Genomic DNA, 55,070 nt, shown 5'->3' on the forward strand with positions numbered 1-55,070 from the left:
GATCTGGCTGGCGGCCGCCGTGGTGCTGCTGACGTGGTTCATCCTGCGCAAAACGACTCTGGGCCTGCATATCTACGCCGTCGGCGGCAATATCCAGGCGGCACGTTTGACCGGCATCAAGGTCGGCCTCGTCCTGATGTTTGTCTACACGATCAGCGGCCTGTTCGCCGGCCTGGGCGGCGCCATGTCGGCCAGCCGTCTGTATGCGGCCAACGGCAACTGGGGCACGGGCTATGAGCTCGACGCCATCGCGGCCGTCGTGCTCGGCGGCACGAGCCTGATGGGCGGCGTGGGTTCCGTCTGGGGCACCGTCATCGGCGCCCTGATCATCGGCGTGATGAACAACGGCTTGACGATCCTGGGCTTGTCGTCGTTCTGGCAGTATGTGGCCAAGGGTGTCGTGATCGTGCTGGCCGTGATCCTGGACAAATGGCGTCAGAGCCACGCGCAGAACTGATGGTGCTGGTGGTGTCGGGTTACGCGCTTTGCGCTAACCCGGCCTACGTGCAACGACAGGCGTAGGTCGGATTGGGCCGCAGGCCGTAATCCGACAACACCCTAGAACACCAGCCGCATCTCCACATGCGCAATCCCCGCCTCTTCAAATTGTTCCCCCTGCTGCACGAAACCGTGGCGCGCATAGAATGGCGCGGCCACGGTTTGCGCGTTCAGCACCACCGCCTTGTCGCCCCGCTCGCGGGCCTTGTCCATCAGCAAGGTCAAAATGGCGCCGCCCACGCCCGTGCCGCGGCCCGGCTGGCGCACGGCCATGCGGCCGATGTGGCCATCTGGTAATAGGCGGCCCGTGCCGATGGCGTTGCCAACGTCGTCATAGGCGACGGCGTGCAGGCAGACTGCATCCATATCGTCGAGTTCGATCTCGGCCGGCACTTTCTGTTCATCGACGAAAACTTCAAAACGGATGGCGGTGGCGTCAGGGCCGAGGGTGGCCCAGTCGCCGAGGCGGATGGTGTGCTTGATCATGGGCATACGGTAATAAAAGACGGGCCGTCATTGTCGCACGGCCTGCCACGCCTTGGCAGGTGGTGCGGCTCAAGCGTTCGATTTCAAGTAACGTCCAGGTGTTTCACCGAGTACCTTGCGAAACATGACGACAAAATTGCTCGCGTTCTCGTAGCCCAGGCCCTCTGCGACATGCTGGACCGTGGCGCCCCTGGCCATCCATTGCAAGGCGAGCAGGATATGCAGTTGCCTGCGCCAGCGTCCGAAACTCATGCCGGTTTCCCGGGACACGAGGCGTGACAGCGTGCGCGCACTGATGCCCATCCGCTGCGCCCACGACTCGATGTTGCCGGGATCGGACGGACGCGCCATGATCCACTCGACCAGTTTGCGTAGCCGCTTGTCTGTCGTCAGGGGAAGATGAACCTGGCCGGGCTGCGCCAGCGCCATTTCGTCGAGAAGCAGTGTCATCAGTCGTGACGCCATGCCGCCCTCTTCATAGCGCATCGGCAATGCCGCTGAACGGATCACCAATTCACGCAGCAGCGGCGTGGTCGACAAGGTGCAGCATTCCCGCGGCAACGCGTCGTCCAGCGCAGGATCGACATACACCACGTAACAGTCGACCGTGCCGGCCCCATCCATTCGATGTTGTGTGCCGCCGGGTATCCAAATGGCGCTTCCTGGCGGCACCAGCCAGAAGCCGCCGTCCACCTCGCAGGTGAGCACGCCGCGCATCCAGAGCAGGAACTGGCCTTTTCGATGCTGATGGAAATCCTTCTCCTGGCGGCTATCCATCTCGCGGCCAACGGCGCCAAGCGTAACCACCGGCCTTGGCACGCAGTCGGGGTCTTCCCACTCGAAGGACGAGTCGTCGCTGAAAACAGGCATCGGGCACCTTTCAAGGAACCAAATCAGTGTGGCAAGAATTCAATATAACATGGCCTGTTGGGTCATTGTGACCAACACGTGGCGCGCCTAACATGGACGCTGACTTCACAACCACGAAAGCTGTCACATGGAACAAACGAAGAAAATCCTGATCTGCGGCGGCGGCATCGCCGGCCCTGCGTGTGCCTGGTGGCTGACCAGGTACGGCTACTCCGTGGTGCTCGTCGAAAAGGCCGGCGCGCTCAGGGACGGCGGGCAGAACATCGATGTGAAGGGCGCCGCGCAGCAGGTCATCAAGCGCATGGGTTTGACGGAACAGGTCGAGGCGCGCGACACGCTGGAGTGCGGACAGAAGTGGCTCGACGCCACCGGCAAGGTGGTGGCTGTTTTTCCCAAAGGTAGTATCGGCGGACTGACCAGCGATTTCGAAATCCTGCGCGGCGATTTCGCCCGTATTTTGTTCGATGCGACCAGCGGCACTTGCGAATACCGTTTTGGCACGTCCGTCAGTGGCCTTGAAGAGATTGAAAATGGCGTGCGGGCAACCTTTGCCAATGGCACGGCAGAGGACTTCGCGCTGGTGATCTGCGCCGACGGCGTGAGCTCGCCGACCAGAGACCTGGCGCTGGCCGCTGAAACGCGCATGCGTTACCTCGGCGCCTACATGGCGTTTTTCAACATTCCCCGGCGACGGGAAGACGACTTCTGGGCCTGCTCCGTCAACGGCATAGGCGGGACGATGATCAACCTCAGGCCAGGTGGCTTGACGCACACAACCGTGCTGATGACCTTTCCTGCCCCTGAGCCTGGCCTGCGCAGTCCGACGGCGCCGTCGCGGCGCGAGCTGCTGCGCGCGGCGCTGGCAGGCCGGGGCAAGGTCGCCGATCGTATCATCGCCGAGCTTGATACCGTCCAGGACTTCTACTTCGGGCCGATGAGCCAGGTACAAGCATCGACCTGGTCAAAAGGCCGGCTGGTCTTGCTGGGCGATGCGGCGCACTGCCCGACGCCATTCACGGGCAAGGGCACGGCTTTGGCGCTGGTGGGAGCCTACGTGCTGGCCGGGGAGATCAAGAGGTGCGCTACCCACACCCAGGCTTTCGAGGCATATGAACGCATCCTGCGCCCGTATGTCGAGCGGTCGCAGCACGAGCTCAGCCCTCGCCTCATCCGCCTCATGCACGTGCGGACCCGGTTCGGCATAGCCATCGCGCATGTACTGCAACGGTGCGTCGGCAGCGCCCTGATCCAGGGGCTGTTGCGAGCGAACGCGACGGCCAAAGCGCGCAGGATCGACGACGATTTCACGCTGCCGATCTATTGAACGCATTGCCGTGCTACCGGGCACGGCCGGGCCAGGAAATGGCGGCGCGCCCGGTCACTTCAGCACAGACCGCTTACAACTTCACCAGCTGCTTGCCGAAGTTGCGCCCTTTTAAGAGGCCGATGAAGGCCTCGGGCGCGCTGGCCAGGCCGTCGGCCACGGATTCGCGGAATTTCAGCTTGCCCGTCGCCACCAGGCTGCCCAGTTCCGCCAGTCCCTGCGGCCAGAATTCCGGCTGCTCGGAGACGATGAAGCCGCGCACGGTGAGGCGGTTGGTGAGGATCAGGCGCGCATTGTCGAGCGGCGTCGGTTCGCCGTTGTAGCCGGCGATCCAGCCGCACACGGCCACGCGGCCAAACGCGTTGGTGCGCGCCAGCGCCGCATCGAAAATGGCGCCGCCCACATTTTCAAAGATGGCGTCGATGCCGTCGGGCGTCGCCGCCGCCAAATCGGCCTCCAGATTGCCCGCCTTGTAGTCGACGCAGGTATCGAAACCCAGTTCCTCGACAACATAGCGGCATTTCTCCGCCCCGCCCGCGATGCCGACGACACGGCAGCCTTTGAGTTTCGCCAGCTGCCCCACGACGCTGCCCACGGCGCCGCTGGCGGCCGACACGACCACGGTTTCGCCCGCTTTCGGCGCCATGATCTGGTTCAAGCCATACCAGGCTGTCATGCCCGGCATGCCGACGGAACCGAGGTAGGCCGAAGCGGGGATGTGCGTCGTGTCGACCTTGCGCAGCATCGTGCCGTCCGACACGGCCACTTCCGTCCAGCCCAGGGTACCCACGACCATGTCGCCCACGGCGAACTTCGGATGCTTCGACTCGAGCACGACGCCCACCGTGCCGCCGATCATCGTTTCATCGAGCGCCTGCGGCGCCGCATAGCTTTTATTGGCACTCATGCGCCCGCGCATGTACGGGTCGAGCGACAGGTACTGGTTACGCACCAGCAACTGACCATCCGTGATGGCGGGAATTTCCTTGGTTTCCAGGCGGAAGTTATCCGGCTGCACTTCGCCCGTGGGGCGCGAGGCAAGGACGATGCGTTGGTAAGTGGTCATGAAGGCTCCTGTCAATAAAGTTGATGGCTAACATTGATATTCACGACACCGAACAAAACCGTAGCGAGCGGAAGGGAGAGATGGCCGAGAAGCGCAACCGTACTGAAGTACGGTGAGCATCGCAGGCCACCTATGCCGACGCGCAGTAGGTTTGGTTCGGTGTCACTACACTTCGTAGTCCATGCATTGTCTGGCTTCCCGCACGGCCCCAAAAAACGGCTTGATTTTCACGTGCTCGGGATGGTTCTGGTAAGCATCGAGCGCTTCGCGGCTGGCGAATTCGCTGTACAGGACGATGTCGTAGGTCGCTTCCAGGCCCGGCTGGGCCACGGCTGCCTCGAATTTCAGGATGCCTGGGACCAAATCCGAACAGGAATCGAGCAGGGCCTTGAGCTTCAATGCATTCGTGGCGCGGTCGGCGCCTTCGGCGTGGTCTTTGAGTTTCCAGAAAACGATGTGCTTGATCATGGTGGCAGGGCTGCTTGTTTATTAATGAAGCATTACTGTAACCGCTATCGGCGCGCTTTGCAGGAACGGAGCGCCCAATGCAAACGGGCGGCCATGGAAGCCGCCCGCAGACTGGGTTCACGCAAACATCACAGCACTTCGAACAGTCCTGCCGCGCCCTGCCCGCCGCCGATGCACATGGTCACGACCACGTATTTGGCGCCGCGGCGCTTGCCTTCGATCAAGGCGTGGCCCGTCAGGCGGGCACCCGACACGCCGTACGGGTGGCCAACGGCAATCGCGCCGCCGTTGACGTTCAGGCGGTCCATGGGGATGCCCAGGGTGTCGGCGCAGTACAGCACTTGCACGGCAAACGCTTCATTGAGTTCCCACAGGCCGATGTCGGCCACCGTCAAGCCCGCCTTTTTCAGCAATTTCGGAATCGCGTAGACGGGGCCGATGCCCATTTCATCGGGTTCGCAGCCGGCCACGGCGAAACCGCGGAAGACGCCCAGCGGCTGCAAGCCTTTCGCTTCGGCCACTTTCGCATTCATGACGATGGCCATGGACGCGCCATCGGAAAACTGGCTGGCATTGCCGGCGCTGATGACACCGCCAGGAATGGCCGGGCGGATCTTCGCCACGCCGTCGTAGGTCGTATCGGCACGGATTCCTTCGTCGGCGGCAATCGTCACTTCGCGCGACACTAGCATGCCGCTGGCCTTGTCGGCCACGCCCATGATGGTGGTCATCGGCACGATTTCCGCGTCGAACAGGCCGGCGGCCTGGGCCGCGGCGGCACGCTGCTGGCTTTGCGCGCCGTAGGCATCCTGGCGTTCGCGCGAAATCTGGTAGCGCTTGGCGACGGTTTCGGCCGTCTGCAGCATGGGCCAGTACAGTTCCGGCTTGTGCTGCTGCAGCCAGACTTCGCGGTACATATGCGTATTCATCTCGTTTTGCACACAGGAAATCGATTCCACGCCGCCCGCCGCATAGATATCGCCTTCGCCGGCGATGATGCGCTGCGCCGCCAGGGCGATGGCCTGCAAGCCCGACGAGCAGAAACGGTTGACGGTCATGCCCGCCGTCGTGACGGGGCAGCCGCCGCGCAAGGCCACCTGGCGCGCGATATTGCCGCCTGTCGCGCCTTCGGGAAAGGCGCAGCCGACCAGTACGTCTTCCACTTCCTCCGCCTCGATGCGCGCGCGCTCGACGGCGGCCGCCAGCACGTGGCCGCCCAGGGTGGCGCCATGCGTCATGTTGAACGCGCCCTTCCAGGACTTGGCCAGGCCCGTGCGGGCGGTCGATACGATGACGGCTTCATTCATGCTGTGTCTCCTTGTGGGGATATTATTGGGTGGGGTATCTGCGGAATGAGAATAGCACATTTAAGTACGGTCGTTCGCAAAGTTCCGCCGGACATTGATTTGTAAGCTTGGTGTAAGTTTCAAGCAAGCATGACGTAAGGTTCGGAGAACACACTCGCCTCCAGCTGTTGCAAGAATGGTCAAAAAGACCGCGGCACCAGTTCACTATAAAACATAGGGAGACAAACCATGGCATCATCATCCGGCCCGGCCGACGTACGAAAAACTTCTACCAAGGGAACGCCGATTACGCCCGAGGAACGCAAGGTCATCTTTGCGTCCTCGCTCGGCACCGTTTTTGAATGGTACGATTTTTATCTGTACGGTTCGCTCGCTTCCATCATCGCCAAGCAATTCTTCATCGGCGACCCCACCACCACCTTCATTTTCGCGCTGCTGGCCTTTGCCGCCGGCTTCATCGTGCGTCCGTTCGGCGCGCTGGTCTTCGGCCGCCTGGGCGACATGATCGGCCGCAAGTACACCTTCCTGATCACCATCCTGATCATGGGTGGCTCCACCTTCATCGTCGGCTTGCTGCCGGGCTACGCCTCCATCGGCATCGCCGCACCGATCATCCTCGTCTTCCTGCGCATCCTGCAAGGCCTGGCGCTGGGCGGCGAGTACGGCGGCGCAGCCACCTATGTGGCCGAGCACGCGCCTGAAGGCAAGCGCGGCGCGTTCACGGCGTGGATACAAACGACGGCAACCCTGGGCTTCTTCCTGTCGCTGATGGTCATCCTGGGCACCCGCCTGGCGACCGGCGAGAAGGATTTCGAGGCGTGGGGCTGGCGCATTCCCTTCCTGGTCTCCGTTATCCTGCTGGGTATTTCAGTGTGGATCCGTCTGGCCATGAATGAATCGCCCGCGTTTGCCAAGATGAAGGCCGAGGGCAAGACCTCGAAAGCCCCGCTGACGGAAGCGTTCGGCAAGTGGAAGAACCTGAAGATCGTCATCCTGGCCCTGATCGGCCTGACCGCCGGCCAGGCAGTCGTGTGGTACACGGGCCAGTTCTACGCCCTGTTCTTCATGATCCAGACCTTGAAAGTGGACCTGGCAACGGCCAACGTGATGATCGCCATCGCCCTGCTGCTGGCCACGCCGTTCTTCCTGTTCTTCGGCAGCCTGTCCGACCGCATCGGCCGCAAGTACATCATCCTCGGCGGTTGCCTGATCGCCGCGGCCACCTACTTCCCGATCTTCAACGGCCTGACCCACTTCGCCAACCCGCAGCTGGAAGCGGCTCTGAAGAACTCGCCAGTGGTGGTCGTGGCCGATCCGGCTTCCTGCCACTTCCAGTTCAACATGACGGGCACGAAGAAATTCCCATCGTCGTGCGACATCGCCACCGGCTTCCTGTCGAACAGCTCGGTGAACTACACGAAGGAAGACGCACCGGCCGGCTCAATCGCCAAGGTACGCATCGGCACGAAGGAATTCACGTCGTTTAACGCCGTCATGACACCGGACGGCCTGAACTTCGATGCGGACAGCAAGGCCAAAGAAGCGGCGCTGAAGAAAGAACTGGGCGCCGGCATCAAGGAAGCGGGCTACCCTGCGAAAGCCGATCCGGACCAGATCAACAAGCCGATGGTCGTCTTGCTGCTGTTCATCCTGGTGCTGTACGTGACCATGGTGTACGGCCCGATCGCCGCCATGCTGGTGGAAATGTTCCCGACGCGCATCCGTTACACCTCGATGTCCCTGCCCTACCATATCGGTAACGGCTGGTTCGGCGGCTTGCTGCCGACCACGGCCTTCGCGCTGGTGGCGTTCAAGGGCGATATTTATTATGGCCTGTGGTATCCGATCGTCGTCGCCCTGGCGACTGTCGTGATCGGCACCCTGTTCGTCAAGGAAACGAAGGACAACAATATCTACGCCGACGACTGATACGGCGCAAGCCCCGGCCGCAAGGCCGGGGCCCGCAAAGCAAAACGCCGCTGACTGGTCAGCGGCGTTTGTTTTTTAAGCAGCGTATGCGGCGTATGCGGTGGCAAGCTTATTTGTCGCTCTTGCTCTTTTTCAGCTGGTCGCGCTGCTGCACGTATTCCTGGTAGCTGGTCTGGTTGCGCTTGCGGCAGGCATTGCGGTCGTCGAAATTATTGAGGCTGTTGCAGTACTCGCCGATCTTGTCCCGGTTCGCGTCATACAGTACCTCGCAGCCGGTCATCGCCAGCAAGAAGGGAACGATCAGATATTTCATTGCTACTCTCATGGATAGGAACGGGATTGCGCGAAAAAACACCAGATTGCCCGCTGGATAAGCAAGCAGCTTTATCTTAACGCGATCCCGGCGGAAAGTACAAGCGCTCGGTATTACTAAATGGAAAGGATTCCCGGCGCAACGAGCTGATCGGCGCTGGCACCCTCGTTCAACAGCGGATTGCCCGCCGCGAACGCCGCCAGGTGCTCGAGCAGCACGCGCACGCGGGCCGGCAGGTAGCGCCGCTGCGTCCACACGGCGTACACGTGGCGCGGCTGCGGCATCCAGTCGGGCAGGACGCGCACGAGGCTGCCACTGGCCACTTCGTCGCGGCATTGCAGAAGCGGACACAGCAGGATACCGATGCCCGCGTCGGCCATCTCCACGGCCAGGCGCATTTCATTGACGCGCAGGCGCGCCTGCGGTTCGATCACCATTTCGGCGCCGTCGCCGGGCCGGCGCAAGCGCCAGCTGCGCAGCGGCTCTGCCACGATCAGCTCATGCTGTTCCAGTTCCTGCAAGTCGCGCGGCACGCCGGCGCGCGCCAGGTAGGCTGGCGCGGCCACCATCACCAGCGAAGCGCTGCCCAGCCGGCGCTGCATCAGCGAGGAATCGTCGAGCGCGCCCACGCGGATGGCCAGGTCGGCGCCGCTGCCCACGAGGTCTTGCAGCAGGTTCGACAGCTCCAGCTCCAGGCGGATGTCCGGGTACTTTTGCATGAAGCTGACCCAGGCCGGCGTCAGCAAGCCGCTGGCGAAGTTGACGGGCGCCAAGACGCGGATGCTGCCCGAGACGGCCGACAGGCTGGCGTCGAGCTGCTGCGTCGCCTGCCGCAAGGCGTGTACCAAAGGACGGCATTGCTCATAGTATTGCCAGCCTTCCGCCGTCGGCTGCAGGCGGCGCGCGCTGCGGTTGAGCAAGCGGTAGCCGAGCTGGCTTTCCAGCTTTTGCAGCCGGCGCGTGACGGTAGCGGCAGGCAAGTCTTCCTTGACGGCGGCCGCATGCAGGCTGCCCGCCTCGACAATGGCGACAAACAGGGCTAAATCATCGAGCATGATTGCATTTTCGGAATTTGAAATTAAAAATATGGCTCTAGTATAGATTGCTGCAAGTCGTTACGCTGCCATATCTTCACACTTTGAAAGTGCTCCATGTCCGAAGCCCTGCGTTTGCGCTGCGTATTTGCCTTCCTGATGTCGCTGCTCATGACCCTGCTGATGAGTGCCTGGGTCACCTGGCTCAATATCGGCCTGCAGGCGGACTTCCTGCCCCGCTGGCGCCATGCCTTCCTTGCCGCCTGGCCCGTGGCCTTCTGCGCCGTGATGCTGTTCGCCCCCCGCGTGCAGCTGATGAGCCGCAACATCGTGGCCCGGCTCGCCAGCAGCGCTTGACCGGCAGTCGTCCGCCGGCAGTACCACTCGGTTACTCCCGCCCACGGCCGCCCTGATCCGGGCTATGCTATGGGCGTCCTTGTTTTTACAGCGGAGTGCCCATGCTCGATCACGTTTCCCTCACCGTCAGCGACCTGGAACGCGCCGAGCGCTTCTATGACGCCGTCTTTGCCGCGCTGGACGTGCCCAAGGTGGGCAGCGACCACGCCAACGCCTGGATAGGCTACGGCGAGCGCAGCGACGCGGATCATCCTGAACGCAGCTACTTTTCCGTACGCCTGGACCCCAAGCCCGACGACGCGCCGCGCCGCCATTGCTGCTTCAAGGCTTCCTCGCGCGCGGCCGTGGAAGCGTTCTGGCGGGCGGGCCTGGCGCATGGCGGCATCGACCTGGGCGCGCCCGGACTGCGCCACTATCACGCCAGTTATTACGCGGCCTTTTTGTTTGATCCGGACGGCAACCGCATCGAAGCCGTCTGCCATCGCGCCGACGCCAGCTGACAGGACGGGAAATCCGGCTCTGTTCGGCATTTCCACTTCTATATGTTTTGCCTATAATGGCTGCCAAGCCATACCGGCTCCCGGTCCGTGCACCAAGAAGGAGATTCATGCATCATCTATTCGTCGGCCGCCCCGCGCGCACCATGCTCCTCTCCAGCGCCGGCTTGCTGCTGGCAGGCTGTTTTTCCGGCTGCTCTCTGTTGCCATCCACGCCAGTCACGCCAGGCATTCCCGCCACCGCGGCCCTGCCCGACGCCAGCATCGCCTATACCCTGAGCGGCCAGAACGGCTTGCCCGTCGTGTTCCAGTCGGCCATGGGCGACGGCAAGGATGTGTGGGCCAAGGTGGTGCCCGAAGTGGCCAGGCAGCACCGCGTGCTCGTCTACGACCGTCCCGGCTACGGCGACAGCAAAAAGACCACCACGCCGCGCGACCCCTGCACCATCGCCGCCCAGCAGCGCGCCCTGCTGGCGCAAGCGGGCCTGAAGCCGCCGTATGTGCTGGTCGGCCAGGGCCTGGGCGGCCTGTATCAGTATGTATATGCCAGGCTGTACCCGCAGGACGTGGCCGGCCTCGTCCTGCTCGACCCCACGCACCCGCAGCAATGGAACCGCCTGCAGACGGACGCGTCCGCCTACGCCATGCTCGTGAAGACGCGGCGCAAGTTGATGTTCAACAGCACGGAATCGGCCGAATTCGATGCCCAGACGCAATGCCTGCAGCATGTCGACATGAGCAGCCCGCTGCGCGTGCCCGCCATGCTGCTGGTGCGCGACAAGTTCGGCATCGAGGAAATGGGCTCGTTTGAAAACGTGGTGCGGGCGCAGGAAAAGGATTGGCAGCGCCTGTCCGGCGCGCCCGCCATCGAGCGCATCACGGGCGCCGGCTATTACATCCAGAAAGACAACCCCGTCATCGTCAACGAGGCGGTCAAGATGGTGGCAAAGAAGCAGTAAACATGCTTGCTGGCGTCCGTGGTGGCGTCGGATTAGCGAGGCTTCGCCTCGCGTAATCCGACAATATTGTTGGCGTCGGCTTAGCTATTGAACCCCTTGCCCTCGCCCGCCAGTTTCACCAGCAGCGGCGCCGGCGTCCACGCTTCGCCGTGGCGGCCTTTCGCGTAGCCGGCGATCGTATCGAGCACGTTCGGCAAGCCGACCGTGTCCGCGTAGAACATCGGGCCGCCGCGGAACAGCGGGAAGCCGTAACCGGTCAGATACACCATGTCGATGTCCGAGGCGCGCAAGGCGATGCCCTCTTCCAGGATGCGCGCGCCTTCATTGACGAGCGCATACACGAGGCGTTCGACGATTTCCTGGTCGCCGATCTTGCGCCGCGCCACGCCGATGTCGGCGGAGTGCTGGAGAATCATGGCGTTGACCTGCTCCGACGGATACGCCTTGCGGTCGCCCGGCTTGTAGTCGTACCAGCCGGCGCCCGTCTTCTGGCCATAGCGTCCCAGTTCGCACAGCAAATCGGCCGTCTTCGAATACGTGACGTCCGGCTTTTCCACGTAGCGGCGCTTGCGGATGGCCCAGCCGATGTCGTTGCCGGCCAGGTCGCCCATGCGGAACGGGCCCATGGCAAAGCCGAATTTCTCGACCGCCTTGTCGACCTGTTCCGGCAGACAGCCTTCTTCCAGCAAGAAACCGGCTTGGCGGCTGTATTGCTCGATCATGCGGTTGCCGATAAAGCCGTCGCACACGCCCGAGACGACGCCCGTTTTTTTCAGCTTTTTCGACAGCGCCAACGCCGTGGCCAGCACGTCCTTGCCCGTTTCCTTGCCGCGGACGATTTCCAGCAGTTTCATGACGTTCGCGGGGCTGAAGAAATGCGTGCCGATCACGTCCTGCGGGCGTTTGGTGAACGCGGCGATCTTGTCCAGGTCCAAAGTGGATGTGTTCGACGCAAGGATGGCGCCCGGCTTCATGACGGCGTCAAGCTGCTTGAAGACGGTTTCCTTGACGCCCAGCTCTTCGAACACGGCTTCGATGACGATGTCCGCCTGCGCGATGTCGGCATACGCCAACGTGCCGCTGACCAGCGCGATGCGCTGCTCGGCCTTCTCTTGCGTCAGCTTGCCCTTCTTCACCGTGTTCTCGTAATTCTTGCGGATCGTGGCCAGGCCCTTGTCCAGCGCTTCCTGCCGCGTTTCCAGCAGCATCACGGAAATGCCCGCGTTGGCGAAGTTCATGGCGATGCCGCCGCCCATGGTGCCGGCGCCGACGATGGCCGCGCTGGCGATCGCGCGCACGGGCGTGTCGGACGGCACGTCAGGCACCTTGCTGGCGACACGCTCGGCAAAGAAGGCGTGGCGCAGGGCTTTCGACTCGGGCGACTGCACCAGCTGCATGAACAGTTCGCGCTCGTACTTCAAGCCGTCGTCGAATTTCATCGTCACGGCGGCCGCCACGGCATCGACGCATTTGAGCGGTGCGGGGAACGGGCCGGACATGGCTTTGACGGTATTGCGCGAAAACTGCAAAAAAGCTTCGTGGTTCGGGTAGTCGACCTTGCGCTCGCGCACTTTCGGCAGCGGGCGCACGTCGGCCACTTTCGTGGCGAAGGCCACGGCGGCGGTCAGCAAATCCGCGCCAGGCGCGATGACTTCGTCGAACAGGGCCGTGCCGGCCAGTTTTTCGGACGCGACGGGCGTGCCCGAAACGATCATGTTCAAGGCCATTTCCAGGCCCAGCACACGCGGCAGGCGCTGCGTGCCGCCCGCGCCCGGCAAGATGCCGAGTTTAACTTCCGGCAAGGCCATCTGCGCGCCAGGCGCGGCCACGCGGTAGTTGCAACCGAGCGCCAGTTCCAGGCCGCCGCCCATGCAGACGCTGTGAATGGCCGCCACGACCGGCTTGGTCGACTGTTCGACGACGTTGATCAAGGTGTGCAGGGTCGGTTCCGTGAGCGCCTTGGGCGAATTGAATTCCTTGATATCGGCGCCGCCGGAGAATGCCTTGCCGGCGCCCGTGATGACGATGGCTTTGACGGCCTCGTCCGCCAGCGCCTGGCGGATGCCGGCCACGGCGGCCGTGCGCGTCGCCAGACCCAGGCCATTGACGGGCGGGTTGGCCAGGGTAATGACGGCAACGGCGCCGTTCACTTGATATTCAGCACTCATGTCTCTTCCTTATTGATTTTTGCTCAGCGATGAGGTGGTTGCAAGGGATGAAGCTTCACTATACCGCATAAAAGAACGCTCGTATTATTTTTGTCGTGGCGCGCCCGGCGCCAGCATGCTACGCCATGGTACAACATCGTTTGCGGAAAGATTCTGCTGCAAGCGGCAAGCCCTTGTAGAAGCTATCACTTGGATATTCATTTAATTAATAAAGAAGCAATAACAATAACAACGTTTTATTATGCAAAATAATGGTTTTGTTATATGCGGGCATGGGGCAATTGCGACAGTTTCTGCATTATTTATTCCCGCCCCTTGTTTTTCGACAGGCGCTGGGGAATAATAAAATTATTGATTTAAATCAATACTCTACACTTTATCTACTATAAGGCAAACCGCAGGGCAAACACTGGCGGCCGTTGATCGCACAGATTCTCACCAATTATCACCAGATGCTGGCGATGCAATAACATCGCCGCCTTGATTCCTGCCTTAAGCCGATAGCAGAAAAAATAAAAGCAGCCTTATTGCCCCCATTCCTCTTCTCACCCCGAAGGAAATACTATGGACGCAGCCAGCCATGTCAGCCACTCGCAGGATCTGGACTTACAAGCGATAAATACTGCATTGAACCGTGTCCAGGCCGTCATCGAATTTGAACTCGACGGCACCATCCTGCATGCGAATGACAATTTCCTGCGCGTCGTCGGGTATAGCCTGGCCGAGGTGCAAGGCAAGCACCATGCGATCTTCTGCGATCCCGAGTATGTGAAAACGGCCGAATATGCCAACTTCTGGGCCAAGCTGGCACGCGGCGAATTCGACCACGGCGAATACAAGCGCCGCGCCAAGGATGGCCGCGAAGTGTGGATCAACGCTTCCTACAACCCCATCCTCGACGCGGACGGCAAGCCGTATAAAGTCATCAAATTCGCCACCGACATCACGGCCAGCAAGCGCCGCAATGCCGATTACGAAGGCAAGATCGACGCCATCAGCAAGGCCCAGGCCGTGATCGAGTTCCAGCTCGACGGCACCATCATCCGCGCCAACGACAACTTCCTCAAGTCCGTCGGCTACACCCTGGACGAGATCGAAGGCAAGCACCACCGCATGTTTTGCGAACCCGAGTATGCCAAGAGCGAGCAGTACGCGCAATTCTGGCAAAAGCTGGGCAAGGGCGAGTTCGATGCGGGCGAATACAAGCGCCTCGCCAAGGATGGCCGCGAAATCTGGCTCAATGCCTCGTACAACCCCATCTTTGACGCGGAAGGCCGGCCCTTCAAGGTGGTCAAGTTCGCCAGCGACATCACGGCCCTGAAAAAGCGCAACGCCGAATACGAAGGCAAGGTCAGCGCCATCGGCAAGGCGCAGGCCATGATCGAATTCGACATGCAGGGCAAGGTACTGGACGCAAACGCCAATTTCCTCGCCGTCATGGACTACGACTTGAGCGATATCGAGGGCGAGCACCACCGCATGTTCTGCGAGCCCGAGTATGGGGGCAGCGCCGAGTACAAGAAATTCTGGCAAAAGCTCAACCGGGGCGAATTCGACGCGGGCCGCTACAAGCGCCTGGGCAACCATGGCAAGGTGGTATGGATACAGGCGACCTACAATCCCATCCTGGACCTGAACGGCAAACCGTATAAAGTGGTCAAGTTCGCCATCGACATCACGGACCAGGTGAACCTGGAAAACAGCATCCAGGCCAAGGCCGCCAACGACAGCCGCAAGGTCAATGCCCTGCTCGACTCGGTGGCGCGCGCGGCGCAAGGCGACCTGACCTGCAATATCGTGCCCGAAGGCGGCGAGCCGATCGATTTGCTGGCCGGCGGCATCAGCAAGATGATCATCGACTTGCGCGGCGTGATCGGCAACGTGGTGTCGGCGGCCAACGGCTTTGCCGACGCGTCGAACGCCATCGCCGAACGGGCCACGGGCGTGGCCGTGGGCACGCAGGCGCTGGGCGCCACGGTGGAAGAAATGAACGCCTCCATCGACGGCTTGACGTTTTCCATCAATTCCATCGCGGAAAACACCTCGAATGCCGATTCCCTGGCGAAAGCCACGCAGCAGGAAGCGGAAGCGGGCGCGCGCGCCGTCGCCAAGTCGATCGAGGCGATGGACTTGATCAACCGCTCGTCGGAAGACATCGGCGAAATCGTCAAGGTCATCAGCGAAATCGCCAACCAGACCAACATGCTGGCCTTCAACGCGGCCATCGAAGCGGCGCGCGCGGGCGAGCACGGCCTGGGCTTTTCCGTCGTCGCCGACGAGGTGCGCAAGCTGGCCGAGCGCTCGTCGCAGGCGACCAAGGAAATTTCCAAGCTGATCAACGAATCCGTCAAGCGCGTGTCGACGGGCAGCGAGATTTCGCGCCAGGCCAGCGACGCCTTCGACAAGATCGTCTCGGGCGTGGCGAAGACCACCTTGGCCATTTCCGACATCTCGAAGGCGGCCAACGAACAGCTGCTGACGGCGCGCGAAGTGTCGACGGCGATCCAGTACATCGCCGAGGAAACGGAAAAGTCGGCCGCCAACTGCGACAGCATCGCCCGCTCGACCGATGGCTTGAACGAGCGCGCGGGCAGCCTGAACCAGACTGTCTCCGGCTTCGTGGTGTAGGCGATGAGCCACGCGGCCACCTTGACGCCCGAGGTGCTGACGACCCTGATCGCGCTGGTGCGCCAGCATACGGGCATCGCCATGACGGCGCGCAAGAGCGTCTTGCTGGAACGGCGCTTGCAGCCACGGCTGCAGGCGCTGTCCCTGCACAGCTACCAGGCTTACCTGGAGCGCGTGGCCAGCGACCGCGACGAGGTACCCCATTTCATCGACCTGGTCACCACCAACGACACCCTGTTCTTCCGCACGCCGCAGATCTGGGATTACTTCCGCGACCGCTACCTGCCCGCCTGGGTCCGCGCCCATCCGGATGGCTGCCTGGCCATCTGGTCGGCCGCGGCCGCCAGCGGCGAGGAGCTGTATTCGATCGCCATGCTGTGCGAGCAATTCAAGCTGCAAGCGCCCGCTTTCCGCTACCAGATCCTGGCCAGCGACATTTCGCAGCAGATCCTGGGCGCGGCGCGGGCCGGCCAGTACAGCGGGCGCTCCGTCGAGCGCATCCGCTTGTCGCACCCGGACTTGCTGCGCAAATATTTCACGCCAGCGCCGTATGGCGTCAAGGTCAACGAAGAACTGCGGCAACACGTCAGCTTTGCCCGGCACAACCTGCTCGAAGCGCTGCGCCCGGCCCGGCGGTTCGACCTGGTATTCCTGCGCAATGTGCTCATCTATTTCGACGCCGAGCACCAGGAAACCGTGCTGCGCCAAGCGCGCCTGAGCCTCAAGGATGAAGGCCGGCTGATCCTGGGCGAATCGGAAAGCATCGCCCGCCTCGCTACCGGCTATCAATTCGAGTTTCCCATGATTTACAAGGCGGGTACCGCATGAGCATCATCATCAAGCATGGCCTTCCGCTGCACCATGTCGGCATGGGGCAACTCAGCGTGGGCACGCATGGCGAGCAGCTGCAAGCCTTGCTCGGCTCCTGCATCGGCATCGGCTTCATCTGGAAGAACGGTCCATGCTGCGGCCTGGCCCATTGTTTGCTGCCGGAAGCGCCCGGTGTCGACAGCGCCCTTGGCGCGCGCTATGTGAGCCAGGCCGTGCCTTCGCTGCTGCGCCTGATGGGCGTGCGCCAGGCCGATTACGCCGACATCGACGTGGTGCTGGCGGGCGGCGCCAGCATGTTCGGACCGCGCAACGGGCGGCTGCAGATAGGCCGCCAAAACGCGGAAGCGGCGCAAAAATACCTGGACCAGTGCGGCTTGCACGTCAGCTTTTGCGCGCTGGGCGGCCGCCACGGGCGCCAGTTGCTGATCGATTGCGCCAGTCGCAGCTACGCCGTCACCGATGTGGTGGCGCAACCCGAATTGATTCCACGCAAGGAAGGCGCATATGGATATGCATGAAGCGACGGGCTTGCAAGCGCAGGGCACAAGCGACACGGCCACCGAACTGTTCGGCTCCTTCCACCTGGGCGACGATGAATTCGCCCTGCCCGCCAGCTGCATCCGCGAAGTGGTGAACTATCCCGTGAAAGTCACCGCCCTGCCCCTGTCGCCCGCGTATCTGGAAGGCATGTTCACCTTGCGCGGCAGCGTCATTCCGGTGGTCAACCTGGGCCGCCTGTTCCGCGCCGATGCGCCGCGCGCCGTGGCCACGGACAAGATCGCCATTCTCGACTTCCAGCAAGTGCTGATCGGCATCGTCTTCCAGGATACGGGCGAAATCCTGCGCGTGCCCGCCAGCGCCCGCAGCGCCCTGCAATATGCGGCCGGCGACAGCCACGCCGTCATCGCCGGCACGATCCTCCTCGATGGCGGCGCGCGCCTGCTGCAGGTGCTCGACCCGCATGCCCTGCTGCGCATTGAAAACGTGCCCCATGTGCTGGCCCTGCAAGCGACGGGCGCCAAGCTGAGCACGGCCCGCTACCACGCGCAAAGCGAACGCCGCCAGTGCGTCAGCTTCCACGCGGCCGGCGCCACGTTTGCCTTTGAAATGCTGGCCATCCAGGAAATCATCCGCGTGCCGGAGCTGCACAGCTCCCTGCTGAACAGCGAACTGTGCCTGGGGCGCATGCATTTTCGCGGCAGCCAGGTGGCCGTCGTCGATTTCGGCGCCCTGCTGCAGGCGCCCGCATCCGGCACGGCGGCGACCAGCGACCAGCGCGTCATCGTCGTGCGCCTCGAGGACACGACCGTGGGCTTTCTCGTCGACTCCGTCGACAGCATCGTGCATTTCTTTGGCGACGAAGTGCTGCCGATTCCCCTGCTGAGCAAGGCGCGCGCCGCCATGTTCGCCGGCTGCATCACGAAAGAGGGGCTGGGCGACATCATTTTCCTCGACCACAAGGGCATCCTGTCGCAGGCCGAGATCGTCGAGATGCGCGACGGCCATGCGCGCCTGTACCCGGCCGAGACGGAAACGGCGGCCGCCACGCACAAGGCGCAGCGCCGTGTCTACATCACGTTTACGGTGGAAACCCGCTTCGCCGTGGAAATCGGGCAAGTGCGCGAAATCATCGATTTCAGCGGCGCCATCACGACGCCGCCGGGCATGCCGGCTTGCATGCGCGGCATGCTCAACCTGCGCCAGCAAATGATCAGCATCATCGACCTGCGCCAGCTGTACGCGATGCCGGCCTTGCCGGACGATAGCACCGGCAAGATTCTGATCGTGGAACGGGGCGCCGAGCGCTACGGCTTTCTCGTCGATCACGTCGACAACATCATGACCATCTCCGACAGCCAGCGCTTTGCCGCGCCGAAAATCATACGCACGGGCGCGCACGAGGACTTGCGCAGCGAAATGGATGAGATGATCGATATCGGCACGGACGCGCAGCGCCAGACCCTGTCCGTCTTCCAGTGCGACCATCTGCTGGAAAAGCTGGGGGCGGCGCTGCCGCAGGCGGCCTAGGTTTCTTGCATCCCCGGCAACTGGTGCCCCTTGAACTGCTCGCGCAGCTTGTTCTTCTGGATCTTGCCCGTGGCGCCCATCGGCAAGGCGTCGATGAACAGCACGTCATCGGGCGTCCACCACTTGGCGATCTTGCCTTCAAAAAATTGCAACAGCGCTTCGCGCGTGACCGTCATGCCGGGACGCAGCACCACGACGAGCACGGGGCGCTCGTCCCATTTCGGGTGGAATACGCCGATGCAGGCCGCCTGCAGCACGGCCGGGTGGGCCATGGCCAGGTTTTCCAGGTCGATGGTGCCGATCCACTCGCCGCCCGACTTGATCACGTCCTTGCTGCGGTCCGTGATCTGCATGTAGCCGTCCGCGTCGATGGTGGCCACGTCGCCCGTGGGGAACCAGCCATCCTGCAGCACGTCGCCGCCCTCGTTCTTGTAGTACGCGGAAATGATCCACGGCCCCTTCACCAGCAGATGGCCATACGCCACGCCATCCCATGGCAATTCCTTGCCATCGTCGTCGACGATCTTCATGTCCACGCCGTAGATCGCGTGGCCCTGCTTTTGCAGGATCTTGCGCTGCTCGTCCTTCGGCAAGTCCAGGTGCTTGGTCTGCAAGCCGCCGGCCGTGCCCAGCGGCGACATTTCCGTCATGCCCCAGGCGTGGATGACCTCGATGTCGAACTTGTCGATCAGGGTATCCATCATGGCCGGCGGGCACGCCGCGCCGCCGATCACGGTGCGGCGGAAGGTGGAAAATTGCAGATTATTCTGCAAGGCATGGTTGAGCAGGCCCAGCCAGACGGTCGGCACACCGGCCGAGAACGTCACTTTTTCCGCCTCGAACAATTCATACAGCGACTTGCCGTCCAGCGCCGCGCCGGGAAACACCATGCGCGCGCCGGACAGGGACACGGAATACGGCAAGCCCCAGGCATTCACGTGAAACATGGGCACGACGGGCAGCACGGTGTCCGAAGCGCGCACGTTCAGCGCGCTGGGCATGGCCGACGCGTACGCGTGCAGCACGGTCGAGCGGTGCGAATACAGGGCGCCCTTGGGATTGCCCGTCGTGCCCGACGTGTAACACAGGGTGGCGGCCGAATTCTCGTCGAACAGGGGCCATGCGTAATCGTCGGAATGCGTGGCGATCAAGTCTTCATAGCACAGCAAGTCGGGGATGGTGCTGCTGGCGGGCATGCGCTCGCGGTCGCACATCAGCACGAAATGGCGCACGAAGGTGCAGTCGGCGGCGATCTTCTCCACCACGGGCAAAAAGGTCAAATCAAACAGCAAGACCTGGTCTTCCGCGTGATTGGAAATATAGGCGATCTGGTCGGGAAACAGACGCGGATTGATCGTGTGCAGCACGGCGCCCGAGCCGGACACGGCATAGTACGCTTCCAGGTGGCGGTAGCCATTCCACGCCAGGGTGGCCACGCGGTCCCCCATGCCGACACCGAGGCCATGCAAGGCGTTCGCCAGCCGGCGCGCGCGCTGGTGGCAATCGCGGTAGCTATAGCGGTGCATATCGCCCTCGACCCGCCGCGAAATGATTTCGCTGCCCCCATAATGACGCGCTGCAAACTCGATAATGCTGGAAATCAGCAGGGGCTGATTCATCATCTGGCCCATCACTGGACTCAAGGGGAATGCCGACATCGTGTCTCCTGGAAGTGGATACTCGGTTATTGTTGGAAATTAAAGATTTTCCCTAGTTTCGTACGGTCGTGCGGAAATCGTCAACGCATTTCGATATTGCGATGCAGCATGGAATTTTCGGTTCCGTTTTTTGCCGTGCGGATACCCACTACAGCACCCGCCACGCGCCTTGGCGCTGTGCGGTAAAATCGCCTTCCAGGCTGGCGCATCGTGCCGCCACCTCTTATTTGACTGGAATTGCCATCACCGCTCATACCTTACCACTGGATAATGCCTTTGCGGCCTTGCCGCCCGCGTTCTATACGCGCTTGATGCCCACGCCCCTGCCCGCCCCGTATTTCGTGGCCGCCAGCGCACCGGCCGCGGCCCTGATCGGCCTCGATGCGGCGCGTCTGGCCGAGCCCGACTATGTGGCGCTGCTGAGCGGCAATGCCGTGGCCGAGCGCTCGATGCCCCTGTCGGCCGTGTATTCGGGCCACCAGTTCGGCGTCTGGGCCGGCCAGCTCGGCGATGGCCGCGCCATCCTGCTGGGTGATATCGCCACCGAACACGGCCCCATGGAGCTGCAACTGAAAGGCGCCGGCGCCACGCCGTATTCGCGCATGGGCGACGGCCGCGCCGTGCTGCGCTCGTCCATCCGTGAATTCCTGTGCTCGGAAGCCATGGCGGCACTGGGCATCCCCACGTCGCGCGCGCTGTCCATCATGGGTTCGCAGCAAGGCATCATGCGCGAAACCGTCGAGACTGCCGCCGTCGTCACGCGCATGGCGCCCACTTTCGTGCGCTTCGGCTCGTTCGAACACTGGTTTTACCGCAAGCGGCCGGACGAGCTGAAAATCCTCGCCGATTACGTCATCGACAGTTTTTATCCCGATTTGCGCGCCGCAGCAAATCCATATCAGGCCTTGCTGGCCGAAGTGTGCGTGCGCACGGCGCACATGATTGCGCAGTGGCAAGCCGTCGGTTTCATGCATGGCGTGATGAATACGGACAATATGTCGATCCTGGGCTTGACCCTCGATTACGGCCCCTTCGGCTTCATGGAAGCGTTTGACGCCGAGCACATCTGCAACCATACGGACCAGCAAGGCCGCTATTCCTACGCCAACCAGCCGCAGGTGGGCCACTGGAACTGCTACGCGCTGGGCCAGGCGCTGCTGCCATTGATCGGCGAAGTGGCATTGGCGCAGGCTGCGCTGGACAGCTACCAGAGCGCCTTTGCGGAGAAGATAAATGCCCTGCTGCGCGCCAAGCTTGGCTTGCAAACGGGCCAGGACGACGATACGCAGCTGTTCGACAGCATGTTTGCGCTGATGCAAGCCAATCACGTGGATTTCACCAACTTCTTCCGCGCCCTGGCGACACTGCAGGTGGCGGCGCCCGAGCACGACACCGTGCTGCGCGACATGTTCATCGACCGCCCCGCCTTCGATACGTGGGCGGCACAATACCGCGCGCGCCTGCGGCAGGAGCACAGCATCGACGCCGAGCGGCAAGCGGCCATGAACCAGGTCAACCCGAAATACGTGCTGCGCAACTACCTGGCACAAGTGGCCATCGAGAAAGCCCAGCAGCAAGACTACACGGAAGTGACGACATTGCTGGAAGTTTTGCAAAAGCCATTTGACGAACAGCCCGAACACCAGCACTATGCGGCCCTGCCGCCCGACTGGGCCAGCCACCTTGAAGTCAGCTGCTCATCCTAAGGAGTCATTATGACCACGAATAAAGTCAAGAAAACCGATGCCGAATGGCGCGCCATGCTCGATTCGATGCAATACGAAGTCACGCGCCACGCGGCCACGGAACGGGCCTTCACGGGCAAGTTCTGGGACCACCATGAACATGGCGTCTACACCTGCGTCTGCTGCAACACGCCCCTGTTCGCTTCGGACACCAAGTTCGATTCCGGCTGCGGCTGGCCCAGCTATTTCGAGGCACTCGACCCGGCCAACGTGACGGAGATTGTCGACCGCAGCCATGGCATGGTGCGCACGGAAATCGTCTGCGCCGTCTGCGACGCCCACCTGGGCCACGTCTTCCCGGACGGCCCGCCGCCCACCGGCTTGCGCTATTGCATCAATTCGGCATCGCTGCGCTTCGATCCTCAGCCGTGAGACCAGGAACGCTTGGGAGCGATTCGGTTGCTCCTAAGCCATTCCTAAGATGATTCTAATAAGACCAGTGTAAAGTCTCGCCATGAAATTTCTATTCGACATATTCCCCCTGCTCGCCTTCTTCGCCGCCTTCAAACTGGGCGGCATGTATGAAGCGGCCACGCACGACTTCGTGCAGCAATATTTGTCCGGCTTCGTGTCAGGCGGCCTGATCAAGGCCGACCAGGCGCCGTGGATACTCGCCACCCTCGTCGGCATCGTCGCCACCGCCTGCCAGGTCAGCTATCTGCTGCTGCGCGGGCGCAAGGTGGACGGCATGCTGTGGCTGTCGCTGTTCATCTTTGTCGTGTTCGGCGGCGCCAGCATTTACCTGCATGACGATTTCTTCCTGAAATGGAAGCCGACCCTGATCTACTGGCTGTCCGGCCTGGCCCTCTTGATCGCGCACGTGGGTTTCAAGAAAAACCTGATCCGCAAGACCATGGAAGCGCAAGTGCAATTGCCCGAAGTTGTGTGGAACCAGCTGCTGGCCGCATGGATCATCTTCTTCGGCGCCATCGGCGCATTGAACCTGTTCGTCGCCTTCGTGCTGTACAAGGGCGACATGGCCGCCTGGGTCAGCTTCAAGGCGTTTGGCGCGACGGGCATCTTCTTTGCCTTTATCGTGGCGCAAACCCTGTTCCTGGCCAAACATATCAAGGAAGACGCATGATGACGAACGACACGGCAACGCGCATGGAGCGCATTCGTACCCGCCTGGAAACGGCACTTTCCCCTGTGGAATGCGTGCTGGAAGACGACTCGGCGCGCCACCGGGGCCATGCGGGCGCCGCCTCGGGCGGAGGCCATTACAATCTACGCATAATTTCTAGTCAATTTGAGGGGCTCAGGCTCGTCATGCGCCATCGACTGGTGTATGATTCCGTGCACGATATGATGCATAATGAGATACATGCATTGGCGATTGTGGCACTGGCGCCGTCCGAAGTAGTGTAAGGGCGGCGTTTTGGCGTACCGGGGCAACTTGGTATGCCGTTTGCCGCAAGCGCCATGCACGCGTTTTCTTTCCATGCGTTTTTTACGAAACTTTCCCTAACAGGATTTAATAATGACTTTTAAGCCAGCCCGCTTGCTGATTGCACTACTCGCCGTTGTCGCGGTACCTGTTTTTGCGCAAAATGTTGCCGTTGTTAATGGCAAGCCTATCCCGTCGTCGCGCGTTGATGCAGTCGTCAAGCAAGTCGTCGCCCAAGGCCAGCAACCGGATTCGCCGCAACTGCGCGAAATGATCAAGAAAGACTTGATCGGCCGTGAAGTGCTGATGCAAGAAGCGGAAAACAAAGGTTTCGGTAAAGATGCAGCAGTCAAGCAGCAAATCGAGAACGCACGCCAGGCCATCGTCATCAACGCCCTGGTCGGCGACTACCTGAAAAAGAACCCGGTCAACGACGCTGAAATCAAGGCTGAATACGACAAGTTCGTGGCCCAGACCGGCGACAAGGAATACCACGTGCGCCACATTCTGGTCGGTACCGAAGCGGAAGCGAAAGACATCATCGCCAAGCTGAAAGGCGGCGCCAAGTTCGAAGATCTGGCCAAGCAATCGAAAGATACCGGTTCGGCCGACAACGGCGGCGACCTGGATTGGGCAGCCCCATCGTCGTTCCCGAAAGTGTTCTCGGACGCCTTCGTGAAACTGCAAAAAGGCCAGGTCACCGACACCCCGGTGCAAACGCCTAACGGTTTCCACGTGATCAAGCTGGACGACACCCGCGCGGCAAAACTGCCGACCCTGGAAGAAGTCAAGCCACAGATCGCCGAAGCGCTGCAGCAAAAGAAACTGCAAGCGTATCAGGAAGAAATGATCAAAAAAGCGAAAGTTCAGTAAGAACTGACCTCCCCGGCGCCCTTTTCGGCGCCGGTCGTGTATTCTGCGCCTGAATGCGCACTGCGCGACAGCCGCGCATATCGATTTTTAGTATATTTATTAGGAATGAACATGATTTTGAAGCCAGCCCGCCTGATCTTAGCCCTGGTCGCCGTTGTAGCGATCCCTGCGTTCGCGCAAAACGTCGCCACCGTGAATGGCAAGGCCATCCCATCGTCGCGCGTCGACCAGGTCGTCAAGCAAGTCGTCGCCCAAGGCAAGCAAGCGGATTCGCCGCAATTGCGCGAAGCCATCAAAAAAGACCTGATCGGCCGCGAAGTGCTGATCCAGGAAGCCGACAAGCAAGGCTACGGCACGCGTCCGGAAGTCAAGTCGCAGATCGACAATGCCCGTCAAAGCATCATCATCAACGCCCTGCTGGCCGACTACGTCAAGAAGAACCCCGTCAAGGACGCTGAAATCAAGGCCGAGTACGACAAGTTCAAGGCACAAGCGGGCGACAAGGAATACCATGCACGCCACATCCTGGTTGCCACCGAAGCGGAAGCGAAAGATATCATCGCCAAGCTGAAAGGCGGCGCCAAGTTCGAAGAACTGGCGAAAGTATCGAAAGACGGTTCCGCAGCCAATGGCGGCGACCTGGACTGGGCTAGCCCAGCTTCGTACGTGAAGCCATTCTCCGACGCCATGGTCGCCCTGAAACCAGGCCAGGTCACGCAAACGCCAGTGCAGTCGCAATTCGGCTTCCACGTGATCAAGCTGGAAGAAACCCGTCCGACGAAGCTGCCGGCACTGGAAGAAGTCAAGGGTCAAGTGGCCGAGTCGCTGCAACAGAAGAAACTCGCCGCTTACCGCGATGAGTTGATGAAGAAAGCCAAGATTCAATAATATTGGATAGGCATGAAAAAGCGCTCCTTGGGGCGCTTTTTTTACGCCTGAAGAAAGCGAGATGAAATGGATCTACATGCAGAATTGAAAGCCGCGCTGGAAGCGGCTGCCGAACCAAGCCGCGCGGCGCCCATGCAGGCCTATATGCGCGACCAGTTCATTTTCCTGGGCGTGGCAGCGCCGCAGCGGCGGCTGGCCGCCAGGGACTTGCTGGCGGGCTTGACGGGCACCGATGCCGCGACCTTGCTCGAGCACGCGCGGCTGCTGTGGCAGCAGCCGGAGCGCGAATACCAGCACGTGGCGCTCGACATGCTGGCGCTGCACCGGCGCCAGTTGAACATCGCCCACCTCCCCGCCCTGCTCAGCCTGGCGCGCCAGCGGGCCTGGTGGGACAGCGTCGACGGCATGGCGGGCATCGTCGGCGACGTGCTGCAGGCGGAACACCAGCGCGGCGGCGACGGCCATGCGCACATGGATGACGCGCTGTGCCATGAAGACTTCTGGCTGCGCCGCATCGCCATGCTGCACCAGCTGGGCTGGCGCGCCGACACGGACGCCGCCTGGCTGTTCGGCGCGGCGCTGGCGCTGGCCGACGAAGACGAGTTTTTCATCCGCAAGGCCATCGGCTGGGCCCTGCGCGATTACGCGCGCCACGCGCCGGCAGAGGTGCTGGCTTTTGCCACGGAGCACCGCCAGCAATTGTCTGCGCTCAGCTACCGCGAGGCGTTGAAGCACCAGCCACGGTGAACGCCTGCCCACCCAGCAGGCGCAGCGCCGCATCGATGCGGTGGCCGGCATCCCAGGCCGGCACGGGCGCCAGCAAGCCCAGCGCCATCTGCCGCAGCGGCTCGGCAATTACCATGGCCAGCAGCAAGCCGGCCAGTTCAGGCGCATTGCTGACCGTCATGTGGCTGCGGGCGGCCTGGCGGCCCAGCCAGCCGGCCAACATGGCCGTGCCCCGCTCGATGCCGTTGCGCTGATACACGGCCAGCAAGTCCGCGCGCGCGGGAAACTCCGTGCACAGCAGGCGGAACAGGCCGACGGCATCCGCCGTCAGCACGCGCGCCGCCATCGCCTGCAATATCTCTTTTAACAGCGGCAACACTTCGCCAGGCCCGGCCGCATCGTGCGCCATGGCTGGCAGGAACGCATCCGTCCAGCCGCGCACCACCAGGGCGACCAGTTCCTCGCGGTTGGCCGCGTATTGATACAGCGACTTCTTGGCCATGCCCGCGTGGCGTGCCACCGCTTCCATGGTCGTGGCCGCATAGCCTTCGTGCAACAACAGCCAGGTGGCCGCCTGCACGGCCGCCTCGCGTGCCTCCTCGGGCGGCCGCGCCGGGCGGCCCCGCCCACGCACTGTCTTGCTCTGTTCTTCCTGCATGCCGGCTCCAAGCTTGATCGAAGGGCAATTTTACACTGAAACATATTTAGGAAACGTAATGCGTTTCTTTAATATATAATGGCTTCACCCCAACAAAGGAGAACGACATGACGCATACTGAATTCCCATGGAGCATCACCAGCACGGGCGACTTGCTCGACCCGTTTCCGCTGCACCTGGAGACGGGCATCACGCGCCTGGACGACGGCTGCCTGCTGGTGGCGGCGCGCACGGAACTGCACGGCTGCAGCGGGCGCATGCTGGACTGGTGGTTTACGTTTTTCGAGACGACGCAGCACATCAAGTGGTGGCATCCGCACGACCACGTGGCCCATCACGGCTGGAACAGCGCGTGGAAAAAGGGAGAAAGTTACTATGGCGCCTCGATCGAGGCCGTGGAATCCCTGGGCGACATTCCGCCCGTAAAAGCCAAGCTGAAGTTCCATGACCCGAAAGACGTGTTTGACCCGGCGCAACTGCAACGGGCCAAGGATAGCGGTGCCCTGTCAGCCGCCGTCTGCGCGCGCATCGGCTTCGGCGAGCACGTGCAACTGGACCCGCTGGGCGACCCGCTCGATGGCGAAATGCTGCATTTGACGCGCGACACGCCCACGGGCTGCGTGCTGCGCAGCCGCTTCTTGCTGGGTCGCAATAGCCTCGACCCCGTGCGCGACGTGCCCGACGTGCTGGGCCTGAATTTGCTGCGCCATTGCTACAGCGAATTTACCTATCTGTCGCGCTTTTTACCGTCGCTGTACTACGGCGAGCACGCCAACGGCGAAAAGGCGCCGCTGCCCTGGTAAGCAGCCTTACAGCCGCTTGTGCATGCGCGCCAGCGGCAGCTTGATGTCATCGGGCAAGTCGAGGTGAAACTCTTCCGTCACGGCGAAGCCGCTGGCCAGGTAAAGGGGCACGCCGGGCAAGGTGGCGGCCAGTTCCAGGGCGGTAAAACCGGAGGCCAGCGCCTGGCGTTCGCAATGGCGCATCAGCATGCTGCCCAAGCCCTGGCGCGCGGCCGCCGGTTCCACAAAGAAGGCGCGGATGCGGCCAGGCTGGCTGGCCGGATCAAGCAACGGGTCCGGCCCGCTCTTGGCGCGGTCGGCGCCATACAGGGTGGCGCGCCGGCTCCAGCCGCCGCAAGCGAGCATGACGCCGTCGCGTTCGATGATGAAATACGTCCGGTCGGCAACGAGCTGCGTATCGACGCCGAACACGTGGCGCGTCACGGCCTCGGCCTGTTCCCGCGTATAAAACCCCGCGCTCAGCGCCACGCCGGAGCGGGCGATCAGCGCGTTCATGGCGGGCACGTCGGCCGGCAGCGCCACGCGCAGGCTGGTCAACGCGCCAAAGCTGAACCAGGCACGGCTGATGCGGCCCCGCTCCACCTCATACGTCGCCACCAGTTCCTGGGCCGACACGCCATCGTCCGTGTCGCCATGGACGATTTCATGGTCGATCACCAGCTTGCCGCAGGCTATACGATTGAGCAACTGCGCCCGCGGCCGGCTTGCCGCGAAACGGGCCGTGAAGCGGGGGCCGATTTGCGCACTGCCTTGGGCCAGCAAGGTATCGGGATGCTGGAATTGCTGTGCGTCATCGGCGTAAATGGCCAGCAAGGCCGCCACGTCGTGGGTATTGTAGGCGTCCAGTTGCGCCTGGACCACCGCCGTTGGCGAAATGAGTGTATCGTTGGCAAGCGCCATGCGTGTACCTGTTGTGGAGTGGGTGGAAAGTTGCAAAGGGTAACATTGTCACCTCTGTCGCAGCGCGGTTTACTGCGATAATAACAAGATTCGTCGCGAGAAACATATTCAGGCGTCATCCATCAACCGTAGAGCGCAATCGCACAAGCACAGCAGGAGTAAATATCATGAAATGGGAAGGCAATCGCGAAAGCGACAATGTGGAAGACCGCCGTGGCGAAGACGGCGGCGGGGGCGGCGGGGGCGGCTTCGGTTTTGGCGGGCGCTCGATCGGTATCGGCACCATCGTCATCGCCCTCGTTGGCTCGTATGTGCTGGGCGTCAATCCCCTGACCTTGCTGAACCTGCTCAGCGGCGGTGGCGGCCAGGTCAGCACCCAGCAAAGCCAGGCCCCCGCGCGCCAGCCGCCCGAATCGGACGAGATGGCCCGCTTCGTGAAAACCGTGCTGGCCGATACGGAAGACACGTGGGGCGCCCTGTTCAAGGCCGAGGGCGGCAGCTATGTGAAACCCAAGCTGGTCTTGTTCTCGGGCAGCACGCCGACCGCCTGCGGCACGGGCCAGAGCGCCAGCGGCCCCTTCTACTGTCCCGGCGACCAGAAAGTCTACCTGGACCTCGATTTCTTCAATCTGATGCAGCAGCGCTTCAAGGTCTCGGGCGAGTTTGCCGAAGCCTACGTGATCGCGCATGAAGTGGGCCACCACGTGCAGAACCTGATGGGCTTGTCCGAAAAGGTCGACAAGGCGCGCCGCACGCAATCGGAGCGCCAGGCCAACGCCATGTCCGTGCGCCTGGAGTTGCAGGCCGACTGCTTTGCCGGCGTATGGGCGTATCACGCGAACGCCGACCGCAAGATCCTCGAGCAGGGCGACGTGGAAGCGGCCCTGAAAGCGGCCACGGCCATCGGCGACGATGCGCTGCAGCGCCAGTCGCAAGGCCATGTCGTGCCGGATTCGTTTACGCACGGCACCTCGGAGCAGCGCGTGCGCTGGTTTACCAAGGGCATCGAGAGCGGCCAGATTGCCCAGTGCAATACGTTCGAGGCGCGCCAGCTGTAAATATCCCCGCGCATGCCGCCCCACGGGCCGGCATGCGTATCAATCAGGGCACGCTGACGTCGTAGCGCTTGCCCAGTCTTTTCAGTTCGCCCGTCTCGATCAGGTTATTGAGTTCCTGGTCGAACTGCAGGCGCAGCTTGTCGAAGGCGGGCGAGCGGGGGAAGGCGAAATAGCCGTTTTGCAGTTCGATGATTCTGGGCAGGGGTTTCACGTAGCGGCCATAGCCGAGACGGGCGATGACGGGGTCGGTATTGCGGCGGTTGCTGATGAACACATCGACGTGCCTGTGCACCAGCATCTTCAAGCCGTTTTCCACATTGTTGGCCACGCTGACCTGCAAGCCGGGCCGCACTTTCTCCCAGTCCGCGCCGTACGCCCAGCCATTGAGCAGCACCACCCTGCGGTTCTTCAGCACGGCGAAGTCGCCATCCCAGCCGAAACTGGCGTCCTGGCGCGTATAAAACACCATCTGGTCCTGGTAAAACGGCTTGTCGGAAAAGGCCATGCTGACTATGCGCTCGGGCGTCTTGTAGGGGCCGATCAGGATATCGGCCTGGCCCTGCACCAGCATGGCTTGCGCGCGCGCCCACGGCACCATGCGAAAACGCACGGTGTTACCCGTGCGTGCCGCGATCAGGCGCAGCAGTTCGGCGCCCAGGCCGCCATATTCACCGCTGTCCTGGTATTCGAACACGCGCTCGAACTGCGCGCCCACGGCGAGCAGCTCGCGTGCCTGCAGGGGCCCGGCAAATGCCGGCCACAGCAGCGCCAAGGCCAGCAGGCGCCGCCCGGCTTTTTTCATCAGCCGACGATGCGCAAGGAGTAATCGGTGGCCCGCACATCCTTGGTCAGGCTGCCGATCGAGATGCGGTCCACGCCCGTTTCGGCAATGGCGCGCACGGTGTCGAAATTGATGCCGCCCGACGCCTCGAGCAAGGCGCGGCCCTGCGTCAAGGCCACGGCTTCGCGCATCATGTCGTTGCTGAAGTTATCGAGCAAGACGGAGACGGCGCCCGCATCGAGCGCTTCGCGCAATTGCGCCAGGGTTTCCACCTCGATTTGCACGGGCACGCCCGCGTCAAGATTGCGCGCGTTTTCCAGGGCCTGACTGACGCCGCCGGCGGCCGCGATATGATTTTCCTTGATCAGGATGCCGTCGTACAGGGCCAGGCGCTGATTCTTGCCGCCGCCCACGCGCACCGCATATTTTTGCGCCAGGCGCAGGCCCGGCAAGGTCTTGCGCGTATCTAAAATGGACGCCTTGGTGCCGGCGATCACATCGACATACTGGCGCGTGGCCGTGGCCACCGCGGACAGCAGCTGCAGGAAATTGAGGGCGCTGCGCTCGGCCGTGAGCAAGGCGCGCGCCGGCGCTTCAATCGTGCAGACGACGCTGTCGGCCGTCATCATGTCGCCTTCGGCGTAATGCCAGGCGATGTCGATGCTGCGGTCCAGGCTTTTCATGATGCCTTCGAACCACGGCGCGCCGCACAGCACGGCCGCTTCGCGCACGATGACACGGGCCGTGACGATGTGGTCGGGCGGCACCAGCTCGCCCGTCAGGTCGCACTGACCCACGTCTTCCAGCAAGGCGGCCAGCAAATTGCCTTCGAACGCGCGCGCCAGGGCCGGATCGAAGGGAGCGAAAGAATTAACGAGAGTACTCATGCTGGACCGATTCCTTGGAACAATGTGGTTTCTTTAGCCAGGTCCGCGCCCGGCTTGAGGCCCGCCTTCTTGGCGGCGGCAAAGTCGAGCATGCGGTTGATCGAACGCACGGCCAGCTGGCCGACGGCAGGATCGACGTGGATTTCGTTGTGCATGTTTTCCAGCGTTTGCGCCAGGTTCAGCAAGCCGTTCATGGCCATCCACGGGCAATGCGCGCAGCTTTTGCACGTGGCGCTGTTGCCGGCCGTGGGCGCTTCGATGAAACGTTTTCCTGGCGCGGCCGCGCGCATCTTGTGCAGGATGCCGTTGTCGGTGGCGACAATGAAAGTGTCCGTGTCCATGGTTTGCGCTGCCGCAATCATTTGCGACGTGGACCCTACCATGTCAGCCAGCGCCACCACGTTCGCAGGCGACTCCGGGTGCACAAGCACCTTGGCTTGCGGATACTCTTCCTTGAGCAAATCGAGTTCGATGCCCTTGAACTCGTCATGCACGAGGCAGCTCCCCTGCCACAGCAGCATGTCGGCACCCGTTTCCTTCTGGATGTAGGAACCCAGGTGCTTGTCGGGTGCCCACAGGATTTTCTTGCCCTGCGCATGCAGGTGGGCAACGATGTCGAGGCCGATGGACGACGTCACCATCCAGTCCGCGCGCGCTTTGACGGCCGCGCTGGTGTTGGCGTACACCACCACCGTGCGGTCCGGATGGGCGTCGCAGAAGGCCGTGAATTCATCGACCGGGCAGCCGAGGTCGAGCGAGCAGGTCGCGTCGAGGTCGGGCATTAATACCGTTTTCTCGGGACTGAGAATCTTTGCCGTTTCACCCATGAAACGCACGCCGGCCACGACGAGGGTCTTGGCCGGATGGTCGCGCCCGAAGCGGGCCATTTCCAGGGAATCGGAGACGCAGCCGCCTGTGGCTTCGGCCAGGTCTTGCAGGTCAGCATCAACGTAATAGTGGGCAACGAGCACGGCTTCGCGCTCGATCAGCAGGCGCTTGATGCGCGTGATCAGTTCGGCTTTCTCGGCCGGGGACGGCGTCGCTGGCGTGCGTGCCCAGGCGTGGGCAGTGCAGCTGGCTCCGTCTTGTGGATGTTCGTACTCGACGGATTTGATGGCTAAAGTTTGCATGGCTGTGTCAAACAAAAACGGGATAGACCGGCACGATTGCAATAAAGCAGGTGCGCCGGAACGAATGAACCGCGGCGCGTCGGTGTGGTGCTGGGTGGCTGGCGGTTGGCAACGCCGGCTTGGATTGTCGGATTACGCTCCGCTAATCCGACCTACGCGACCAACTCACCCTGACGTAGGTCGGATTAGCGCACAGCGCGTAATCCGACGCAACGTTACCCTGCAAATTAATCAATACCCTGGCTCTTGAGGTAATCCTCATAGTTGCCACGATAATCAACCACTTCATCTTCCTTGATCTCGATGATGCGGTTCGCCAGCGAAGAAACGAATTCGCGGTCATGCGACACGAAGATCAGGGTGCCCGCGTATTTTTCCAGCGCGATGTTCAAGGACTCGATCGATTCCATGTCCATGTGGTTGGTCGGCTCATCGAGCATCAGCACGTTGTGGCGGCCCAGCATCAGCTTGCCGTACATCATGCGGCCTTTTTCACCACCGGACAACACCTTGACAGCCTTCTTGACATCGTCGCCGCCGAACAGCAAGCGGCCCAGGATGGAACGCACGGCCTGGTCGTCATCGCCCTCTTTCGTCCACTGGCCGATCCAGTCGGTCAGGTTCGTATCCTTGGCGAAATCTTCCGTCGGGTCTTGCGGCATGTAGCCGACGTTGGCGTTTTCCGCCCACTTCACGCGGCCCTGGTCAGGCTGCAGGCCCGCGATATCGCCCGCGATGCAGCGCAGCATGGTGGTCTTGCCGGCGCCGTTGGCACCGATGATGGCGATGCGTTCGCCCGCTTCCACCATGATGGAAAAGTTCTTGAACAGCTGGCGGTCGAAACCTTTCGAGATGTTCTCGACTTCCACGGCCAGGCGGTGCAATTTCTTTTCGCCGTCGAAACGCACGAACGGATAGGCGCGCGACGATGGCTTGATGTCGTCGACCTTGATCTTTTCGATCTGCTTGGCGCGCGACGTCGCCTGGCGGGCCTTCGACTTGTTCGCAGCAAAGCGGCGTACGAATTCCTGCAGCTCGGCAACCTTGTCTTTCGCTTTCGCATTGTTGGCCAGCTGCTGGTTGCGCGCCTGGGTCGAGGCGAACATGTATTCGTCGTAGTTGCCCGGATAAATCTTCAGGGTGCCGTAGTCCATGTCGGCCACGTGGGTGCAGACCTGGTTCAGGAAGTGGCGATCATGGGAAATGATGATCATGGTGGAGTTGCGCTCGTTGAGCACGTCTTCCAGCCAGCGAATCGTGTTGATGTCCAGGTTATTCGTCGGCTCATCGAGCAGCAGGATGTCCGGGTTCGAGAACAGCGCCTGCGCCAGCAGCACGCGCAGCTTCCAGCCTGGCGACACATTGCTCATCGGGCCTTGGTGCAGGTCGATGGCGACACCGGCGCCCAGCAGCAGTTCGCCGGCGCGCGATTCGGCCGTGTAGCCGTCGTATTCCGAGACCTTGCCTTCCAGCTCGGCCGCCTGCATGTAGTCGTCGTCCGTCGCTTCCGGGTTCGCGTAGATCGCGTCGCGCTGCTGGATGGCGGCCCACATTTCCGTGTGGCCCATCATGACGACGTCGAGGACGCGCATGTCTTCAAAGGCAAACTGGTCCTGGCGCAGCTTGCCCAGGCGCTCGTTGGTATCGAGCATGACATTGCCGCCCGACGGGTCCAGATCGCCGCCCAGGATCTTCATGAACGTCGACTTGCCGCAGCCGTTCGCGCCGATCAAACCATAGCGGTTGCCGTCGCCGAACTTGACGGAGATATTCTCAAACAATGGCTTGGCGCCAAACTGCATCGTAATATTTGCTGTAGATAGCATGTGATATTGGGTCTTTATTCAGTTAAAACAGCTAGTTAAATACTTTTCTCCCATTATACAGCACCCACCCTCATCACTCTATAGTGGTCCGCCGAGGGCGCTCCGAGTGCATGCGGAGAAATAATGGCAAGAAAATATGATTGCCGTATTTCCATTTAGCGGATACGCTGCGTGCCATCCATTTTCCACCCTCCACCTCACAGGCTTCACTTGAAAAAAATCACCATCGCCGCGGCCGTGGCCGCCGCTGCCCTCGCCGCCACCGCCTACGCTTCGCCGTATTACGCCTTGCACCAGATCAAGGCTGCGCTGGCTGAGCGCAATGCCGAAGCCCTGGCCGAACACGTGGACTTCCCCGCCCTGCGCGCCAGCGTCAAGACGCAGCTGGAGGCCAGCATGGCGCGCAGCATCGCGGCGACCGCTGGCAGCGACAACCCGCTGGCCGCGCTGGGCCAGTCGATCGCCAGCGCCATGCTGGGCAAGATGGTCGACACCATGGTCTCGCCTGCCGGCGTCGTCGCGCTGGTCAACAAGAGCGCCGTCAGCCCGCAGGCGGATGCGAATACGAACGCGGATGCACCCGCCGACGGCGCGCGGAAAAAGGCCGAGTATTCGGCAGGCTATGCCGGCGTGAACACCTTCGTCGTGCGCGCGAAGGATGGCAATGCGCAGGAAGGCGCGCTGGTCCTGCTGCGTCATGGCGTGTGGGGCTGGAAACTGAGTTCGATCGAGATTGCGTCGGCGATGGCTGCACGTTAACCGGGACATTTCATGCTGAAACACCCAGCTTTATCGCTGGCAATCGCCCTTGCCAGCGCCACGCCACTCGCCCATGCCCTCGATGGCACAGCCGGGAGCAGCCACTCTGTCGCCTCGCGCATGCGGGCGGAAACATCCAGTGCGGCCGACCCCGACGCGCCCGCGCCGCTGCCCGTGCCCAGCGACATCTCGCTGGCCGAACTGGAGCGCCGCCTGGCGCTGGGTCAGGCGCAGGCCGCTGAAAAACACCATACCAGCGCGCTCGGTTCGTCCGTACTGAGCGCCTTGGCGCAGCAGATGGGGTGCCTGGATATCGTTGGCGTGCAGCCGTTCGGTTTCCCGCTGGAACAAGCGCAGCCCACCGTTCTGAGCGGAGGGCATCTGCTGGCCCGCTGCCCGGACCGGGCCTATGTGACGATCACGGCCATGTCGATGGCGGGCAAAACTGGCAAGCGCGTCCGCATGTCGGCGCAATCGTTCAAGCAGACTGTGGATGGCAGGCCCGCGCGGCGCCTGTATTACAAGGCGCCCAACGGACGCCAGAAGGAATCGCTGACCATCATCGATGGCAGCTATGCGTATGCGCTTGAGTACTGGTCGCTCGATGACAGCCAGCAAGGCGGCATGGTCGGCAAGCGCCGCATGGAAACATTGACGTTGCCGCAACAAGACGGGCATAAATAGATAAAATACTGTATATTTATACAGTCATCCACTATTGCCCTGCCCAACATGCCTGCACACCCGCACATCGAATTACCCTACACCATCTGCGTCAGCGCCACGATCGACGCGGAGGTCGAGCAAGCCATCCTCGAGGGCTTGAACGCCTACAACGATGCGATCACGGGATACCAGGACAGGCAGGTATTGAGCGTGGTCGTGCGCGACCGCGACAGCCAGCGGGTGCTGGGCGGCGCCATGGGCCGGACCTCGCTGGGCCTGCTGTTTCTCGATTTGTTTTACTTGCCCGCCGCCTTGCGGGGACTGGGCCTGGGCAGCGAGATACTGGCCCAGTTCGAGGAAGAAGGACGCCGGCGCGGCTGCGCCTCGGCGGTGCTGTACACCATCAGTTTCCAGGCGCCCGAATTTTACGAGCGCCGCGGCTGGCGCCGCTTCGGCGAGATTGCCTGCAGCCCCGAAGGCACGAGCCGGGTGTTCATGAGCAAGACCTTGTAGGCTGTAAACAGCAGTGGCTGGCGGCAAAGCTGCCGCCAGCCACTGTCAACCACGGTCAACAAACGCTGCTTACATGCCCAGCGACTTGAGCAGGTCGGCATTGTCGTCGTCTTCCGGTTCCGCCGCAGGCGCGGGGGCGGGGGCGGCGTTCCGTTCGCGGTTCGCGAATTCGCCATCCATCAGCGAGTCGGCATCGACTTCGCGCGAATCGAAATCGTGCAGCTTGATGAACTCGGTACGGTCGATCGCCAGTTCCAGGTAGAAAATATTGTTCTTTTCCGTGTAGAAAGTGACGCGACGCATTTCCGGGCGGTCCAGCGGCGTGTCGACGCTGAGCATCACCTGCTTGTTCAGTACCAGCATCTTCGGCTGGCTCTGGGTGATGTTCGTTTGCAGTTCGCGCCGTACCTTGCCCGTGAAGTCGCCCACGATCTGGTTCATCAGCTCGCCCATGATGTTCGACACTTCGTCCGACGTGTAGAAACTGGCCAGCTCCGACTTCGGCATACCCATGTGCAACATGTAGCGCTCGTAGATTTCCATCGCCGTATCGGCGGCAAAATTAAGCACGACCAGGCCCGTGAAACCGCCATCGAACATCACGAAGCAGCCGATGTCCGGCTTCAGGCCCGTCTTGGTGATGCGCTGCACCATGCCTGAATAATTGACCTTGCTTTGCGTTGCAACGTTGAGCACCCGAACCACCGAGTTGCACAAACTCATCAACAAATCTTCTGTACCGTACACAACATCCTTTTCTGCATCCATGAGCAACCTCTCCTACTATTTTAAAGATGACAGCACTGTTCCCTGTCCGCCGCGAGCCGCAACACGACCGTTTCGCTCAGCAAGCGGACGACTTCACCTTTGCATGCCTGACCTTGCCTGGCAGCGCGCGCCGCGTTGCCGCCGGCCCGAACCGCCCTCTTACCTTTTTCTGTATAGAAATAAGTATCATGCGCAGAATACCGAGATGTAACATTTCCGTCCAGCCATACCTGCATTTACTTGACGATCTGTGCGGAAATACCATACCTGGCCAGGTCACGGGCATCGGCGCAGGAAAAAGTGACTAGAAATCAAGTGCGCGCAATGCCACGCCGCTGACCAGCAGATCGCGGCTCAGGTAGGAGAAGGCACGCTGGCCGATGCGCAGGCGGTGGGTGTCGAAGATGACCAGCAAGTCGCCGCCCTGCCCCTGGTCCAGACTGTGCAATGCCGTGACGGTGATGCGGCACGTTTTTTCCGCCCCGAAAACGGACAAATGGAAGCGGATGGCGTCACCCGCCTGCTCGAGCGCGATGCTGTCGCGCAAAATTTCATAGGGCATGGCCACTCTCCCTGCTGTGCATGCCATGTTCTGGCCCGCGGCGCCCGTTCATATGGCGAACGTGGCGGCAGGCAAATCGATGATAAAGACGCAGCCATGGCCGGGCACGCTTTCCACGCTCAAGGTGCCGCCATTCGCTTCCACGCTGCGCCGGGCAATCGACAGGCCCAATCCCCGCCCCGCCTTGTTGGCGCCGCCTTGCGTGAAGGGCAGAAACATGTCATCGGCCGCCTGCGGCGACAGGCCGGCGCCGTTGTCCTCCACTTCGATTTTGATGTGCTCGCCGCTGGCATACGCACGCAACACCACCGTGCCATTCGGCGCGGCAAACTTGAAGGCGTTCTGCAGCAGGTTTCCTGCGGCGGAAAGCAGCAAATCCTTGTCCGCATCGATCTGCAGCAAGGGCGCGACCGCTTCCACGATCAGGGTACAGCGCGTCAAGTCCGCTTCCAGGCTTGCCAAATAGCGCAGTTCACTGATGAAGTGATTCAGGGAGAAAACCGAACGCTGCAAGCTCAGTCCCGCTTCCACCCGCACTTGCGCCAGTGAGCGATCGATCAGAGTGCGCAAACCCACGAGGCTGCGGTCGAGCACGGCGCCGGTCGCACCCGACAAGCCCATGCCGCCCTGCTTGAGGGCGGTGACGGCGAGGCTGGCCGTGCCCAGGTGATTGCGCAGTTCATGGGCAAAGCGGCCGATGCGCTGGTTCAATGCCAAGGCTTGCTCGTTGGCGATCAGCACGTCGCGCCGCTGGGTAAATTCGGTCACGGCTTCGGCAATGCCGTTGTCGAGGCAGCGGTTCAGCGTCCTGAATTCCTCGACGGAAAATTGCTCACCCTGCGCCACGGCAAGATCGCTGATGGCCTGGCACAGGTCGCCATAGTCGTGCACCACCTGTCCGACGGAATAGCCGAGCGCCAGCAATTGCCAGCCGTGCATGGTGGCACTGTCGGCCAGTTCCGATGTGGCCAGCGCCTCACCGTCGGCGGGGCCGGAAATGGCCAGGCTTTGCGCCATCTTGCCCGCCTCTTCCGCCTTCAAGGTACGGGTCAGCTGGTCCAGGAAGATGGGGATGCCTTCCCTTAACTGTATTTCGGTCGAAAAGCGCTGGGGCCGCTTGCCCACCTTTTCGCGGCAACGGCGCTCCAGCGCGGCGCGATTTTCAGCTAGGAATAAATGCATCATGACGTTTTCGGCAATCTCAATGATCAGGAACAAGCCAGCCTAGCGCGATGACCGTTCAGATACCGTCTGTTACCGTACATATTTGACCGATCGCCTGCCTGGCGCCATGCAGCGCACGCCTCGGCCATCCCCCTGTGCTATTGTCATCAGGTACATCACCAGGCAGGAGCCATGCATGAGCAACATCGTTACCAGCGTCTCGTTCCGCTACATCGATCCGCGCCACAAGGAACCGGGCCCCAGCCGGGAATTCATCAACCAGAATATTCTGCTGCCGCCGGGCGCCCATCTGCCGCGCATGGGCGAAGCCATCGAGCTCATGCACTGGGACTTGAACCGCGACATGAAATCGGGCGTGTATTCCGTGCTGTTCGTCCACACGCGCATCGCCTTGTTTGATGGCAATGACAAGCCGTCCGGCTGGCACACCACGATCACTGTGGGACCGCAGTCCGACCAAATCGACCCGCGCTTCCTCACCGCCCCCTCGTGACAGCCGTGCGGCCCTTGTTGAGGCCCTGCCCGAGCACCTAAAATAGTGCTTTATATTAAACATGATCGTGACGGCAGCCGGTGGCACCGTCACGTGCAATGCAGGGAAAGACGACGATACAGATGAGCAATCTTGTAGAGCAGGCAACACAAGAAATGACGGCGGCAATAGAAGCGTGGTTTGCCGAGCGCCTCAAGCGTACCGACCTGGAAGCCGCCGTGAAGCGGACCACCTTGCAAATGGGCGTTTTTAACGATTTCCTGCTCGACTACAAGCCGGGACGCACCACGGCCGACGATTTCCATCTGGCCGATGCCGATGATGTCGCACCGAGGACGCCTTCGCGCCTCGACGAAGCCGTCGTGCGCGACACCATCGCGCCCCGGCTGGCAGCGCTCGTGCGGGCGAAGCTGGAAACACTGGCCGACACGCCCCTGATCGACTACCGCTTCAGCTTTCGCGGCAAATTCCAGACGGCGCAGGGCATGCTGCACCTGAACCTGCTCGAGTATGTCAACGCAGGCAAGCGCACAAGCTTGCTCGAGCACATACACAGCTACGTCACGCAAAAGCTCGAGCATGGCAAGCGGCCGACGAAAAAGCTGGAAACCTTCTTCCTGGCGCGCCACCTGCTCGATCCCCACCTGTTTCCCCAACCCGATATCGCCTGGACAATCGCCCAATTCGAGCGCATCGAGCAGCTGAACAAGTCGCGCCCGCAAGCGCTGGCCGAACACCGCGGCGATATCATCCAGGCCGTGTCGGCGTGGGCGGAAAAGCAGTTCCTGCCGCAGTTCTATGACGTGCAGCAATCGAGCTACCGCGCCACCGAATACACCTTGAAAGAGGGCGCGGCGCTTGACACGCAGGCGCTGGCGCCGATCGACCTGCTGCTGTATGGCGCCGTGATGATCTTGCGCCACGAACCGAGCTACGCCAAGTCGACGGGCCTGAAATTTCTGGAAATCGCGCGCGAACTGGGCAGCGAGCGGGCCGCGCGCATGCTCAAGGAAGGCAGCGGCACCTTCGCGCCCGACGCCGTCCACCTGAAAAACGCGCAGCTGGAATGCCGCGCCAACGATGTGTTTGCCACGATCAGCATCGCGATTGCTAAGGAAGAGGAAGAGGCGTATGCGCAGGCGCTGGCCTTCATCACGCATTTGCTGAACAACGGTTTCCCGAAAAGCTGCCAGATCAAGCTCAAGTCCAAGGTCAAGGCATATTTGCCGATCAAGGGACTGGCGAAATCCGATACGCACCGCTTCTTTGCCAACGCCCTCGCCTATCCCGCCCTGCAGCCGCAACTGGAAGCGTATGCGCGCGCCGCCATCGAACAATTCGAATTCTATGCCGACACGGAAGGCGAAAAGAATTGCATGCCCGGCAGCTATGCCACGTTCGGACTGGGCTTGCTCGATGCCCATTATTTTCCGCTGGTGCAGCACTACATGGCCAACGTCGACGAGGAACACCAGTCCGTGCAGGACCAGTTTACGGCGGCCTTTGCCGAAAAGCATGGCGTGACGCGCGATTCCGCTCCGGTGCTGGCCGCGTGCCTGCGCGCATGCACGGACAACGCAAAAGTGAAGATCCAGGAGGAACTGGAAGAAGTGGAGAAGCTGGAACTGTTCTGCCAGCAACTGCAAGGGCTGGACGGCTATTTAGTCGAGCACATGCTGTATCCCGTCTGGGGCAAGCTGGAAAAACTGGCAGCCCTGGCGCGCAAGGCGCAAGGCCGGCGCAAGGAGCTGCTGCTGGCCTTGCTCGCAGCGGCCAGCAAGGCTGACACGTGAAGTGTGCAACGTTATGACTTTCACCATCTATAATGCGGGCGCCGAAATTGCCGCAAAGCATCTTTTGGCGCCTGACATTAAATCGTGGAGAAAACACATGCACAAGCCATTCCCTGCCGCCAGACTGCTGGCCGCCACCTTCGCCGCCGCGCTGCTGCAGCCCGCCATCGCTGCGGAAACCGCCGTGGAACTGGCGCCCGTCGACGTGGCCAACCTGTACATCAAGACCATCATCAACCATGATGAAGCGAGCGTCGCCCAGCTCAATGCCTACCTGCGCCCCACGCGCCTGGCGGGCCAGCAATCCGCCGAATATGCGTCGTACAGCGGCTTGAAGGAAACGGATGCAATATTCCCCGCAAAAACGGGCAAGCTGATCGCCGACCTGTTCCCTGCCGCCATGCGCGCGGCCGTGACGCCGGCCGCCGAACAACTGGCCGCCAATGTCATCGCCGCCATGAATGGCGCCGCGTGCCAGGCCACCAAAGCGACCCCGGTGACGGTACAAAACGGCATGCAGACGGCTGCCGTCAGCTTCGAATGCCAGGTCGTCAAGGTGCCCGTGGCATGGGCGCCTGCCGCCCAGCAACTGGCGAAGAGCGGCTGCAAGGTCGAGCAATGCAAGGCCGGTCTGCAAAAGATCGCCGCCACCTACACGAGCTCGCCAAAGCAGACGTGGCGCGCCGTGTTTGCCGTCAGCCGCGAAAAGAACTCGGAAGCCTGGCGCAACGATTTCGCGCGCGAAACCTTCGATGAGATCTGGGAATACCTGTAATCCCACACGGAGCTATACACTGCCATGGACAAGCCCAAACTGACCCCGGTCGCCCAGCCCGCAGGCTTGGCCTTGCTGCGTCTGATCGATCCCGACCATGTGGAGGGCGCGGTGGTCGAGCAAGCACTGGCGCAAGACCTGCACGCCCTGCACGGCAAGCAATTGCTGGCGCTGCTGCGCCGGCTGCGTGCCGCCCAATCCAACCAGCAGCACTATGCGGGCGCCAGCGTCGAGCAGGCCGAACAGCTGTTCGGCGCCGCCATCGCCGCCGTCAAGGCGGAGCTGGCCACGCGCCCGCACATTCCCAACAAGCTGGAAGCGAAGGCCTTGCGCCAGGCGGCGGCAAAAAAGCGTTAACCGAGCGAAAGCCGGCCACCAGCAATATCATGCCGTGCGCGCTAGCACGCCGGCCCCCTTCTATAATCGCAAGCTCTCTTGTTTCCGCTATTGAAAGACGCCCATGCCCACACGATCTTCCCGCCGCGTATTGAGCGCCCTTGCTTTCTCCGGCCTGGCCGCCATGCAGGCGGCCCATGCCCAAGCTACCGGCCCCGTCGACGCGCGCGCCGTGTGGCAGGAACGCTCGCTGTCGGCTTGCCGCAGCGAACAATCGCCCACCGCGCCCGACGTCTGCCTGCTGCGCACCATGCAGCGCTCCGGCGCGCGTCCGCAAGCCATCGCCGCCGCCCGGATGCTGGTGAAGGCAAACAAGGCGGGCTTCATCTCCGCCTGGCGCCCGCTGGGCAAGGCGGCCCTGGCCACCGTCACCTATCCGTTTCGCGCCAACACGAATGAAGGCAGTCTGCTGATCGGCAGCGATAGCGCGGCCATCGATGTCGACGAAGATGCCGTGCGCGAGGAAGACCGCGCCACACCGGCCTGGCGCGCGTTTGCCGCCGCCCACCCGGACTCCGTCCCGTTTGCGCCCGCCCATTTCGTCGGCAGCACGGCCACCAACGATGGCGGCCAGCGCCTGCTGTTCTCCACATCCCTGGCCACCTGCCACGCCTGTGCCGCCGATGGCGCGTTGCTGGTCGCCTACACGGTCGACAAGGCGGGAATCGTGCGCGAGCGCAAACTCTTGACGATCAAGTAATGCTGCACCAAAGATAAGATAGAATCGCACGATGGCATGTCTATACGAGTACATGCCATCTATCCACTACTTATTACGGGAAAACATGCGCCGCTCTTGCCTTGCACTGCACCTCACCGCCGCCCTGCTGCTGTCCAGCCCCTTCCACCCCGCCACTGCCGCGCCCGCCGTTACCGCGGCCTCCAGCGCGGCCACGCCGCTCGTCATCGGCGAAAGTTTCAGCATCGATTCGCAAGCGCTGAAAGAACAGCGCCACATCAATGTGTATGTGGCGCGCGCCTGGGATACGCCGCCCGACGCGCCGCTGCCCGTGCTGTACATGCCGGACGGCGGCGTGGCCGAAGACTTTTTGCACGTGGCCGGCTTGCTGCAAGTGTCGGTAGCGAATGGCACGATGCGCCCCTTCATGCTGGTCGGCATGCAAAACACGCAGCGCCGGCGCGACCTGACGGGGCCAACCGATAATGCGCAAGACCGCAAGATCGCGCCCGTCGTGGGCGGTTCGCCAGCCTACCGGGCCTTCATCCGCGATGAACTGATGCCGGAAGTCAAGCGCCGCTACCGCACGACGGGTGAAACGGCCATCGTCGGTGAATCGCTGGCGGGCCTGTTCGTGGTGGAAACCTATCTGCTGGAACCGCAGCTGTTCGACCATTACCTGGCGTTCGATCCCAGCCTGTGGTGGAATCAGGGCGCCCTGCCACGCCAGGCGGCAACCTTGCTGGCCAAGGGCAAGCCGGGCAAGCGCAGCCTGTACCTGGCCTCCAGCAGCGAAGCGGGCATCGCCGTGGAAGTGCAGCGCCTGGCCGACGTGCTGGCGAAACAGGCGCCGCCCGGCTTGCAATGGCATGTGGAGAAGATGCCGGAAGAAAGCCATGGCACGATCTATCACCCGGCAGCCCTGAAGGCTTTCCGCGCCGTGTTCAAACCGCAATAAGCGGCCGGGCAGCAAGACATGGACAAACTGTAATCTGGCGCAGGGGGCCAGCACGGGACCTGGCGGGTAAAATCGGCGGCCCTTCTTTCCCCGCCCGATTACAGATACCCATGAGTTTTCTTCAACTATTTATTCTTTCCATCGTCCAGGGCTTCGCCGAGCTGCTGCCCGTGTCCAGCTCCGCCCACGTCATCATGGCGGAGAAATTGATGGGGCTGGATCCCACGTCGCCGGAGCTGACCATGCTGCTGGTGATGCTGCACACGGGCACCATGTTCGCCGTCATCGTGTATTTCTGGACATCCTGGCGCGCCACCTATTTCAGTTCGGCCGGCGCCTTTCGCAGCAATGTCCTGCTGCTCGCGGCTGCCACGGCCCTGACGGGCATCGTCGGCTTCGGCTTGCTGAAGGGCATTACGCACGTCATGAGCAAGGATGCACCCGGCTTTGAAATCGAACATCTGTTCGGCAATGCGAAACTGATGGCCGCCGCGCTGGCCGCCGCTGGCGTGCTGATCATCGTCTCCTCGCGCCAGCAAGCACGCCAGCATGGCACCTTGTCCATCGGCAAGGCGATGGTGATCGGCGCCGTGCAAGGCCTGTGCCTGCCCTTCCGGGGCTTTTCCCGCTCGGGCGCCACCATTTCCGCCGGCATCGCCATGGGCGTGCCGCAGCGCCGCGCCGAGGAATTCAGCTTCGCCCTGGCCGTCGTGCTGACGCCGGCCGTGCTGGTCAAGGAAGGCTGGCGCTTTTACCAGGCTGTGGCAAATGGCAGCCTGGACCATCTGGAACACGGCAGCAGCCTGCTGCACCTGCTCGGCCCCAGCCTGCTGGGCATGCTGCTGTCGTTCCTGGCCGGCTTGCTGGCCCTGCGCTGGCTGTCGCGCTGGCTGGAACAAGGGCGCTGGCATTTCTTTGGCGCGTATTGCCTGGCCGCTTCCATGGTGGTGCTGTACCTGGGGTAAAATCGCCGGGTTTGCAATTTGCAACTATCCATCCCAGCCAGGTTTTACTGAAAGCCAACGATGAATTTCGCCGCCACCGCCGCCCTCTCGCTTGCCATGTCCACCGATGCCTTCGCGGCCGCCGTGGGCAAGGGCGCCGCCCTGCACAAGCCGCAATGGCGCGAGGCGCTGCGCACGGGCCTGATCTTTGGCGTCATCGAAGCCATCACGCCCATCATCGGCTGGGCCCTGGGCAGCGTGGCGGCGCCCTACGTGGAAGCGTGGGACCACTGGATCGCCTTCAGCCTGCTGGGCATCATCGGCTTGCTGATGATACGCAATGCCTTGAGCGATAGCGACGAGGAGGAAGCGCCGGCCCAGTCGCACTCGTTCTGGGTGCTGGCCGTCACCGGTCTGGCGACCAGCATCGACGCCATGGTCGTGGGCGCGGGGCTGGCCTTGCTGGGCGCGAATATTGTCGTCACAGCCGCCGCCATCGGCTTTTCCACTTTCGTCATGGTGACCCTGGGCGTGATGCTGGGCCGCGTGCTGGGCACGGTGGCGGGCCGACGCGCCGAACTGGTGGGCGGCTTGGTGCTGATCGTCATCGGTTGCGTGATCCTGTACGAGCATATCGGCCATCCGGCCTGAGGCTTGGGCCGATACGCGCGGCCCCGGCGGCGCGCTTTGTGCTACATTCAATGCTCTGCATTCCTGTCTCGCAAGGTGACCATCATGGAAACTATTGAGCTGCTTTTTGCCTCGCTGGTGCGCGAAACGGCCGAATCGATACGCGACCACCACGTCCCTTTTGCCATCAAACACGACGAGCGCGCCTATTTCGAGTGGATGGATGGACATCCGATCAATGGCTATATCCAGGAAGCGTATCGGGAAATCGAGGAAACCGCCCAACAAATCCGCGCCATACGCGCTGGGTGATGACGGCTGCCGCAAGCTACTGCGCGGGGCGCCTTGCGGCTGGCGATGCTCACCGCACTTCAGTGCGGTTGCGCTTCTCAGCCACACATCCCCTCCGCTCGCTACACTTGCGACAAGCATCGATACGTTCGTTAAAGCTGTCCTGTAAACGTATTGATTCAGATCAAACACTCAACCGTTCTAATCGAATTGATAGTCCAAAGCCATGACAATCAGGTCTGGAGGCGGGATACATGGATCAGGGACAAAAACACCAGATCAGGGGTTATGAATTTCATGTGGCGGGGGCGCTGGAGAAGGATGGGCGCTACCGGGGCATGATTTTGATCAGCAAGCGCGGCGATACGCAGCAGGTGTATGCCAAGCCCGTATTGATAGAAACGCCGAGCAGTTTCAAGTCCGTGCATGCGGCCTTGATCGAAGCATCGGCGTATGCGCAGGAACTCATCTATAACGGCGCCATCAAGGCCTTGCTGCCGGCCGATGGTCAGCTGGCCGGAAAACAGGCGCCGCAGCCGCCGGATTTCGTCGGCAACTGACACGGGCAAGCCCATCCGGTCATCCGGGGCGGCGCGTATAATGACGCGCTTTCCCGGATGAAAACTCAACACCATGGAATTTGTGAATTTACCGCTGGTCTTCCTCGTCGGCTGCGCGCTGATCGCCTTGCTGGCCAAGAAAAATGGCTACTCGTGGTATCTGTTTTTCTTCGCGATTGCCGTGCCCGCCCCCCTGTTACTGCTGGCCTTGCCTTATGTACTGGGCGTGGAGACCGCATCGCTGACCTCCGTACGCCTGGGCGCCGCCCTGCTGCTGCCGTTCGCCGGCCTGCTGCTGGCCCTGCGGGGCAAGCGCTAAGGCTATTTCAGCGCGCCGGCACGCCATCTGCCAGGCGCCAGCCGATCGACAAGGCCAGTTGCTGCGCTTCTTTTTCATTGCTGCAATCGTCATAGTCGCAGGTGTCCGCATAGGCGCCGCACGCCTGATTCTGGCTGACATACGAGCCGACCCAGCGGCCATCGCGGCGCTGGCTGGCCGTGGCGCTGATGATAAAACCTTTGTGGATGGTGGGATTTTCAAAAGACATATTTCCTCCGAGGCGAGAGCGTCAGGGACCTGACTGACCTTACTGTGCGCCACCTGCCGCCAGCAGTCTGTACGTTTGATCACACACAGAAAGCACGCACGCGCCTGCCTCGCGGCACCCGGTGATCGGGTATGATTTCAACATGTGTGGACGATTTGATCAAAATGACACGGCGCCCGAGCTGGCGTCATCGTTCGGCTGGACCGACGCGGTATTCGACAGCGAGGCCGAGCCGCACCTGAACGTGTCGCCCGGCACTTACCGGCCCGTGCTGCATATCCAGGATGGCGTGCACCGGGTCGACGATGTCTTCTGGGGCTACCGCCCCGCTTGGGCCGCGCAAGCCGTGCCCGCGCCCGGCAAGAAAAAAATCCCCATCGCCATCAACGCCCGCCTGGAAAAACTCGCGGGCGCCTATTGGAAACCCTTGCTGCGCGCGGGGCGTGGCATTGTCTGCGTTTCCGGCTGGTATGAATGGACGGGAGAAAAAGGCAGCAAGCAGCCGTGGCACATCCACCGCAAGGACCGTGCGCCCCTGTTCCTGCTGGCGCTGGCCCAGTTCGGCCCGTACAAGCACAGCCGCGAAGAAGCGGGTTTCGTGCTGGTGACGGCCGACAGCCTCGGCGGCATGGTCGACATCCACGACCGCCGGCCCGTGGCCGTCAGCCTGGAAGACGCGCACCGCTGGCTCGACCCCGCCTTGACACCGGAGCAAGCGCTGCACCTGGCGCGCACCTGCATGCTCGACGTGGAACTGTTCGAGTGGCATGCCGTCGATAATCCCCTCGTGCCATCGGCCAAACCCAAGCCACCACCGGCCGCGGCGCAAGGCGCGTTCGACTGGGGCGACTAACTCAGGCGGGCAAACGCGCCAGCCGGCGCCACAGCGCTTCCATTGGCCCCTGGCGGAAATGCCGCAGCCAATAGCGGCTGAGCAGCACCTGCCCTGCCATGATCAGCACGGCCAGTCCCAGCATCTCGGCCGGACGCAGTGTTGCGCCCCAGCCCAGGCCCGGCCCTTGCAACAGCCACGTGCCGATCACCGACTGCAGCAGATAATTACTGAGCGCCATGCGTCCCACGGGCGCCAGCCATACCGCCAGCCAGCGCAGCATGAATGGACCGGCCAGCATCAGCGCCGCCACATAGCCGGCCGCCAGCACGGGGCCACCGGCGAACAGGCCCACTTCGAACAGGGCCGTGTCGAATACGGTTTGGTACGGATCGGCCACCTGCCACGCGACGGCGCCCGCGGCCAGCAGGTTGAACGGCAAGCCCACGCCCAGTCCCACGGCACGCACGCGGCGCCACAGCAACTGGTGGCGCTGCGGCCGCGTCAGCCAGCCCAGGCGCACGGACAGGATGCCCAGCAGGAACAGCACGATGATGTGCGGCAGCATGACGATGGCGTATAGCAGGGAAACGAGGAAATCGTTGGCGCGCAGCTTGGCCACGGCCCACGCGCCGCCTTGTGTGTAGATGGCGTAGCGGTCCGCAAAGCCTTGCAGGTCGCGCGCGATGTCAGGCGCGCCGCCCTGCTGGCCCATGGGAATCAGCAAGCACATGAATAATAGAAAACCGGCGGCCACCAGCCAGGCGCGGTTGCGTATGCGGCTCAGTTTGGCGGCTGCCAGCGGCAGGATCAGCATGCCTGCCACCGCATACGAGGTCAGCACGTCGCCGCTCCAGATGAGGAAACCATGCAGCAGGCCAAACACGAGCAGCCAGCGCAAACGGCGCCGATAGGCCGCTTGCGCCTGCTCCCAGCTGCCCAGCTGGCGCTTCAGGGAACGTGTCTGCAGGGCAAAGCCGGCGCCGAACAAAAACGCGAAGATGGGATAGAACTTGAACTGCGCCAGCGCGGCCACGCCGAAAATGACGAGCTGGTCAAGTACAGGCGGCTGGGCCGGCAAGGTGCCGTAGCGCAGGGACAAGGTGCCCCAGGCAAAGCCCCAGATATTGACCAGCAAGATGCCAAACACGGCGATGCCGCGCAGCACGTCGAGCCGCAGCAGCCTGCCGGGCTTGGCGCTCATGGTGTTCAGGGCCGCGCCAGGGTCGGGTAGTCGGTCACTTGCAGGCTGAAGCCGGACGCATCCGATTGCAGGCGCGCGTGGCCGCCGAACGGCAAAGTGACCCGGCGGCGGATATGGCCGAACTCAAGCCCCGTCAGCACGGGCACGGGCAGGCGTTCGCGCACGTAGGCCAGCATGGCGTCGAAATCGTAGCCGTTATCCATGGGGCTCAATTTATAGGCGGAAAAGTCGCCGAGCACCACGGCCTGCTGACGCTGAAACACGCCCGCGTGCAGCAATTGCAGCAGCATGCGCTCGACCCGATATGGGTGTTCGTTGACGTCTTCCAGGAACAAAATGCCGCCATCGATCTCGGGGAAATACGGCGTGCCGAGCAAGTGGACCAGCATGGCCAGGTTGCCGCCCCACAGCTTGCCTTGCAGCGCGACCTGCGGATTGCCCGCCGCCGTGCCCGTGACCATATGCGTGGGGCCGGCCAGGCACGACCACAATTGGTCGAGCGTAAATTGCTCGGGCTCGTCACGGATGAAATCGTCGCAGATCATGGGGCCGGCAAAGCTGGCGCGGCCCGTTTTCGCCATCAAGCCCATGTGGAAGGCCGTGAAGTCGCTGTAGCCGACAAACAGTTTGCCGCTATCGGCCATGGCGGTAAAGTCGATCTCGGGCAGGATGCGGCTGATGCCGTAGCTGCCACGCAAGGCGATCACCACCTGCACGGCCGGGTCGGCAGCGGCCGCATGGAGCTGTGCCAGGCGGCCCGCGTCCGTGCCGCCGAAGCGCTGAAATTTCTGCTCGTGGTCGTAGTAATTGTGGACGGTGGCGCCTTGCGCCTGCAAGCGGGCGATGCCGCGTTCCAAAGCCGCCGCGTCGGGCGCATAACCGCCCGGCGCGACGATGGCGATGCCAATCTCAGGTGTCTTCAAAATGCCCGTGCCTTCAAAAGTTGTGGACGCGCCTAGGCTGGCTGGGAGCGCATCTGGGGCGCCATCTTACCTTGCAGATGCACATCGATCAAGGCAAGCAGGCGCTCGATCAGCTGGGGCGGCATGTCGTGCCCCATGCCTTCGATCACCTCGAGCCGGGCGCCCGGGATCAGCGCCGCCGTATCGATGCCGCAGGCGACGGGGATCAAGGGGTCGGCCGCGCCATGGATCACCAGCGCCGGGCAACTGATGCTCGGCAACAGGGCCGTGCGCTCGCCCGACGCGGCGATGGCCACCATCTGCCGCGCCACGCCTTCGGGGCAGCTGCCGCGCTGCAGCGCCGCTTCGATGCGCTGGTACAGCAGCTTTTCCGACACGGGATAGGCGGGGCTGCCGATGACGCGCACGGTGGCCGCCATGTGCGCCATCAGTTCTGCGCGGCTGGCATTGCGCTTCGGACGTTGCAATAGCGCATTGCGCGCGGCCCGCGTGGGGCCGGGCAAGCCGCGCCGGCCGCTGCTCGACATGATGGACGTCAGGCTGAGCACCTGCAGCGGCGCGCGCGCCGCCATCACTTGCGCGATCATGCCGCCCATCGACACGCCGATCACGTGCGCCTGCGCAATGCGCAGGGCCGCCAGCAAACCGAGCGCGTCGTCCGCCATGTCATTGAGGGTATAGGAAGTTTTGAGGGGCCAGCCCAGCAAGTTTTTCACGTAGGCCAGGGGCAGATACGGCTTGCCCGCCAGCGCCATCTTGCTCGACAGGCCGCAGTCGCGGTTGTCGAAACGCAGCACGCGAAAACCTTGCTCGACGATGCCCTCGACGAAGTCCGCCGGCCAGGCAATCAGTTGCATGCCCAGGCCCATGACCAGCAGCACGCACGGATCGTCGGGGTCGCCGTGGCTTTCATAAGCTATGTTGAGGCCGTTCGCCATGATGGTTGCCATGATTGCCTCTCTTACAGGAACCAGCACGCAGGCACGATCGCTGCGGCCTTGCAACCAGCATACCACTATTGTGCTTCAGACATGAGACCGGCACGCGGCACTCAGCTGAAGTGTTGCTCTGGTCGCACATGACATCAGCTACGGCGTATCGCTGCGGTTCTGTCACGTGCTGATACTCATCAACTTGCAAAAAACCTTATTTTGCCTTTGGCAGACTATCAGCCAGGTCCACCCACGCTTGCGGCTGTGGTTTGCCGCGTTCGCGCACGCCGAAGAAGGAGACCACTTGCGTGCCTTCCTTGTCGAAGAATTCGACGGAAGTGACGCCGCCGCGCTTGACGACCCAGCCGCTGCGCAGGGCCGTGTCGCGGATGTGCAGGTTGAAGTCCGGGTCCAGCACGTTGAAGAAGCCGCCGGCGGCCATGGTTTTTTCGATCTTGCCGCTGTAGATCTGCGTCAAGCCCTCATTGCCCAGGAACACCATGATGGCGACCTTGTCCTTGGCCGCGTTTTCCAGCAGGGTACGCAGCGCTTCCGGCGTCACGCGCTCGACCACGCCGGCCGGCGCCAGGCGCAGCGCCTGTTCGCGCGACAGATGGAATTCGCGCATGATTTGCGCAAACTGGTGCACGTCCGTCATGTCTTTCCAGGCCAGCTGGAATTCCTTGACGTCGATCTCGGCGTCCGGCTTTTCAGCGGCCTTGGGCGCCACGGCCAGCACGTTCAGCTCGGCGCTTTGCCGGGGCATGCGGAAGGTGGCCACCAGCTTGTCGTAGACGGCCACGCCAGGCTCGTTGCGCAGGTAGATCTTGTGCACGGCCGTGCCGTTGGCGTCAAAAAATTGCAGGCTGCGCGTCGGCTTGCCGTCGCGGCCCGCTTGCTCCACGGCAAATGCATATTTCCAGTTTTCAAAGTGGAAACGCAGGTCGATCTGGCCGCCCAGGTAGCCGCCGGCGATATTGCGCTGGCGCGCTTCCGTTTCCGGGTCCTGCTTGGCGTCGGCCTGTTCCGACTTGTCGCCCGCCTGCTTGAACTTGCTGGCGACGCCCGTCGTTTCAATGACGCCGTTTTCATTGCGCGTGATCGCTTGGACGATGCCCAGATCCAGCGCGGCGCGCATGATTTCGCGCGGCTGGTTGCCGTCGGCCTGCAGGCGCGTGACGCCTTTGCCGATATTTGTTGCCAGCAATTGTGCTTCGGACACACCCAGCGCGCGCGCCGCGTCGCGGATCTGCAGCTTCGGCTGTTCCGTGCGCAAGGTGGACCAGCGTTCCGCCAAAGTGGCTGGGGCCGCGTATGCGTTTGCGATCAGCAGGCTGCCTAGCAGGGATAGAACGAGTTTGGATAACTTCATAGAGAGACCATTCAATCAAACATGGAAAAAAAGAGGGGCAAGCACCCCTCCCCGGTTAAAAATCAATAACTGATGCTGAGACTGGCGGCGACGTTGCGGCCCGGCTTGGCGTAGCGCTCGATCTCGGCACGGCTGGCGGCCGTGGTGCCGGCGGACAGGCTGCGCGAAGCGGCGTAATCCCAGTACTTGCGATCCGTCAAGTTGTACACGCCGACGATGACCTTCGCGTTCTTGTGCACGTTCCAGTACGTCGACAAGTCGAAGATGGTGTACGACGGCACCTTGAAGCGCGGCGCGGTCGAGCCCATCAGCAAGTCGTTCGGCGCCTGCTTGTCGCCGGCATGCAGCGCCGTCAGTTCCAGGCCGAACAGCATGTTGGTGTGGTCATAACCGAAGGTCAGCGCCGTCTTGGCCGGCGCCACCGAGGCCAGGCCGCCGCTCTCGCCCGTCCGGGTATTGAAGGAGCGGCCCTTGGCCACGCCCGTGGCCAGGTCGACGCGATAGCCCTGCATGGCCGGTGCCCAGGCGCCCAGCTCCGCACGCAGGGTCAGCTCGCCCCCCCAGGTACGGGCATCGCCGATGTTTTCCGGGCGGAACAAACCCTGCACGATGGTGGGGTAGTTCACGGGATCGTCTTCCTGCATCACGTACTCGATCATGTTCTTGTATTCCGTCTGGTAGACGGACGCGTGCATGCTCAAGCCCTTGACGATGTCGCCCTTCAAACCCAGTTCATAGGCCTGGCTGGTTTCCTTGCGCAAGTTCGCATTGCCCAGCACGGCATAGCCCGTCCCCCTGCCCGTGTAGCTGAAGGAATCATAGGTGCCCGTGCGCTCGGCCGCCGTCGGCAGGCGCGTGCCGCGCGTGAAGGTGGCATATGCGTTCATTTGCGGCAACACTTCCACGGACAGGCTCAGGCTCGGCGTGAAATACGTGTCGCTTTCCTTGCGCACTTCCTTGGCCGCGTTCGGCACGGCGATCACATAATTTTGCAGATTTTTCGGCTCGTTCTTGCGGTAGTCGGCACGCAAGCCCGGCGTCAGCACGGCTTTCTTGCCGGCCAGGTTGAAACTGAGATCGTCGCGCACGTACAGTGCCAGCCTGGTCGTGTCCATGTCGGCCATGCGGTTCTTGTTGGTGATCTGATGCTGGCCCGTGGCAACGATGACACGGTCTTCGCGCCACGGACGGCGCGTTTTCAGCTGTTCCAGCTGCACCCCATACAGCAGCGCGTTGTCCGCATTGAGCTGCTTGAACGCTTCCGACGTCAGGCCGATGCTGTCATTCTTGAAGCTGGTGTCGATGGTACGCTGTGCCGGGCTGCCGAAGGTGTAGAGGCCTTGCGTCTTGTCATCGGTTTTCGCATTCTGCAGATACACTTTCGACGTCAGGCGGTCGAACAGGGCGAAATCCTTGAGCACCACGTCGTGGCCCAGGCTGACGCGCGTGCGCCTGGTGGTGGAATCCTGCTGCACGCCCGTCGGATAATACGTGCTGACCTTGTTGCGCAGATCGCGCTTGTTCTTGCGCTCGAACATATCGACCGTCAAGTCCAGCTTCTGTTCGCCAGGCAAGGTCCACACCAGCTTGGACAGCAAGGCGTTCGAATGCCAGTCGTCGGGGTTGACGGCAGCGCTGCCGCGGCTGTCGAGCTGCTCGCCATCGCGGTGCACATACACGGCCAGGCCTTGCAGGCTGGCGCCGAGTTTGGCGGCGCCCGTCAGGGTGTGCGCATTGCTGCGGTCGGCCGTCGCGCGGCCGTATTTATAGGCCACGTAATGGTCTTGCCCTTCACCCAGATAATCCTCGGGCGACTTGGTGACAAAGGCTACGCCGCCGCCCAGGCCAGGGCTGGCGCCGCTGACGGCCGTCGTGCCCGAATCGATGCGCACTTCGCGGAAGGTTTCAGGATCGAAATAATCACGGCCCGTGCCGAAGGCGTTGAGGGTATTGCCATCGGGCTTAGGTGCCGCGTCGGGCAAGGAAATGCCATCGACGTCCAGGCTGACCCGGTTGCCTTCCAGGCCACGGATGTTGTAGCCCGTGTTGCCCGAACCATCCCACACGCTGCCGGCGCCCGAGGCCGCCATTGGCGTGCTGATCAATGGCTGGTAGCGCACGATGCCGCCCATGTCCGTCACGCCACGGCGCTCCAGGTCGTCGCTGCTAATGACCGTCTTGGTGCCGGCGCGGCGCTCGTAATCCTGCTTGGCATTGACGACAATTTCCGGGAAGACAGGCAGCTTGGCCGGTTCCTGGGCGGCCGTGCCCGCGTTGATGGCGGCATTTTGCGCAACGGCAGGCAGCATCGGTGCGGCAAACAGGCCCAGCAAGGCGGCGCGCAGCACCAGGTTGTGGCGGCGGGCAGGCAGATGAGCTGGGGATACGACGGGTGCAGCGGTGCGCTGCGGAAGCACAGTAGTCATGATGGTCCGGTCTAAGAGTAAAGGCTGGCTCTTGAACCCGGATCGATAACGATGCGCAAGGAAAGTTTGCTGGCGAAAACGATACTGTAACACGAATCATTCTCATTTGAGAATGACAATTGGTCTAGACAGATGTTATTTCGCAACAATTATAAAAATACCAGCCGGATGGCTGGCACATTGGACTGATGTCAGGCCGGCGGATGGGCCAGCTTGCGCGCTTCCGCCTGCGCGCGGCGGCGTTCGGCAAAGAAACGCTTGAGAAAAGCGCCGCACTCGTCGGCCAGCACGCCACCGACGATGGCCGTCTGGTGATTCAGCGCCGGCTGCTCGAACAGATTCAGCACGGAACCGCAGGCGCCCGTCTTCGGGTCGCCCGCGCCGTACACCACGCGCGCCAGACGCGCATGCAGCATGGCGCCCGAACACATCACGCACGGCTCCAGGGTCACGTACAGCTCGCAGCCGGGCAGCCGGTAGTTGCCCAGCTTTTCGGCAGCCGCGCGCAGCGCCATCACTTCCGCGTGCGCGGTCGGATCGTGGCGGCCGATGGGCTGGTTGTAGCCGACGGCGATGACTTCGCCATCCTTGACGACGACGGCGCCGACGGGCACTTCACCGAGGTCCCACGCGTGCTGGGCCTGCTCCAGGGCCAGCTGCATGTAGCGCGCGTCCTGCGCGCTAGCGTGCGTTTCAGTCATCGGTCACTTCTGCCCAGCAATTCGGCGTTTCATGCAGCACCAGCTTATGCAGGTGCAAGCCCGTGCCGAAATGGTCG

The 55,070-nt window shown here is 62.2% G+C and carries 60 protein-coding genes (2 of these 60 only partly in view); 34 read left to right on the forward strand and 26 right to left on the reverse strand.

Annotated features, from left to right (window positions below):
• A protein-coding gene (locus tag IGS55_RS03625) for an ABC transporter permease subunit (protein WP_034756126.1) crosses the window boundary here: on the forward strand, positions 1-457 show its final stretch. It extends 554 nt beyond the left edge of the window; the window shows 457 of its 1,011 coding nt (coding positions 555-1,011); its start codon lies off the left edge, out of view; its stop codon occupies positions 455-457.
• A 101-nt stretch (positions 458-558) separates the two neighbouring features.
• On the opposite strand, the gene IGS55_RS03630 is transcribed toward IGS55_RS03625, so the two are convergent.
• Both IGS55_RS03630 and IGS55_RS03635 read right to left on the reverse strand, forming a co-directional pair.
• Complete coding sequence (locus IGS55_RS03630) at positions 559-984, reverse strand: GNAT family N-acetyltransferase (RefSeq protein WP_230516036.1); 426 nt, start codon at positions 982-984, stop codon at positions 559-561.
• A gap of 69 nt (positions 985-1,053) precedes the next feature.
• Positions 1,054-1,854: an AraC family transcriptional regulator gene (locus IGS55_RS03635; RefSeq protein WP_230516037.1), complete on the reverse strand. Its 801-nt coding sequence runs from the start codon at positions 1,852-1,854 to the stop codon at positions 1,054-1,056.
• A gap of 127 nt (positions 1,855-1,981) precedes the next feature.
• Between IGS55_RS03635 and IGS55_RS03640 the strand changes: the two genes are divergently transcribed.
• Positions 1,982-3,178: an FAD-dependent monooxygenase gene (locus IGS55_RS03640; protein WP_230516038.1), complete on the forward strand. Its 1,197-nt coding sequence runs from the start codon at positions 1,982-1,984 to the stop codon at positions 3,176-3,178.
• Between the two features lie 73 nt (positions 3,179-3,251).
• On the opposite strand, the gene IGS55_RS03645 is transcribed toward IGS55_RS03640, so the two are convergent.
• The 3 genes from IGS55_RS03645 to IGS55_RS03655 all read right to left on the reverse strand — a co-directional run bounded on the left by IGS55_RS03645 (position 3,252) and on the right by IGS55_RS03655 (position 6,019).
• Positions 3,252-4,244, reverse strand: coding sequence for an NADP-dependent oxidoreductase (locus IGS55_RS03645; protein WP_230516039.1), 993 nt, complete (start codon positions 4,242-4,244; stop codon positions 3,252-3,254).
• 165 nt (positions 4,245-4,409) lie between these two features.
• Positions 4,410-4,712 (reverse strand): Dabb family protein, encoded by a 303-nt coding sequence (locus IGS55_RS03650; protein WP_070288489.1) that lies wholly within the window; start codon positions 4,710-4,712, stop codon positions 4,410-4,412.
• Positions 4,713-4,840: 128 nt separating this feature from the next.
• Positions 4,841-6,019 (reverse strand): acetyl-CoA C-acyltransferase, encoded by a 1,179-nt coding sequence (locus tag IGS55_RS03655; RefSeq protein WP_230516040.1) that lies wholly within the window; start codon positions 6,017-6,019, stop codon positions 4,841-4,843.
• A gap of 228 nt (positions 6,020-6,247) precedes the next feature.
• On the opposite strand from IGS55_RS03655, the gene IGS55_RS03660 reads away from it, so the two are divergent.
• On the forward strand, positions 6,248-7,948 hold the full coding sequence (locus IGS55_RS03660; protein WP_230516041.1) for an MFS transporter: 1,701 nt from the start codon (positions 6,248-6,250) through the stop codon (positions 7,946-7,948).
• Between the two features lie 109 nt (positions 7,949-8,057).
• Here the strand turns inward: IGS55_RS03660 and IGS55_RS03665 are convergent, their stop codons facing one another.
• Both IGS55_RS03665 and IGS55_RS03670 read right to left on the reverse strand, forming a co-directional pair.
• Entirely contained in the window at positions 8,058-8,261 is a 204-nt protein-coding gene (locus IGS55_RS03665) for a hypothetical protein (RefSeq protein WP_046682764.1), read from the reverse strand.
• 116 nt (positions 8,262-8,377) lie between these two features.
• Positions 8,378-9,316 carry a LysR family transcriptional regulator gene (locus IGS55_RS03670; protein WP_230516042.1) on the reverse strand — a complete coding sequence of 313 codons (939 nt, stop codon included), beginning with the start codon at positions 9,314-9,316 and terminating at the stop codon, positions 8,378-8,380.
• A 96-nt stretch (positions 9,317-9,412) separates the two neighbouring features.
• Between IGS55_RS03670 and IGS55_RS03675 the strand changes: the two genes are divergently transcribed.
• The 3 genes from IGS55_RS03675 (at position 9,413) to IGS55_RS03685 (ending at position 11,108) form a co-directional block, all read left to right on the forward strand.
• Positions 9,413-9,652, forward strand: a complete 240-nt coding sequence (locus IGS55_RS03675) for a DUF2798 domain-containing protein (protein WP_230516043.1) — start codon at positions 9,413-9,415, stop codon at positions 9,650-9,652.
• A gap of 101 nt (positions 9,653-9,753) precedes the next feature.
• Positions 9,754-10,152: a VOC family protein gene (locus IGS55_RS03680; RefSeq protein WP_230516044.1), complete on the forward strand. Its 399-nt coding sequence runs from the start codon at positions 9,754-9,756 to the stop codon at positions 10,150-10,152.
• Positions 10,153-10,259: 107 nt separating this feature from the next.
• Positions 10,260-11,108: an alpha/beta fold hydrolase gene (locus IGS55_RS03685; RefSeq protein WP_230516045.1), complete on the forward strand. Its 849-nt coding sequence runs from the start codon at positions 10,260-10,262 to the stop codon at positions 11,106-11,108.
• Between the two features lie 80 nt (positions 11,109-11,188).
• Here the strand turns inward: IGS55_RS03685 and IGS55_RS03690 are convergent, their stop codons facing one another.
• Positions 11,189-13,276: a 3-hydroxyacyl-CoA dehydrogenase NAD-binding domain-containing protein gene (locus tag IGS55_RS03690; protein WP_230516046.1), complete on the reverse strand. Its 2,088-nt coding sequence runs from the start codon at positions 13,274-13,276 to the stop codon at positions 11,189-11,191.
• A gap of 564 nt (positions 13,277-13,840) precedes the next feature.
• On the opposite strand from IGS55_RS03690, the gene IGS55_RS03700 reads away from it, so the two are divergent.
• From IGS55_RS03700 to IGS55_RS03715, 4 genes are read left to right on the forward strand one after another with little or no spacing between them, the layout of a single operon-like run.
• Positions 13,841-15,904: a methyl-accepting chemotaxis protein gene (locus tag IGS55_RS03700; RefSeq protein WP_268991835.1), complete on the forward strand. Its 2,064-nt coding sequence runs from the start codon at positions 13,841-13,843 to the stop codon at positions 15,902-15,904.
• A 3-nt stretch (positions 15,905-15,907) separates the two neighbouring features.
• Entirely contained in the window at positions 15,908-16,732 is an 825-nt protein-coding gene (locus IGS55_RS03705; RefSeq protein ID WP_230516047.1) for a CheR family methyltransferase, read from the forward strand.
• The gene (locus IGS55_RS03710) at positions 16,729-17,253 is read left to right on the forward strand and encodes a chemotaxis protein CheD (RefSeq protein WP_230516048.1); all 525 of its coding nucleotides are present in this window, start codon (positions 16,729-16,731) and stop codon (positions 17,251-17,253) included. The genes IGS55_RS03705 and IGS55_RS03710 overlap by 4 nt, the downstream gene beginning before the upstream one ends.
• Positions 17,240-18,763, forward strand: coding sequence for a chemotaxis protein CheW (locus IGS55_RS03715; protein WP_230516049.1), 1,524 nt, complete (start codon positions 17,240-17,242; stop codon positions 18,761-18,763). The genes IGS55_RS03710 and IGS55_RS03715 overlap by 14 nt, the downstream gene beginning before the upstream one ends.
• Here the strand turns inward: IGS55_RS03715 and IGS55_RS03720 are convergent.
• Positions 18,760-20,421, reverse strand: coding sequence for a 3-(methylthio)propionyl-CoA ligase (locus IGS55_RS03720; RefSeq protein ID WP_268991836.1), 1,662 nt, complete (start codon positions 20,419-20,421; stop codon positions 18,760-18,762). The two genes, IGS55_RS03715 and IGS55_RS03720, sit on opposite strands and share 4 nt — an antisense overlap.
• Positions 20,422-20,648: 227 nt before the next feature.
• On the opposite strand from IGS55_RS03720, the gene IGS55_RS03725 reads away from it, so the two are divergent.
• From IGS55_RS03725 to IGS55_RS03755, 7 genes are all read left to right on the forward strand, one after another.
• Entirely contained in the window at positions 20,649-22,127 is a 1,479-nt protein-coding gene (locus tag IGS55_RS03725; RefSeq protein WP_442908133.1) for a protein adenylyltransferase SelO, read from the forward strand.
• A 9-nt stretch (positions 22,128-22,136) separates the two neighbouring features.
• Positions 22,137-22,538, forward strand: coding sequence for a peptide-methionine (R)-S-oxide reductase MsrB (msrB, locus tag IGS55_RS03730; protein ID WP_139089181.1), 402 nt, complete (start codon positions 22,137-22,139; stop codon positions 22,536-22,538).
• A gap of 82 nt (positions 22,539-22,620) precedes the next feature.
• The gene (locus IGS55_RS03735) at positions 22,621-23,250 is read left to right on the forward strand and encodes a septation protein A (RefSeq protein WP_230516051.1); all 630 of its coding nucleotides are present in this window, start codon (positions 22,621-22,623) and stop codon (positions 23,248-23,250) included.
• Positions 23,247-23,534 (forward strand): BolA family protein, encoded by a 288-nt coding sequence (locus IGS55_RS03740; protein WP_230516052.1) that lies wholly within the window; start codon positions 23,247-23,249, stop codon positions 23,532-23,534. Before IGS55_RS03735 ends, IGS55_RS03740 begins: the two co-directional genes overlap by 4 nt.
• 112 nt (positions 23,535-23,646) lie before the next feature.
• The gene (locus tag IGS55_RS03745) at positions 23,647-24,426 is read left to right on the forward strand and encodes a peptidylprolyl isomerase (protein ID WP_034756076.1); all 780 of its coding nucleotides are present in this window, start codon (positions 23,647-23,649) and stop codon (positions 24,424-24,426) included.
• A gap of 111 nt (positions 24,427-24,537) precedes the next feature.
• A complete protein-coding gene (locus IGS55_RS03750) occupies positions 24,538-25,314 on the forward strand; it encodes a peptidylprolyl isomerase (RefSeq protein ID WP_034756072.1) in 777 nt (258 codons plus the stop codon).
• Positions 25,315-25,380: 66 nt separating this feature from the next.
• Positions 25,381-26,061, forward strand: coding sequence for a DNA alkylation repair protein (locus IGS55_RS03755; protein ID WP_230516053.1), 681 nt, complete (start codon positions 25,381-25,383; stop codon positions 26,059-26,061).
• Here the strand turns inward: IGS55_RS03755 and IGS55_RS03760 are convergent.
• Positions 26,024-26,698 (reverse strand): TetR/AcrR family transcriptional regulator, encoded by a 675-nt coding sequence (locus IGS55_RS03760; RefSeq protein WP_230516054.1) that lies wholly within the window; start codon positions 26,696-26,698, stop codon positions 26,024-26,026. The two genes, IGS55_RS03755 and IGS55_RS03760, sit on opposite strands and share 38 nt — an antisense overlap.
• 107 nt (positions 26,699-26,805) lie before the next feature.
• Here IGS55_RS03760 and IGS55_RS03765 point away from each other — a divergent pair, with 107 nt between their 5' ends.
• Entirely contained in the window at positions 26,806-27,501 is a 696-nt protein-coding gene (locus tag IGS55_RS03765) for a DAPG hydrolase family protein (RefSeq protein ID WP_230516055.1), read from the forward strand.
• Between the two features lie 6 nt (positions 27,502-27,507).
• Here IGS55_RS03765 and IGS55_RS03770 read toward each other — a convergent pair whose 3' ends face one another.
• Positions 27,508-28,401, reverse strand: coding sequence for a GNAT family N-acetyltransferase (locus IGS55_RS03770; RefSeq protein ID WP_230516056.1), 894 nt, complete (start codon positions 28,399-28,401; stop codon positions 27,508-27,510).
• Positions 28,402-28,568: 167 nt separating this feature from the next.
• On the opposite strand from IGS55_RS03770, the gene ypfJ reads away from it, so the two are divergent.
• Entirely contained in the window at positions 28,569-29,459 is an 891-nt protein-coding gene (gene ypfJ, locus IGS55_RS03775) for a KPN_02809 family neutral zinc metallopeptidase (RefSeq protein WP_230516057.1), read from the forward strand.
• A gap of 43 nt (positions 29,460-29,502) precedes the next feature.
• Here the strand turns inward: ypfJ and IGS55_RS03780 are convergent, their stop codons facing one another.
• The 4 genes from IGS55_RS03780 to IGS55_RS03795 all read right to left on the reverse strand — a co-directional run bounded on the left by IGS55_RS03780 (position 29,503) and on the right by IGS55_RS03795 (position 34,083).
• Positions 29,503-30,261 carry a substrate-binding periplasmic protein gene (locus IGS55_RS03780; RefSeq protein WP_230516058.1) on the reverse strand — a complete coding sequence of 253 codons (759 nt, stop codon included), beginning with the start codon at positions 30,259-30,261 and terminating at the stop codon, positions 29,503-29,505.
• Complete coding sequence (gene nadC / locus IGS55_RS03785) at positions 30,261-31,127, reverse strand: carboxylating nicotinate-nucleotide diphosphorylase (RefSeq protein ID WP_128143159.1); 867 nt, start codon at positions 31,125-31,127, stop codon at positions 30,261-30,263. Before nadC ends, IGS55_RS03780 begins: the two co-directional genes overlap by 1 nt.
• Positions 31,124-32,257: a quinolinate synthase NadA gene (gene nadA / locus IGS55_RS03790; RefSeq protein WP_070218383.1), complete on the reverse strand. Its 1,134-nt coding sequence runs from the start codon at positions 32,255-32,257 to the stop codon at positions 31,124-31,126. Before nadA ends, nadC begins: the two co-directional genes overlap by 4 nt.
• Before the next feature lie 227 nt (positions 32,258-32,484).
• Positions 32,485-34,083: an ABC-F family ATPase gene (locus IGS55_RS03795; protein WP_034756044.1), complete on the reverse strand. Its 1,599-nt coding sequence runs from the start codon at positions 34,081-34,083 to the stop codon at positions 32,485-32,487.
• Between the two features lie 210 nt (positions 34,084-34,293).
• Here IGS55_RS03795 and IGS55_RS03800 point away from each other — a divergent pair, with 210 nt between their 5' ends.
• The 3 genes from IGS55_RS03800 to IGS55_RS03810 are packed head-to-tail and all read left to right on the forward strand — an operon-like array spanning position 34,294 to position 36,021.
• A complete protein-coding gene (locus IGS55_RS03800) occupies positions 34,294-34,842 on the forward strand; it encodes a DUF2939 domain-containing protein (RefSeq protein ID WP_230516059.1) in 549 nt (182 codons plus the stop codon).
• A 12-nt stretch (positions 34,843-34,854) separates the two neighbouring features.
• The gene (locus IGS55_RS03805; RefSeq protein WP_230516060.1) at positions 34,855-35,526 is read left to right on the forward strand and encodes a hypothetical protein; all 672 of its coding nucleotides are present in this window, start codon (positions 34,855-34,857) and stop codon (positions 35,524-35,526) included.
• A gap of 48 nt (positions 35,527-35,574) precedes the next feature.
• Complete coding sequence (locus IGS55_RS03810) at positions 35,575-36,021, forward strand: GNAT family N-acetyltransferase (protein WP_230516061.1); 447 nt, start codon at positions 35,575-35,577, stop codon at positions 36,019-36,021.
• Positions 36,022-36,090: 69 nt separating this feature from the next.
• Here IGS55_RS03810 and IGS55_RS03815 read toward each other — a convergent pair whose 3' ends face one another.
• From IGS55_RS03815 to IGS55_RS03825, 3 genes are all read right to left on the reverse strand, one after another.
• Complete coding sequence (locus IGS55_RS03815) at positions 36,091-36,789, reverse strand: DUF3334 family protein (RefSeq protein WP_230516062.1); 699 nt, start codon at positions 36,787-36,789, stop codon at positions 36,091-36,093.
• A gap of 304 nt (positions 36,790-37,093) precedes the next feature.
• Positions 37,094-37,351: a DUF1488 family protein gene (locus tag IGS55_RS03820; protein ID WP_230516063.1), complete on the reverse strand. Its 258-nt coding sequence runs from the start codon at positions 37,349-37,351 to the stop codon at positions 37,094-37,096.
• Positions 37,352-37,399: 48 nt separating this feature from the next.
• Positions 37,400-38,536, reverse strand: coding sequence for a sensor histidine kinase (locus tag IGS55_RS03825; protein WP_230516064.1), 1,137 nt, complete (start codon positions 38,534-38,536; stop codon positions 37,400-37,402).
• A gap of 175 nt (positions 38,537-38,711) precedes the next feature.
• Between IGS55_RS03825 and IGS55_RS03830 the strand changes: the two genes are divergently transcribed.
• From IGS55_RS03830 to IGS55_RS03880, 11 genes are all read left to right on the forward strand, one after another.
• Positions 38,712-39,029 (forward strand): hypothetical protein, encoded by a 318-nt coding sequence (locus IGS55_RS03830; protein WP_230516065.1) that lies wholly within the window; start codon positions 38,712-38,714, stop codon positions 39,027-39,029.
• Positions 39,030-39,151: 122 nt separating this feature from the next.
• On the forward strand, positions 39,152-40,822 hold the full coding sequence (locus tag IGS55_RS03835; protein WP_230516066.1) for a DUF6138 family protein: 1,671 nt from the start codon (positions 39,152-39,154) through the stop codon (positions 40,820-40,822).
• 97 nt (positions 40,823-40,919) lie between these two features.
• A complete protein-coding gene (locus tag IGS55_RS03840) occupies positions 40,920-41,597 on the forward strand; it encodes a hypothetical protein (protein WP_230516067.1) in 678 nt (225 codons plus the stop codon).
• 24 nt (positions 41,598-41,621) lie between these two features.
• A complete protein-coding gene (locus tag IGS55_RS03845) occupies positions 41,622-41,954 on the forward strand; it encodes a hypothetical protein (protein WP_230516068.1) in 333 nt (110 codons plus the stop codon).
• Positions 41,955-42,057: 103 nt separating this feature from the next.
• Positions 42,058-42,693: a hypothetical protein gene (locus tag IGS55_RS03850; RefSeq protein ID WP_230516069.1), complete on the forward strand. Its 636-nt coding sequence runs from the start codon at positions 42,058-42,060 to the stop codon at positions 42,691-42,693.
• A gap of 85 nt (positions 42,694-42,778) precedes the next feature.
• Entirely contained in the window at positions 42,779-43,630 is an 852-nt protein-coding gene (locus IGS55_RS03855) for an alpha/beta hydrolase (protein WP_230516070.1), read from the forward strand.
• 110 nt (positions 43,631-43,740) lie between these two features.
• The gene (locus tag IGS55_RS03860) at positions 43,741-44,595 is read left to right on the forward strand and encodes an undecaprenyl-diphosphate phosphatase (RefSeq protein ID WP_230516071.1); all 855 of its coding nucleotides are present in this window, start codon (positions 43,741-43,743) and stop codon (positions 44,593-44,595) included.
• A gap of 60 nt (positions 44,596-44,655) precedes the next feature.
• On the forward strand, positions 44,656-45,225 hold the full coding sequence (gene mntP / locus IGS55_RS03865; protein WP_034756017.1) for a manganese efflux pump MntP: 570 nt from the start codon (positions 44,656-44,658) through the stop codon (positions 45,223-45,225).
• A gap of 84 nt (positions 45,226-45,309) precedes the next feature.
• A complete protein-coding gene (locus IGS55_RS03870) occupies positions 45,310-45,516 on the forward strand; it encodes a hypothetical protein (protein WP_034756014.1) in 207 nt (68 codons plus the stop codon).
• Between the two features lie 233 nt (positions 45,517-45,749).
• Positions 45,750-46,055 carry a hypothetical protein gene (locus IGS55_RS03875; protein ID WP_230516072.1) on the forward strand — a complete coding sequence of 102 codons (306 nt, stop codon included), beginning with the start codon at positions 45,750-45,752 and terminating at the stop codon, positions 46,053-46,055.
• Between the two features lie 73 nt (positions 46,056-46,128).
• Positions 46,129-46,374 carry a hypothetical protein gene (locus IGS55_RS03880; RefSeq protein ID WP_128143146.1) on the forward strand — a complete coding sequence of 82 codons (246 nt, stop codon included), beginning with the start codon at positions 46,129-46,131 and terminating at the stop codon, positions 46,372-46,374.
• 7 nt (positions 46,375-46,381) lie between these two features.
• Here the strand turns inward: IGS55_RS03880 and IGS55_RS03885 are convergent, their stop codons facing one another.
• Positions 46,382-46,603, reverse strand: a complete 222-nt coding sequence (locus IGS55_RS03885) for a hypothetical protein (protein ID WP_034756009.1) — start codon at positions 46,601-46,603, stop codon at positions 46,382-46,384.
• A gap of 142 nt (positions 46,604-46,745) precedes the next feature.
• Between IGS55_RS03885 and IGS55_RS03890 the strand changes: the two genes are divergently transcribed.
• Entirely contained in the window at positions 46,746-47,456 is a 711-nt protein-coding gene (locus tag IGS55_RS03890; protein ID WP_230516073.1) for an SOS response-associated peptidase, read from the forward strand.
• A gap of 1 nt (position 47,457) precedes the next feature.
• Here IGS55_RS03890 and IGS55_RS03895 read toward each other — a convergent pair whose 3' ends face one another.
• The 7 genes from IGS55_RS03895 to queD form a co-directional block, all read right to left on the reverse strand.
• Positions 47,458-48,639 carry a DUF418 domain-containing protein gene (locus IGS55_RS03895; protein ID WP_230516074.1) on the reverse strand — a complete coding sequence of 394 codons (1,182 nt, stop codon included), beginning with the start codon at positions 48,637-48,639 and terminating at the stop codon, positions 47,458-47,460.
• A 5-nt stretch (positions 48,640-48,644) separates the two neighbouring features.
• Positions 48,645-49,562, reverse strand: coding sequence for a muramoyltetrapeptide carboxypeptidase (ldcA, locus tag IGS55_RS03900; protein WP_230516075.1), 918 nt, complete (start codon positions 49,560-49,562; stop codon positions 48,645-48,647).
• Between the two features lie 32 nt (positions 49,563-49,594).
• Complete coding sequence (locus tag IGS55_RS03905; RefSeq protein WP_230516076.1) at positions 49,595-50,512, reverse strand: alpha/beta fold hydrolase; 918 nt, start codon at positions 50,510-50,512, stop codon at positions 49,595-49,597.
• A gap of 196 nt (positions 50,513-50,708) precedes the next feature.
• The gene (locus IGS55_RS03910) at positions 50,709-51,866 is read right to left on the reverse strand and encodes a hemin-degrading factor (RefSeq protein ID WP_230516077.1); all 1,158 of its coding nucleotides are present in this window, start codon (positions 51,864-51,866) and stop codon (positions 50,709-50,711) included.
• Positions 51,867-51,928: 62 nt separating this feature from the next.
• Positions 51,929-54,292: a TonB-dependent hemoglobin/transferrin/lactoferrin family receptor gene (locus IGS55_RS03915; RefSeq protein ID WP_230516078.1), complete on the reverse strand. Its 2,364-nt coding sequence runs from the start codon at positions 54,290-54,292 to the stop codon at positions 51,929-51,931.
• Positions 54,293-54,483: 191 nt separating this feature from the next.
• Complete coding sequence (gene tadA / locus IGS55_RS03920; protein ID WP_034755999.1) at positions 54,484-54,993, reverse strand: tRNA adenosine(34) deaminase TadA; 510 nt, start codon at positions 54,991-54,993, stop codon at positions 54,484-54,486.
• Positions 54,986-55,070 carry the 3' portion of a 6-carboxytetrahydropterin synthase QueD gene (gene queD, locus IGS55_RS03925; protein ID WP_034755997.1) on the reverse strand. The gene runs 362 nt beyond the window's last position, so only the last 85 of its 447 coding nucleotides appear in the window; the start codon falls outside the window, past its right edge — the gene reads right to left on this strand; it ends in the stop codon at positions 54,986-54,988. Before queD ends, tadA begins: the two co-directional genes overlap by 8 nt.

It is taken from the genome of Janthinobacterium sp. EB271-G4-3-2, assembly GCF_020858035.1.
GTDB lineage: Bacteria > Pseudomonadota > Gammaproteobacteria > Burkholderiales > Burkholderiaceae_D > Janthinobacterium > Janthinobacterium aestuarii.

Bases quoted from the DNA above. Each gene is read 5' to 3' on its own strand.
- IGS55_RS03630 (WP_230516036.1), bottom strand. From the start codon at position 984: ATGATCAAGCACACCATCCGCCTCGGCGACTGGGCCACCCTCGGCCCT.
- IGS55_RS03635 (WP_230516037.1), bottom strand. From the start codon at position 1,854: ATGCCTGTTTTCAGCGACGACTCGTCCTTCGAGTGGGAAGACCCCGAC.
- IGS55_RS03640 (WP_230516038.1), top strand. From the start codon at position 1,982: ATGGAACAAACGAAGAAAATCCTGATCTGCGGCGGCGGCATCGCCGGC.
- IGS55_RS03645 (WP_230516039.1), bottom strand. From the start codon at position 4,244: ATGACCACTTACCAACGCATCGTCCTTGCCTCGCGCCCCACGGGCGAA.
- IGS55_RS03650 (WP_070288489.1), bottom strand. From the start codon at position 4,712: ATGATCAAGCACATCGTTTTCTGGAAACTCAAAGACCACGCCGAAGGC.
- IGS55_RS03655 (WP_230516040.1), bottom strand. From the start codon at position 6,019: ATGAATGAAGCCGTCATCGTATCGACCGCCCGCACGGGCCTGGCCAAG.
- IGS55_RS03660 (WP_230516041.1), top strand. From the start codon at position 6,248: ATGGCATCATCATCCGGCCCGGCCGACGTACGAAAAACTTCTACCAAG.
- IGS55_RS03665 (WP_046682764.1), bottom strand. From the start codon at position 8,261: ATGAAATATCTGATCGTTCCCTTCTTGCTGGCGATGACCGGCTGCGAG.
- IGS55_RS03670 (WP_230516042.1), bottom strand. From the start codon at position 9,316: ATGCTCGATGATTTAGCCCTGTTTGTCGCCATTGTCGAGGCGGGCAGC.
- IGS55_RS03675 (WP_230516043.1), top strand. From the start codon at position 9,413: ATGTCCGAAGCCCTGCGTTTGCGCTGCGTATTTGCCTTCCTGATGTCG.
- IGS55_RS03680 (WP_230516044.1), top strand. From the start codon at position 9,754: ATGCTCGATCACGTTTCCCTCACCGTCAGCGACCTGGAACGCGCCGAG.
- IGS55_RS03685 (WP_230516045.1), top strand. From the start codon at position 10,260: ATGCATCATCTATTCGTCGGCCGCCCCGCGCGCACCATGCTCCTCTCC.
- IGS55_RS03690 (WP_230516046.1), bottom strand. From the start codon at position 13,276: ATGAGTGCTGAATATCAAGTGAACGGCGCCGTTGCCGTCATTACCCTG.
- IGS55_RS03700 (WP_268991835.1), top strand. From the start codon at position 13,841: ATGGACGCAGCCAGCCATGTCAGCCACTCGCAGGATCTGGACTTACAA.
- IGS55_RS03705 (WP_230516047.1), top strand. From the start codon at position 15,908: ATGAGCCACGCGGCCACCTTGACGCCCGAGGTGCTGACGACCCTGATC.
- IGS55_RS03710 (WP_230516048.1), top strand. From the start codon at position 16,729: ATGAGCATCATCATCAAGCATGGCCTTCCGCTGCACCATGTCGGCATG.
- IGS55_RS03715 (WP_230516049.1), top strand. From the start codon at position 17,240: ATGGATATGCATGAAGCGACGGGCTTGCAAGCGCAGGGCACAAGCGAC.
- IGS55_RS03720 (WP_268991836.1), bottom strand. From the start codon at position 20,421: ATGTCGGCATTCCCCTTGAGTCCAGTGATGGGCCAGATGATGAATCAG.
- msrB (WP_139089181.1), top strand. From the start codon at position 22,137: ATGACCACGAATAAAGTCAAGAAAACCGATGCCGAATGGCGCGCCATG.
- IGS55_RS03735 (WP_230516051.1), top strand. From the start codon at position 22,621: ATGAAATTTCTATTCGACATATTCCCCCTGCTCGCCTTCTTCGCCGCC.
- IGS55_RS03740 (WP_230516052.1), top strand. From the start codon at position 23,247: ATGATGACGAACGACACGGCAACGCGCATGGAGCGCATTCGTACCCGC.
- IGS55_RS03745 (WP_034756076.1), top strand. From the start codon at position 23,647: ATGACTTTTAAGCCAGCCCGCTTGCTGATTGCACTACTCGCCGTTGTC.
- IGS55_RS03750 (WP_034756072.1), top strand. From the start codon at position 24,538: ATGATTTTGAAGCCAGCCCGCCTGATCTTAGCCCTGGTCGCCGTTGTA.
- IGS55_RS03755 (WP_230516053.1), top strand. From the start codon at position 25,381: ATGGATCTACATGCAGAATTGAAAGCCGCGCTGGAAGCGGCTGCCGAA.
- IGS55_RS03760 (WP_230516054.1), bottom strand. From the start codon at position 26,698: ATGCAGGAAGAACAGAGCAAGACAGTGCGTGGGCGGGGCCGCCCGGCG.
- IGS55_RS03765 (WP_230516055.1), top strand. From the start codon at position 26,806: ATGACGCATACTGAATTCCCATGGAGCATCACCAGCACGGGCGACTTG.
- IGS55_RS03770 (WP_230516056.1), bottom strand. From the start codon at position 28,401: ATGGCGCTTGCCAACGATACACTCATTTCGCCAACGGCGGTGGTCCAG.
- ypfJ (WP_230516057.1), top strand. From the start codon at position 28,569: ATGAAATGGGAAGGCAATCGCGAAAGCGACAATGTGGAAGACCGCCGT.
- IGS55_RS03780 (WP_230516058.1), bottom strand. From the start codon at position 30,261: ATGAAAAAAGCCGGGCGGCGCCTGCTGGCCTTGGCGCTGCTGTGGCCG.
- nadC (WP_128143159.1), bottom strand. From the start codon at position 31,127: ATGAGTACTCTCGTTAATTCTTTCGCTCCCTTCGATCCGGCCCTGGCG.
- nadA (WP_070218383.1), bottom strand. From the start codon at position 32,257: ATGCAAACTTTAGCCATCAAATCCGTCGAGTACGAACATCCACAAGAC.
- IGS55_RS03795 (WP_034756044.1), bottom strand. From the start codon at position 34,083: ATGCTATCTACAGCAAATATTACGATGCAGTTTGGCGCCAAGCCATTG.
- IGS55_RS03805 (WP_230516060.1), top strand. From the start codon at position 34,855: ATGCTGAAACACCCAGCTTTATCGCTGGCAATCGCCCTTGCCAGCGCC.
- IGS55_RS03810 (WP_230516061.1), top strand. From the start codon at position 35,575: ATGCCTGCACACCCGCACATCGAATTACCCTACACCATCTGCGTCAGC.
- IGS55_RS03815 (WP_230516062.1), bottom strand. From the start codon at position 36,789: ATGGATGCAGAAAAGGATGTTGTGTACGGTACAGAAGATTTGTTGATG.
- IGS55_RS03820 (WP_230516063.1), bottom strand. From the start codon at position 37,351: ATGCCCTATGAAATTTTGCGCGACAGCATCGCGCTCGAGCAGGCGGGT.
- IGS55_RS03825 (WP_230516064.1), bottom strand. From the start codon at position 38,536: ATGATGCATTTATTCCTAGCTGAAAATCGCGCCGCGCTGGAGCGCCGT.
- IGS55_RS03830 (WP_230516065.1), top strand. From the start codon at position 38,712: ATGAGCAACATCGTTACCAGCGTCTCGTTCCGCTACATCGATCCGCGC.
- IGS55_RS03835 (WP_230516066.1), top strand. From the start codon at position 39,152: ATGAGCAATCTTGTAGAGCAGGCAACACAAGAAATGACGGCGGCAATA.
- IGS55_RS03840 (WP_230516067.1), top strand. From the start codon at position 40,920: ATGCACAAGCCATTCCCTGCCGCCAGACTGCTGGCCGCCACCTTCGCC.
- IGS55_RS03845 (WP_230516068.1), top strand. From the start codon at position 41,622: ATGGACAAGCCCAAACTGACCCCGGTCGCCCAGCCCGCAGGCTTGGCC.
- IGS55_RS03850 (WP_230516069.1), top strand. From the start codon at position 42,058: ATGCCCACACGATCTTCCCGCCGCGTATTGAGCGCCCTTGCTTTCTCC.
- IGS55_RS03855 (WP_230516070.1), top strand. From the start codon at position 42,779: ATGCGCCGCTCTTGCCTTGCACTGCACCTCACCGCCGCCCTGCTGCTG.
- IGS55_RS03860 (WP_230516071.1), top strand. From the start codon at position 43,741: ATGAGTTTTCTTCAACTATTTATTCTTTCCATCGTCCAGGGCTTCGCC.
- mntP (WP_034756017.1), top strand. From the start codon at position 44,656: ATGAATTTCGCCGCCACCGCCGCCCTCTCGCTTGCCATGTCCACCGAT.
- IGS55_RS03870 (WP_034756014.1), top strand. From the start codon at position 45,310: ATGGAAACTATTGAGCTGCTTTTTGCCTCGCTGGTGCGCGAAACGGCC.
- IGS55_RS03875 (WP_230516072.1), top strand. From the start codon at position 45,750: ATGGATCAGGGACAAAAACACCAGATCAGGGGTTATGAATTTCATGTG.
- IGS55_RS03880 (WP_128143146.1), top strand. From the start codon at position 46,129: ATGGAATTTGTGAATTTACCGCTGGTCTTCCTCGTCGGCTGCGCGCTG.
- IGS55_RS03885 (WP_034756009.1), bottom strand. From the start codon at position 46,603: ATGTCTTTTGAAAATCCCACCATCCACAAAGGTTTTATCATCAGCGCC.
- IGS55_RS03890 (WP_230516073.1), top strand. From the start codon at position 46,746: ATGTGTGGACGATTTGATCAAAATGACACGGCGCCCGAGCTGGCGTCA.
- IGS55_RS03895 (WP_230516074.1), bottom strand. From the start codon at position 48,639: ATGAGCGCCAAGCCCGGCAGGCTGCTGCGGCTCGACGTGCTGCGCGGC.
- IGS55_RS03905 (WP_230516076.1), bottom strand. From the start codon at position 50,512: ATGGCAACCATCATGGCGAACGGCCTCAACATAGCTTATGAAAGCCAC.
- IGS55_RS03910 (WP_230516077.1), bottom strand. From the start codon at position 51,866: ATGAAGTTATCCAAACTCGTTCTATCCCTGCTAGGCAGCCTGCTGATC.
- IGS55_RS03915 (WP_230516078.1), bottom strand. From the start codon at position 54,292: ATGACTACTGTGCTTCCGCAGCGCACCGCTGCACCCGTCGTATCCCCA.
- tadA (WP_034755999.1), bottom strand. From the start codon at position 54,993: ATGACTGAAACGCACGCTAGCGCGCAGGACGCGCGCTACATGCAGCTG.